Here is a 57,671-nt window from a genome sequence, read left to right on the forward strand (position 1 = left end):
GCCCGTCGTCGTGCGGTGCGCAAGGCGACTGCTCCGGCGGGTGCGCCGCAGGCCGCCGAGGTCGTGGAGGTTGTGGAGCCCGTCGCGAGTGCCGAGGCCGCCGAGCCCGAGGCCGAGGTCGTGGAGGCGCCGCCTGCGCGTGCCCGTCGTCGTGCGGTGCGCAAGGCGACTGCTCCGGCGGGTGCGCCGCAGACCGCAGAGGTCGCCGAGGCCACCGAGACCGCTGCAGAGCCCGAGGCCGAGGTCGTGGAGGCGCCGCCTGCGCGTACGCGTCGTCGTGCGGTGCGCAAGGCGACTGCCCCGGCGGGTGCGCCGCAGGCAGCCGAGGCCGTCGAGATCGTCGAGGAAGCCACGCACGTGGCGAGTGCCGAGGCCGCCGCAGCCGCCGAGCCCGAGGCCGCCGCGCCGCGTGGCCGCACCCGGCGCAGGGCATCGGCTCCGGCCGGTGCGCCGCAGCCCACCGAGGCCCCGGCCGAGGCTGCCGCACCGGCAGAAGCAGTAGCGGAAGAAGCCGTCACCGAGGCCGTCGAGGCCCCGCGCGGACGTCGTCGTGTCGTGCGCAAGGCGACCGCTCCGGCGGGTGCGCCGCAGGCCGCCGAGGCCACCGCCGAAACCGGCGAGGGCCTGCCCGAGGCCGCTGCCGAGGAGCCGGCCGCCGAGCCCGCCGAGGTCGAGGACGCCGCACCACGCGGCCGTCAGCGCCGCCGGGCCACCGCCGCCGCGGGCCGGCCCGAGTTCACCGGCAAGGTCGAGGAGCCCGTACGCAAGAGCCGTCGCGCGACGCGCCCCGCCGTGGCCGTGTTCCAGGCGCCGGTCTTCGCCGAGCCGATGTTCCAGACCCCGGAGACCGCGGCCGCCGCCGCTGCCGCTTCGCGCCACGAAGAGGTCGAGGAAGAGACCGAGACGGTCGAGGAGCCGACCGCCACCACCGAGGCCCCGGCCGCCGAGGCCGCGCCGCAGGCCGGTTCGCGCCGCCGTCGCCGCCGTCGCGGTGAGGCCGCCGAGCCCGAGCCGGCCGCCGCTGTCGAGGTGGAGGAGCACGCCGAGGAGGAGCCCGAGCCGGAAGGCGAGGCCGAGGCCGAGCGCGAGGGCGAGGAGACGGACGAGTACGGGGACCGGCCTTCGCGCCGTCGCCGTCGCGGAGGGCGTCGCCGCCGTCGTGGCGAGACCACCGAAGGTGACGAGGCCGCGGAGCAGTTCGGCGAAGAGGCCGCCGCCGAGCACGCCGAGGAGGACCAGGAGCACGCTCAGGAGGCTGAGGAGGACGAGGACCACGAGGCGTCCTTGGCCGGATCCAGCAGCAGCCGTCGCCGCCGTCGCCGTCGCCGTCGCAGCGGTGATGTCCCGTCCGACGCCGACAGCGGTACGGACGACCCGGAGCGTACGGTCGTCAAGGTCCGCGAGCCCCGCAAGAAGGAAGAGCGGGAGCCCGGCACCGGCTTCGACGAGGTCCAGTCCATCAAGGGCTCGACCCGTATGGAGGCGAAGAAGCAGCGCCGCCGCGAGGGCCGTGAGCAGGGCCGCCGTCGCGTCCCGATCATCACCGAGGCCGAGTTCCTGGCGCGCCGCGAGGCCGTCGAGCGCGTGATGGTTGTCCGCCAGAACGGCGAGCGCACCCAGATCGGTGTCCTCGAGGACAACGTGCTCGTCGAGCACTACGTCAACAAGGAGCAGGCCACCAGCTACGTCGGCAACGTCTACCTGGGCAAGGTGCAGAACGTACTGCCGTCCATGGAGGCCGCCTTCGTCGACATCGGCAAGGGCCGCAACGCCGTCCTGTATGCCGGTGAGGTGAACTTCGAGGCGCTCGGCATGGCCCACGGGCCGCGCCGTATCGAGACCGCGCTCAAGTCCGGTCAGTCCGTCCTCGTCCAGGTGACCAAGGACCCGATCGGCCACAAGGGTGCCCGCCTGACCAGCCAGGTCTCGCTGCCCGGCCGCTACCTGGTCTATGTGCCCGAGGGCTCGATGACCGGCATCAGCCGCAAGCTGCCCGACACCGAGCGGGCCCGGCTGAAGACCATCCTCAAGAAGATCGTTCCCGAGGACGCGGGCGTCATCGTCCGTACCGCGGCGGAGGGCGCGAGCGAGGACGAGCTGCGCCGCGATGTCGAGCGGCTGCAGCAGCAGTGGGAGGACATCCAGAAGAAGTCGAAGAGCAGCGGCAGCTCCAACGCGCCGACCCTGCTCTACGGCGAGCCGGACATGACTGTCCGGGTCGTCCGCGACATCTTCAACGAGGATTTCTCCAAGGTCATCGTCAGCGGCGACGACGCGTGGGAGACCATCCACGGTTACGTCTCGCAGGTGGCGCCGGACCTGACGGACCGCCTGTCGCGGTGGACCTCCGAGGTCGACATCTTCGCGACGTACCGGATCGACGAGCAGCTCATGAAGGCGCTGGACCGGAAGGTCTATCTGCCGAGCGGCGGCTCGCTGGTGATCGACAAGACCGAGGCGATGGTTGTCGTCGACGTCAACACCGGCAAGTTCACCGGTCAGGGCGGCAACCTCGAGGAGACCGTCACCAAGAACAACCTGGAGGCGGCCGAGGAGATCGTGCGCCAGCTGCGGCTGCGCGACCTCGGTGGCATCGTCGTCGTCGACTTCATCGACATGGTGCTGGAGTCCAACCGGGATCTGGTGCTGCGGCGCCTGCTGGAGTGCCTGGGACGCGACCGTACGAAGCACCAGGTCGCCGAGGTCACCTCGCTGGGCCTGGTCCAGATGACCCGTAAGCGGGTGGGCCAGGGACTGCTGGAGTCCTTCTCCGAGACCTGTGTCCACTGCAACGGGCGCGGTGTGATCGTGCACATGGAACAGCCGACCTCGGTCGGTGGCGGCGGCAACGGCAAGCGTTCCAAGAAGCGCGGCCGGGGCGTCGTGGACCACGAGCACGTGGCGGAGATCGAGGCCGAGATCGAGGCCGAGATCGAGACCGAGGCCGAGGTGGCTGCCGAGGTGGCCGCCCCGGTGGCGCTGCCCGAGCCGGAGTTCGTCCCGGACGAGGAGCTGTACAGCAGCCCCGCCGAGGCCGAGGCAGCCGCCTCGCGAGGCCGCGGCCGGCGCCGCGCGACGCGTAAGGCAACGGCCCCGGCCGGCGCCCCGAAGGCCGCGGCAGCACCCGCTCCGGTGGTCGAGCCGGAGCCGGTCGTGGTCGTGGAGCCCGAGCCGGTCGCCGAGACCCCGGTGGCCGCCGAGGCCCCTCAGGGCCGTACGCGCCGTCGGGCGACCCGGAAGGCGACCGCCCCGGCGGGCTCGCCGGCCCCGGCCGAGCAGGTCGAGGAACTGGTATCGGTGGCGGCCCCGGTCGCCGAGGCCCCGCAGCCCGAGGCCGCACCCGAAGAGGTGGCCCCCGAGGCCGCCCCGCCGCGTGCCCGTCGCCGGGTGACCCGCAAGGTCACCGCCCCCGCGGGCTCGCCCGCAGGAGCGGACGCCGCAGAGGTCGTCGTGGTGACCGGTTTTGTCGAGCCGAAGCCCGACGCCGAAGCCGCGGAAGCGGAGGCCCCGGCAAAGAAGGCGGTGCGCAAGACCGCGAAGAAGGCCACCGCCAAGAAGGCAGCCACCAAGAAGGCGGCTGCCAAGACGACCGCTGCCAAGAAGACCGCTGCGAAGAAGACGACGGCCAAGAAGGCAGCGGCGAAGAAGACGGTTGCCGCGGAGCAGTCGCCGCAGCCTTCCGTCTCGGCCGACACCGAGAGCTGACCAGCCGGTCGCAGGAGCAATGAAGGAGGTGCGGGCCCCTCGGGGGCCCGCACCTCCTTCATTGCATTGCGCTGATTGACAAGCGGTGCTTTTCTCCAGATCTCATTGCAGGCGTCCGCTTGATCAGTTCGGCGGTCGCGCCTGGCGTGATTTCGGTGTCCCCCGACAGGCTGACCGCCCAGTCCACCGATTCCCGACTGGTGAGCTCGGCCCGCGGCGGCGCGAAACCGTGCTCCTCGGTCCAGGTCCCTCGACGACACGGGTTCGGGGCGGCGCCAGATCCGCTTGCGCCACCACACCCGCACCGGTGTGCCGAAGGACGGGGCGTCGTGCAGGGCCTGGACGTGCCGGCCGTGGCCGACCGCGACCACCCCGCAGTCCGGACAGCCGGTCAGATCGGTGTCGGACCCGACGTCCAGTACTCGGCTCACCCAGGCTGGTCTGCGAGAGCCGAAAAGATTCGTACGGCGATGTCGAGAACCCGTGACCGGCTCCGTCCCCGCAATGAACGCGACCAGAATGGGTCGCACCAGTACCGAGGAGAAACACGATGGCCAAGTACTTGCTGCTCAAGCACTACCGCGGGGCCCCGGCTTCGGTCAACGACGTGCCCATGGACCAGTGGACACCGGAGGAGATCTCGGCGCACATGCAGTACATGAACGACTTCGCGGCCCGGCTCGAGAAGACCGGCGAGTTCGTCGACGGTCAGGCGCTCGCCCCCGAGGGGACGTTCGTCCGGTACGACGGCGAGGGGCGCCCGCCGGTCACCGACGGCCCGTTCGCCGAGACCAAGGACCTCATCGCCGGCTGGATGGTCATCGACGTCGACAGCTACGAGCGCGCCATCGAGCTGGCCGGGGACCTGTCGGCCGCCCCCGGTGCGGGCGGCAAGCCGATCCACGAGTGGCTCGAAGTGCGCCCGTTCCTGGCCTGCCCGCCCACCATCACGGAGTGACCTCCCAGATGAACGAGGTCCTGCTCCGGAGCCTCACGCCGAGCGTGCTCGGGATCCTCGTCCGCCGCGGAGCCGACTTCGCGGCGGCCGAGGACGCCGTGCAGGACGCGCTGGTCGAGGCGGTCCGCGTCTGGCCGGCCGACCCCCCGCGGGACCCGAAGGGCTGGCTGGTCACCGTGGCCTGGCGCCGGTTCCTCGACGCGACCCGGGCGGACGCCGCCCGCCGTCGGCGTGAGGACCTCGTCGACGAGGAGCCGGCGCCCGGGCCCGCCGCCGCGGTGGACGACACGCTCCAGCTCTACTTCCTGTGCGCCCACCCGTCGCTGACGCCGTCGTCCGCGGTCGCGCTCACGCTGCGCGCCGTCGGCGGGCTGACCACCCGCCAGATCGCCCAGGCCTACCTGGTGCCCGAGGCGACCATGGCGCAGCGCATCAGCCGGGCCAAGCGCACCGTCTCCGGCAATGGGGTATCCCCTGCTCGAGCGAAGCCGAGAGCTCGGGGAAGGTTCGACCAGCCCGGCAACGTCGCCACCGTGCTGCGCGTCCTCTACCTGGTTTTCAACGAGGGCTACTCCGGCGATGTCGACCTCGCCGCCGAGGCCATCCGGCTCACCCGGCAGCTCGCGGCCGCGATCGACCACCCCGAGGTGGCGGGGCTGCTCGCCCTCATGCTGCTCCACCACGCCCGGCGTGCCGCCCGGACCGCGCCCGACGGCAGCCTGGTGCCGCTCGCCGAGCAGGACCGCGGCCGGTGGGACACCGAGTCGATCGCCGAGGGCGTCGGGATCCTGCAGGCGGCCCTCGCCCGCGACCGGCTGGGCGAGTTCCAGGCCCAGGCCGCCATCGCGGCACTCCACGCCGACGCGCCCACCGCCGAGGAGACGGACTGGGTGCAGATCGTCGAGTGGTACGACGAGCTGGCGCGCCTGACCGACAGCCCGGTCGTCCGGCTCAACCGGGCGGTGGCCGTCGGCGAGGCCGACGGGCCGCGCGCCGGCCTGGCGGAGCTCGCGGCGCTGGACGACTCACTGCCCCGCCACGCCGCGGTGGCGGCGTACCTCCACGAGCGCGACGGCGACCTGGCGACGGCGGCACGCCTGTACGCCGAGGCGGCCCACAAGGCACCCGACCTCGCCGAGCGCGACCACCTGACGCGCCAGGCCGCCCGGCTCAACGCCCGCCGGTGTCGCTGACGAGTCGCGCTCGTCTTTTCCCGCGGCACCGACGCGGCCCGTGGCCAGAGCGGTCGCCTCAAATCGAGTAGGCGGGTCGAGACCAGCCGCACGACGCGTTGCCGGCGGGGAAGCTCAGCGGCGACGACATGGGCGCTGGAGGCGTGGTGTCTCAATAGACCCGCCCGCTGAAGCTGACCCATCTGCGACGGTTCGGCTGCCTGAAAAGCGGCTCACCCGGGCTCATCTCGAAGAGTCAGATTATTGATGTATGACCGGATTCAGTCAAAGGATCGAACTTCCCCGTCCGGAAGCACGAATTGGTGCTTGCGCTTGCAATATTTCAAGACATTCCGGGGGTCGCCGGCCGATTTCTTGGATTGTATTTTCTCGGTCGTCGCGACCAAATCCTTGGCGCGGATCCGGAGCGTCATCTCCGAGCTGTGGGGCGAAGGGTCTGCCCGTTGGGAATGAGTGGCGCCCAGTGGTGGAGGCGCCGGCCCCCGCGGCCGGCCCGCCATCGCCGCAGCCCGCGCCGGGGCGGGCCTGGTTTGACCCCCTGAGGGTGGCCCCGTAACCTTGACCCTCGGCGTGTTTCCCATGCGCGCCCACCCCTGAGCACATTCCTCCTGGTGGCTCGTCCGTCAGGAGAGGCCGCTCATCCTTCCGGATCGTCGCGGGCTTCGGCCTGTGCGGGCGGCTGGCATCAGGGGATCCGTTCCGAGCGAGAGAGAGATCCGCGTGTACGCCATCGTGCGCAGCGGTGGCCGCCAGCACAAGGTTGCTGTCGGTGACATCGTTGAGGTTGACAAGATTTCCACTGCCCAGGTTGGCGACACGGTCGAGCTCTCGACCCTGCTCGTGGTCGACGGCGACGCCGTGACCAGCGACCCGTGGGTGCTGGCCGGGATCAAGGTCCAGGCCGAGGTCGTGGACCACCACAAGGGCGCGAAGATCGACATCCTTCGCTACAAGAACAAGACCGGCTACCGCCGTCGCCAGGGTCACCGTCAGCAGTACACGGCGATCAAGGTCACCGGTATCCCCGCGGCTGCGAAGTAAGGGACTGAGGAGACATGGCACACAAGAAGGGCGCATCGTCCACCCGGAACGGGCGCGATTCCAATGCTCAGCGGCTCGGCGTGAAGCGCTTCGGCGGTCAGGCCGTCAACGCCGGTGAGATCCTGGTCCGCCAGCGTGGCACCCACTTCCACCCGGGCACGGGCGTCGGCCGTGGTGGCGACGACACGCTGTTCGCACTCGCCGCCGGTGCGGTCGAGTTCGGCACGCACCGTGGCCGCAAGGTCGTGAACATCGTTCCGATCGCCGGCTGATTTTCGGCGCTCGTCGAGCGGTTTCTGCGGAGGCGGACCTCACTTCCCGTACGGGAAGCGGGTCCGCCTTTCGCGTGTTTCTCCCATGAGAGACGGCTTTCTCCCATGCGGGGACAGCGCGAGTGAGACATTTCTGCATGTACGTAACTGGAGGTTCCAACCATGACCACCTTCGTGGACCGCGTCGAGCTGCATGTCGCCGCGGGTAACGGAGGCCACGGCTGTGCCTCCGTTCACCGTGAGAAGTTCAAGCCGCTCGGCGGCCCGGACGGCGGCAACGGCGGCCGTGGCGGTGATGTGACCCTGGTCGTCGACCAGGACATCACCACGCTCCTCGACTACCACCACAGTCCCCACCGCAAGGCCACCAACGGCCAGCCCGGTGCCGGCGACCACCGCTCCGGCAAGGACGGCCAGGACCTCGTCCTGCCGGTTCCCGACGGCACGGTCGTGCTCGACAGGAACGGCAACGTACTGGCCGACCTGGTCGGTCAGGGCACCACGTTCGTCGCCGGACAGGGTGGCCGCGGCGGCCTCGGCAACGCCGCGCTGGCCTCCGCCCGGCGCAAGGCCCCCGGCTTCGCGCTGCTCGGCGAGCCCGGTGAGGCCCGGGACATCGTCCTGGAGCTCAAGACCGTCGCCGATGTCGCGCTGGTGGGCTACCCGAGCGCCGGCAAGTCCTCGCTGATCTCCGTCCTGTCGGCGGCCAAGCCGAAGATCGCCGACTACCCCTTCACGACCCTCGTCCCCAACCTCGGCGTGGTCACCGCGGGCAGCACCGTCTACACCATCGCCGACGTCCCGGGCCTGATCCCGGGCGCCAGCCAGGGCCGGGGACTCGGCCTGGAGTTCCTGCGGCACGTGGAGCGCTGCTCGGTGCTCGTGCACGTCCTGGACACCGCGACCCTGGAGTCGGACCGCGACCCGGTCTCCGACCTCGACATGATCGAGGAGGAGCTGAAGCAGTACGGAGGCCTGGAGGACCGGCCCCGCATCGTCGTCCTCAACAAGATCGACATCCCGGACGGCCAGGACCTCGCCGACATGATCCGCCCGGACCTGGAGGCGCGCGGCTACCGTGTCTTCGAGGTGTCCGCCGTCGCCCGTACCGGCCTGAAGGAGCTCTCCTTCGCGCTCGCGGGCGTCATCGCCGAGGCGCGTGCGGCCAAGCCCGTGGAGGTGGCGACCCGTATCGTCATCCGCCCGAAGGCCGTCGACGACGCGGGCTTCACCGTCATGCTGGAGGAGGACGGCATCTACCGGGTGCGCGGCGAGAAGCCGGAGCGCTGGGTCCGGCAGACCGACTTCAACAACGACGAGGCCGTCGGCTACCTGGCGGACCGCCTCAACCGTCTCGGTGTCGAGGACGAGCTGATGAAGGCCGGCGCCCGGGCGGGCGACGGCGTGGCCATCGGCGCCGAGGACAACGCGGTCGTCTTCGACTGGGAGCCGACCGTGGCCGCGGGTGCGGAGATGCTCGGCCGTCGTGGCGAGGACCACCGTCTCGAAGCGCCGCGCCCGGCAGCACAGCGCCGTCGTGACCGTGAGGCGGAACGCGACGAGGTGCAGCGCGAGTTCGACGACTTCAACCCGTTCTAGACCGTGCACCGGCCGCCGGACGGGCTTGTTCCGCAAGCCGGTCCGGCGGCCTGGCCCTGCTCTCCCCGCCGCACACCCGGCGGAGCCGAATCCCGCTCAAGGGTGATTGATGCCGCTCAGCCGTGTGGCGTCGGTCACCTGGTCGGGAAGCGCCAATTCCGGTATATGCCCTGATCGCAAGGCGACGGAAGGTTTCGATACGGCGTGCAGTGGCTGACGTCCGCCTTGCGAGACGGTAACGGAGAGTGCAACCATCGCTGTATCTCCCAGCCCTCAAGGTAGGTCGTCTGTGTCTGCTCAGCACATAGCCAAAGCCCGAACCACAGCAGTCGTGCTCGCCGGCGGTACCGGCCAGCGCGTGGGTCTGTCCATTCCCAAGCAGCTGCTGAAGATCGCAGGCAAGGCCGTCATCGAGCACACGCTGTCGATCTTCCAGCAGGCCGACTCCATCGACGACGTCATCGTGCTGATGGCTCCGGGCTATGTGCCCGACGTGGAGAAGATCGTCGCCAAGGCCGGACTCACCAAGGTCACCAGGGTGATCGAGGGCGGCTCCACCCGCAACGAGACCACCGAGCGCGCCATCGCGGCCCTCGGTGAGGGCCTGGCCGAGGGAGAGGACCGCAACGTCCTCTTCCACGATGCCGTGCGCCCCCTGCTCTCGCAGCGCGTCATCAAGGACTGCGTCGACGCCCTGGACCGCTACCAGGCGGTCGATGTCGCCATCCCGTCCGCGGACACGATCATCGTGACCCGCACCCACGGCGGCGACGGAGAGTTCATCACCGACGTGCCCGACCGCTCCCGGCTGCGCCGCGGCCAGACGCCGCAGGCCTTCAAGCTCTCCACGATCCGCCGGGCGTACGAGGTCGCCGCGAGCGACCCGAACTTCCAGGCCACCGATGACTGCTCGGTCGTCCTGAAGTACCTCCCCGACGTGCCGATCTACGTGGTCGCGGGCGACGAGTACAACATGAAGGTCACCCAGCCGGTCGACGTCTTCATCGCGGACAAGCTCTTCCAGCTGGCCTCCACGGCCGTCCCGCAGCCGACCGACGACGCCGCCTACCGTGAGCTGCTCACCGGCAAGACCCTCGTCGTCTTCGGCGGCTCGTACGGCATCGGCGCGGACATCGCGGCGCTCGCCGAGTCCTACGGCGCCTCCGTCTACGCCCTGGGCCGCTCCACCACCGGTACGCACGTGGAGAACCCGGAGCACGTCGACGACGCGCTCTCCAAGGCGTACGCGGACACCGGTCGCGTGGACTACGTGATCAACACCGCGGGCGTACTCCGCATCGGCAAGCTGGCCGAGACGGACAGCACGACCATCCAGGAAGCGCTGAACGTCAACTACCTGGCGCCCGTGCAGATCGCCCGTGCCTCGTACAAGTACCTCGCCGAGACCAAGGGTCAGCTGCTGCTCTACACCTCCAGCAGCTACACCCGGGGCCGCGCCGAGTACAGCCTCTACTCGTCGACCAAGGCCGCCATGGTGAACCTCACCCAGGCGCTCTCGGACGAGTGGGCGGGCGACGGAGTGCGGGTGAACTGCGTGAACCCCGAGCGCACCGCCACCCCGATGCGCACCAAGGCGTTCGGCGACGAGCCCGCGGGCACGCTGCTCTCCTCCGAGGCGGTCGCCAGGACCTCCCTCGACGTCCTGCTCTCCGAGATGACCGGCCATGTCATCGATGTACGGCAGCAGGACCCGACCCGTGGCGCCTCCGAGGCATCGGGCTTCGAACAGGCGCTGGCCGCTGTCCTGGACCGACAGGCCGATGTGTAATACTGCGTGACAATCGACTAATCGGACCCCTGTAGGCGCCCAGCGCGGACTGCAGGGGTCCGAATTCGTGAAGCTCAGCCTTCACACTTCCCTCGTAAGGTAAACAGTCGGCACCATCGGGAGCGGTACTTCGTGATTTCGAAAGCCATTCGCTTGGCTCGGGTGGGCAGCGGTTCGGAGCTGGCCGCGGCGCTCCTGGTGGCTGTGGGGTTCCCGTGCATCATGCTCGCGGCGATAATCCCCAATCTCTGGTTCTTCGCCGCGGCGACCGCGACCACTTATCTCGCGGACCGGTATCTGCACCACTGCGGCAGCTATCTGATCAACCGGCTCGCCGCTGTCCGGGCGGGGCTGTCGATCCGATTCCTGGTCCGCCAGCTGCTGCTCATCCTGCTGCTCTCCCGTATGGGATACGGCGAGCAGACACTCTTCTACGTGACGGTCGCCTGCCTGCTGGCCTTCTACGGACTCCAGGCGCCGCAGAGCGCGATGGTCACCCTCATCCGACTGCGACGCAAGCTTCCGGTGGTCACCCGCAACATCGACCTCGGGTCGGTGCGGATAGGGGACGCCCCGCCGCAGGGCCTGATGAACCGGCCCGCGGAGAAGATGCTGCACCTGGACGTCTTCTCGATGGTGGGTGTGCTGGTCGCGGTCGAGACCGGTGAGAGCGCCATCGCCTATGCCGGCCTCGGCCTCACGCTCGTCCTCGCGGTCGGCTACCTGGCAGCGCTTCTGCCGTACGTCCGGCCGAGCCGGCTCGTACCGCCGGAGACCAAGGTCCTCAAGGCGGTGGGCGACTGGCTCGCCGAGTACCGGCCGACCGTGATGCTGTACTTCTCCGGCTCCAAGGACTCGGCCTACCAGGTCAACATGTGGCTGGAGACGATGGCCCAGCTCGGCGGGCGGCCGCTGATCTTCCTGCGTGAGCGCAACATCGTCCCGCAGCTGGCCACGACGTCGGTGCCCGTGCTCTGTGTGCCCGGTGGCGTGCACCTGATGAATCTGGACCTCTCGTCGGTACGGGTCGCGTTCTACGCAGCCAACGTCGGCAAGAACATCCACCTGCTCCGGGTGCCGACGATGAAGCATGTCTTCATCGGCCACGGCGACAGTGACAAGCTGGCCAGCGTCAACCCGTACAGCAAGGTCTACGACGAGGTGTGGACCGCGGGCCGGGCCGGCCGCGACCGTTACGCGCTGGCCGATGTCGGTGTGCGCGACGAGGACATCGTCGAGGTGGGCCGCCCGCAGCTGGCCACCATCCAGCCGTGGTCCGGGGCGCCGAAGAACCCGATCCCGACCGTGCTGTACGCCCCCACCTGGGAGGGCTGGGACGACAACCCGGGCAATACGTCGCTGCTGCTGGCCGGCGAGAACATCGTCAAGCGACTGCTGGACTCGGAGAAGCCGATCCGGCTGCTCTACAAGCCGCACCCCTTCACCGGCACTCGCAGCGCCAAGGCCAAGGCTGTGCACCTGCGCATCACCGCGATGATCGAGCAGGCCGCCGCCCAGCGCGCCACCGACCCCCGCTGGGCGAAGGAATCGGCCGCTCTGCAGGGCGAGCAGGCCGAGGCCCGGGCCGAGCTGGCCCGTATCGAGGCACGCCTCGCCGAACTCTCCAGCGGTGGCCGCACCGCCCGGGACGAGGCGGAACTGTCCCGGGACTCGCTGGCCGACCCGGCGCGTGAGGCCGAGACCGCGAGGCTCAAGGACGAGTGGAACGCTGCCTCCTGGCGCGCACAGGGGTGGTGGGAGCACAGGGTCATCACCGGATCCGAGATGCGGCTGTACGACTGCTTCAACGAGTCGGACGCCATGGTCTCGGATATCTCCAGTGTGGTGTCCGACTTCATCGCGAGCGGCAAGCCGTACGCGGTCACCGACTCCGCCGCGCTGGGCGAGGAGGAGTTCTGCCGGCAGAACACCGCGGTACGCGCCGCAGTGATCCTCTCCAATTCGGCGACCGAGCTGGACGCCCTGCTCGACGCGGTGACGGACCCCGCTGCGGACACGTTGGCGCAGGCCCGGCGAGAGCTGAAGCAGTACCTCCTCGGCCCGGACGAGCCCACGTCCCTCATGCAGTTCGACGCGGCTGTGAAGGCGCTCGCGGCCAAGTCCGAGGCGCGGAACGTCGGGGTGGCGAAGAGCCTGGGTGAGCCGGTGGGCGGCTGAGAGTCCGCCACCCGCCGTACACGATCGAGCAGGGCCCGGCACACTCCCGGAGGGTGTGCCGGGCCCTTGTGATGAGTATCACCACGCCGACGTGCGGCCCGGGACAACCAACGGAGCGGTCCGACTGTCTTGTGCCTGTGTGAACGAGACGCAAATTCCTGACGTAACTGTGGTTGTCGGCGCGTATGAGGCGATGCCCTATCTCGTCCGCTGTCTCGAATCGGTGGAGGCGCAGACCCTCGGCGCGAACCGGATCGAAATTGTTGCGGTCGACGACGGATCGACCGACGGCACAGGCGAGTACCTGGAGCAATTCGCAGCCCGGTCCCAGGTCCCGACCCGAGTTATCAGACAGAAGAACTCCGGCGGTCCCAGTGGCCCGCGCAACGTGGGTCTCGGTATGGCGCGCGGCCGCTATGTGTTCTTCCTGGACGCCGACGACTACTTCGGGGACGAGGCTCTGGAGCGCATGGTGGCCATGGGCGACCGGGCCGGCACCGATGTGGTCCTCGGCAAGGTGGTCGGCGTGAACCGGGGTGCGCCGAAGTCGATGTGGAGAGCGACCAAGGAGCGAGTCGACGTCTACAACTCCAAGGTCATTTACACGCTGAGCGCACAGAAGCTCTTCCGGCGTGAATTGCTGGAGCGGCTCTCCCTGAGATTCGATGAGAACCTCAAGACCGGTGAGGACGCTCTCTTCACCATGGAGGCATATCTGCGTGGTGCCGGGATTTCCGTGATATCCGATTACGTCTGCTATTACCTGGTGGGTCGTGACGACGGGAAGCATGTCACGAAGAGCGGCACCTATGAATGGCGCTTCGATTCGATGCGCGCCATGATGGCGCTCATCCACCGGATCGAGCCCGCAGGGCCGAAGCGGGACTTCCTGATGATCCGTCCTTTCACTGTCGGGATGCTGCAGCAGTTCGGCCCCGTCGTGCTGAAGGATTCGGAGGATGTCCGGCGGCACAAGATGGAACTCGCGGCGCCGCTGATGGAGGAGTACTGGAACGACGGAGTGGCCCGGCTGATCAAGGTGGGCGAGCGGCTGCGGCTCGCCTGCGTGGCACAGGGCCGTATGGACCTGCTGATCGACGTGCTGCGCTACCTCCGGGCGAAGACGGTCCCGGATGTGGTCAGCTCACGCAAGGGTGACAAGCTGTACCTCGCCTACCCGCACTTCCGCGACAGGTCGGCCGGTCTGGCCGACTCCGATTACGAAGTCACCGTGCCCGACTGGCGCGACGGCAAGCGCATCGAGCAGCCGGAGGCCGCCGCCCGCCGAGCCTCGCTGTCCAGGCGTGTGGCGCGCAGGATGCGCCGTGACGTACGTCGCTGGAAGTCCCGGCTGAACGCGGGTTAGCAGCCGCCTCTCCACCGTCCGAGCCGCACACCCGGCCCGTGCGGTCGGTACACCGAAATGCTCAGTAAAATTCGCTCGGACGTCGCGCTCCCGCGACGGGACCGACATCTCACCCTGGGGACTGGTCACGTGAAGGCTCTCGTACTATCCGGAGGGGCTGGCACCCGCCTGCGTCCCATCACACACACCTCGGCCAAGCAACTGGTGCCCGTGGCGAACAAGCCCGTGCTGTTCTACGGCCTGGAAGCCATCGCGGAAGCGGGTATCACCGAGGTCGGCATCATCGTGGGCGACACCGCCCCCGAGATCCGCGAGGCGGTCGGTGACGGTTCCGCGCTCGGTATCGAGGTCACCTACATCCCGCAGGACGAGCCGCTCGGCCTCGCCCACGCGGTGCTGATCGCCCGCGACTTCCTGGGCGACGACGACTTCGTCATGTACCTCGGCGACAACTTCATCGTCGGCGGGATCACCGGTCTGGTGGACGAGTTCCGCGCGGACAAGCCCGACGCGCAGATCCTGCTGACGCAGGTGCCCAACCCGACCTCCTTCGGTGTCGCGGAGCTCGACGCCGACGGCCGGGTGGCGTCCCTGGAGGAGAAGCCGAAGGAGCCCAAGAGCGATCTGGCGCTCGTCGGCGTCTACCTCTTCACCCCCGCCATCCACGAGGCGGTCCGCTCGATCGAGCCGTCCTGGCGCGGCGAGCTGGAGATCACGCACGCCATCCAGTGGCTGATCGACCAGAAGCGCGACGTGCGCTCCACCACGATCCGTGGCTACTGGAAGGACACCGGCAACGTCACCGACATGCTGGAGGTCAACCGGACCGTCCTGGAGGCCGTCGAGCCGTTCCAGGAGGGTGCCGACGTCGACGCGGACAGCGAGATCATCGGCCGGGTCCGGATCGAGCCGGGCGCCAAGGTCAGCGGCAGCCGCATCGTCGGGCCCGTGATCATCGGCGCCCGGTCGGTGATCAGCGGGGCGTACGTGGGCCCGTTCACCTCGGTCTCGGAGGACTGCCGGATCGAAGACAGCGAGATCGAGTACTCCATCGTCCTGCGGGGCGCCTCCATCGCCGGTGTCCGCCGAGTGGAGGCGTCACTCATCGGCCGTGACGTCGAGGTGACCCCCGCGCCCCGTTCCCCGTCCGCCCACCGACTCGTACTCGGCGACCACAGCAAGGTGCAGATCTCTTCATGACCACCAACATCCTGGTGACCGGCGGTGCCGGCTTCATCGGCTCGCACTATGTCCGTACGGTGCTCGGCCCCGAGGGCCCCGGCGACATCGCCGTCACCGTGCTCGACAAGCTCACCTACGCGGGCAACCCGGCCAACCTCGACGAGGTGCGCGACCACCCCGGTTTCAGGTTCGTGCAGGGCGACATCTGTGATCCCGAGCTGGTCTCCAAGCTGATGGCCGAGCACGACCAGGTGGTGCACTTCGCCGCCGAATCGCATGTGGACCGCTCCATCGACGGCGGCGCCGAGTTCGTCCGTACGAACGTCGTGGGCACCCACACCCTGATCCACGCCGCGCACCTGGCCGGTATCAAGACCTTCGTGCACATCTCCACCGACGAGGTCTACGGCTCGATCGACGAGGGCTCCTGGCCCGAGACCGATCCGCTCGCGCCCAACTCGCCCTACTCCGCGGCCAAGGCGTCCAGCGACCTGATCGCGCTTTCGTACCACCGCACCCACGGCCTCGACGTGCGGGTGACCCGCTGCTCCAACAACTACGGGCACCACCACTTCCCCGAGAAGGTCATTCCGCTGTTCGTCACCAACCTGCTGGACGGCAAGACGGTCCCGCTGTACGGCGACGGCGCCAACGTCCGCGACTGGCTGCACATCGACGACCACGTCCAGGGCATCGAACTGGTCCGTACGAAGGGCCGACCCGGTGAGGTCTACAACATCGGCGGCGGCACCGAGCTCTCCAACAAGGAGCTGACCGGTCTGCTGCTGGACGCCTGCGGTGCCGACTGGGACACCAGCGTCACCTACGTCGAGGACCGCAAGGGCCACGACCGCCGCTACTCGGTCGACTGCACCAAGATCCGCGAGGAGCTCGGTTACGAGCCCAGCAAGGACTTCCGCACCGGCCTCGCCGAGACTGTGCAGTGGTACCGCGACAACCGTGCCTGGTGGGAGCCGCTCAAGGACCGGGCCGCGCTGTGAGCGCCGTCTGGCTGGTCACCGGAGCCGCCGGGATGCTGGGCCAGGACGTCCTGGCCCGGCTCGCCCGTGAGGGCATCACCGCGGTCGCCGCGGACCGTGCGGCCATGGACATCGCGGACCCCGGATCGGTGCGCGCCGGCTTCGACGAGCACCGCCCCGCCGTCGTGGTGAACTGCGCCGCCTGGACCGCTGTCGACGACGCCGAGTCCCAGGAGGACGCCGCGCTGCGGGTCAACGGCACGGGCCCCGAGGTCCTTGCCGCGGCCTGCCGTGAACACGGGGCCGTCCTCCTCCAGGTCTCGACCGACTACGTATTCGCCGGCGACGGCGAGAAGCCGTACGCCGAGAACGGCCCCACCGGACCGCGCAGCGCCTACGGCCGCACCAAACTGGCCGGCGAGCAGGCCGTGCTCGACACCCTGCCGGACACCGGTTACGTGGTCCGTACCGCCTGGCTGTACGGCGCGGGCGGCGGCAATTTCGTCCGTACGATGATCAAACTGGAGGGCATCAAGGAGACCCTCGACGTGGTGGACGATCAGCGCGGACAGCCCACCTGGACCGTCGATCTGGCCGACCGGCTGGTCAGGCTCGGGCAGGCCGCCCTCGCGGGCACCGCCCCCGCGGGTGTCTACCACGGCACCAGCGGCGGCGAGACGACCTGGTTCGGCTTCACCCGGGAGATCTTCCGGCTGCTCGGCACCGACCCTGCGCGCGTCCGCCCCACCACCAGCGAGGCGTTCGTACGGCCGGCCCCCCGTCCCGCTTTCAGTGTGCTGGGACACGACCGCTGGGCAGAGGCCGGGATCGACCCGATCCGGGACTGGCGGGCGGCACTGGAAGAGGCATTCCCGGCACTCGTCGCGGCAGAGCGGTCGTGATCGTCAAATAATCGTATCGACGGTCAAATCCCATCGAATTCCAAAGATGTGAACAACGAAGGTTTACATAGGGGAGAACGCTTACATCACAGTGCGGTCATGGGGTAACTTCGCCGGGGACCAGACCAGTTGGTTTCCTCCGAAGGGCTGCTCCACGTGAACCGCCATGACTTTCTGCGTCAATTGCACCGCGTCTACCGGCCTCGGAACTATTTGGAGATCGGGGTCAACGACGGCAGGAGCCTGGCCCTCTCGCGAGTGCCCTCCGTCGCCGTCGACCCCGCCTTCCGCGTGGTGACGGACATCAGCTGCGACGTCCACCTGGTCAAGGCGACGAGCGACGACTTCTTCGCCCGCAAGGACCCGCTGCTGCACCTGCGCAACGGCCGCAACCCGTTCCGCGCCCTCGCCCGCCGCGATCCCCTCAATGTGCTCGGCGGGGATCCGAAGCTGGAGCTCGCCTTCATCGACGGCATGCACCTCTTCGAGTACGCCCTGCGCGACTTCATGAACGTCGAGAAGCACGCCCGCTGGTCGAGCGTGATCGTGCTGGACGACATGCTGCCGCGTAATGTCGACGAGGCGGCCCGCGACCGGCACACCGACGCCTGGACGGGAGACGTCTACAAGGTGGCTACCGTGCTGCGGCGCTTTCGCCCCGACCTGACGGTGATCGAGGTCGACACCCAGCCCACCGGTATCGTGCTGGTCTTCGGCGCCGACCCGGACAGCACGGTGCTGAAGAACGCGTACGACAGGATCATCGAGGAATACGTCGTACCCGACCCGCAGGACGTCCCCGACGAGCTGCTGGTGCGCAAGAACGCCGTACAGGCCGAGGCGCTGCTCGAAGCCGACTTCTGGCCCTCGCTGGTCCGCGCCCGCAACCTGCGCCGCCCGCGCTCGGCCTACGCGCCTCTGCGCCGCCGGATCAAGGCGTTGACCGGCTGAGCCGAGGGCGCCGGACGAGGAAGGAGAGGCCCGACATCGCGTCGGGCCGTTCCCGCGGGCTCGCGATAATCTGATGCGTACATTTCCCAGGGCGATGAGACGCCGGGGCCTTCCTCTCTTATTGGGGTTAACTGCATGTCCGTCAAGGTCAGCGTCGTCATCCCGGTGTACAACCCGGGTGAGTACATCGAGGACTGCATCGCCTCACTGCTTCGGCAGAGCCTCCCGGACGACGAGTACGAGGCCATCTTCGTCGACGACGGCTCCACCGACGCCACCCCGGCGCGGTTGGACGAGATCGCCGCCACGTACCCGCACATGCACGTCATCCACCAGGAGTCCTCGGGCTGGTCGGGCAAGCCCCGCAATGTCGGCACCGCCGCGGCCAAGGGCGAGTTCGTCATGTACGTCGACAACGACGACTGGCTGGGTGACGAAGCCCTGGAGCGCATGTACAACTACGGCGTCGAGAACGAGGCCGACGTCGTCATCGGCAAGATGGCCGGCAAGGGCCGTCCGGTGCCGGTGGAGCTCTTCCGCGTGAACCGTCCGCGCGCCGACGTCTCCAGCGCCCCGCTCATGGACAGCCTCACTCCGCACAAGATGTTCCGCAAGGAATTCCTGGAGAGCAAGGGCATCAGCTTCCGGGAGGGCCGTCGGCGTCTGGAGGACCACGTCTTCGTGGTCGAGACGTACCTTCGGGCCTCCAACATCGCGGTTCTCAGCGACTACCTGTGCTACTACCACATCAAGCGTGAGGACGCCTCGAACGCCGGTTTCCAGCGCTTCGACCCGGTCGGCTACTACAACAACCTCCGGGAAGCCCTCGACATCGTCGAGAAGTACACGGAGCCTGGCACGCTCCGCGACAGCATGTTCCGCCGCTGGCTGCGCAATGAGATGGTCGAGCGCCTTCGCGGCAAGCGTCTGCTGACGTTGCCGGAGGACTACCGCCAGGAGCTGTACACCGAGATCCGGGGCGTCGTCACCGAACGGTTCGGACCCGGTGTCGCGCGGGGGATGCAGCCCACCCAGCAGATCGTCGCCGCGCTCGTCGTGGCCGACCGCCTCGCCGACATCGAGGAACTGGCCCGCTGGGAGGCCGGGATCAAGCCCACCGGCTTCCTGGAGTCCCTGAAGTGGGACGCCGGGCGGCTCGGGGCAGGCTTCACCGCCGAGTACCAGACCGACGGCGAACCGATGACCTTCCGGACCGAGGGCGAGGAGGACCTGCTGAACCTGCCGCTGGCGCAGGACACCCTGGACGCCGTCGTGGGTCTCGGCGCCAGTCCTCTCGCGACCGTCGACAAGGCCAAGGTCGATCTGGTCGTACGGGAACGGACCACCGCCGCGGAGTTCTTCCAGCCGGTCGAGTTCACCCGTGAGCGCATCCCCTCCGACGACGGGGCCACATTCCGGCTGGTGCTTCGGGCCGAGGCGACGATCGACCCGGAGTCCGCGGCCAACGGCGCACCGCTGGGCGACGGCATCTGGGACGTCCTGATCCGGATCAGCTCGTGCGGCTGGACCAAGGAGACTCGCCTCGGATCGGCCCGTGCCGAGAACATGGAGACCGGCCGACGCGGTGCCTTGAGCGGTGAGCCGGTACGGCTGGTCCTGCCGTACTGGACCGAGCCGCACGGCAACCTCTCCCTCGACGTGGACCTTGCCACCAGTCGGTTCGACCGGGACCTCAAGAGCCTCACCCCGAAGGACACTGTCCTGGCGGACGGCCGGATCGAACTGCCCGTCCCCCTCGCGATGAACGGCACCGTCGGTACCGAGAGCGCCAGGCTGCGTTTCAAGCCCCTGTCCGGCGGGAGCACGGCCGAGACCGTCGCGACTCTCACGGCCGGCCCCACCGCGGCGGTCCTCTCCGCACACCTCCCGGACGGGCTGGGCGCCGGACGTTTCTGGGGCATCGAGATCGGCCTGCCATCCGCCCGACGCGGCAAGCCGCGCTGGGCCAAGCTTCCGGTCGTCATCGCCGTCGCCGCCGACGCAACGATGTCCACGACCACGGTGGCCGCGGCGGCCGCGGCGGCCAAGAAGCCCACCGCTCCCGCACCGAAGAGATCCCTGGTGCGGCGCGTGACCGGACGTATCAAGCGGACCCTGTTCAAGTAGCACCTCCGCTCCGCAGCCGACCACAACAACCGGCATCACCTTGCAGTGAGAAAGCAGAACAGCATGCGACCTCTGTCCATCGAAGGCGCCTGGGTCCACGAGCCGAAGGTGTTCCCCGACGACCGCGGCAGCTTCCACGAGTGGTTCCGCGGCGCGGATTTCCGTGCGGCCACGGGCCAGGACCTCAGCCTGGTCCAGGCGAACTGCTCCGTGTCCCGCCGAGGGACCCTGCGCGGTCTCCACTTCGCCGATGTGCCACCCAGCCAGGCCAAGTACGTCAAGTGCGTACGCGGCGCCGTCCTGGACGTCATCGTCGACATCAGGGTCGGTTCCCCGACCTACAAGCAGTGGGAGATCGTCCGCCTCGACGACCGGAACCACCACGCGGTCTATCTCTCGGAGGGTCTCGGCCACGGTTTCTTCGCACTGAGCGACGACGCGACCGTGGTCTACCTCTGCTCAGAGGGGTACGCGCCCGAGCGGGAGCACGGCATCAACCCGCTCGATCCCGAACTGGCCATCGCCTGGCCCGAGGACATCGAGCCGTTGCTCTCCCCCAAGGACGAGCAGGCGCCGACGCTCGCCGAGGCCGAGCGGCAGGGGCTGCTGCCCCGCTACGAAGACTGCGTCTCCTTCCGGGAGCAACTGCGCGCACGCTGAGCCGTGTACGGGATGCGCGGCGGCGCGGGCCGCGCATCCCACGCTGCGGAACGGGCGGACGTGCCGCCCGGCCGCTCGCGTAGATTGCCAGGGCCGGGCGGAGCCGAATCATTGGGGATGTACGTGTCAAGGGCAAGGCAGGGCGTCGCAGAGGCCCGCAGGATCGTGGTCAAGGTCGGTTCCTCATCCCTCACCACCGCGGCGGGCGGCCTCGACGCGGACCGTGTCGACGCGCTCGTCGACGTACTCGCCAAGGTGAGGAGCGGCGGGGAGCGCGAGATCGTGCTCGTCTCCAGCGGCGCCATCGCGGCCGGGCTCGCCCCGCTCGGGCTGCACCGCCGGCCCAAGGACCTGGCCAGACAGCAGGCCGCGGCCAGCGTCGGACAAGGACTGCTCGTCGCCCGCTACACCGCCTCCTTCGCGCGTTACGGCGTACGCGTCGGCCAGGTGCTGCTCACCAGCAACGACACCAGCCGCCGTGCCCACTACCGCAACGCCTACCGCACCCTCGACCAGCTCCTGGACATGGGTGCGCTCCCGATCGTCAACGAGAACGACACCGTCGCCACCGACGAGATCCGGTTCGGCGACAACGACCGGCTCGCCGCGCTCGTCGCCCATCTCGTCCGCGCGGATCTGCTGGTCCTCCTCTCGGACGTGGACGGCCTCTACGACGGCGACCCCAGCACCCCGGGCACCTCGCGGGTCGCCGAAGTGGCCGGCCCCGAGGATCTCGCGGGTGTCACCATCGGCAGTGCGGGGAAGGCAGGCGTCGGCACCGGCGGCATGGTCACCAAGGTCGAGGCCGCCCGGATCGCCACGGCCGCCGGAGTCCCGGTCGTCCTCACCTCCGCGAGCCGGGCCGCCGACGCACTGGCCGGACGCGACACCGGTACGTACTTCCACCGCACCGGACGCCGCTCGGCGGACCGGCTCCTCTGGCTCGCCCACGCCTCCACCCCGCAGGGCTCGCTGACCCTCGACGACGGGGCCGTACAGGCGGTCGTCGAGCGGCACAGTTCGCTGCTGCCCGCAGGAATCGCCGCGATCGAGGGCGAGTTCACCGCGGGCGACCCGGTGGAACTGCGCGACCTCGAAGGCCGTCCCGTGGCCCGCGGGCTCGTCAACTTCGACGCCAAGGAGATTCCGCAGCTGCTCGGCCGATCCACCCGCGATCTGGCACGTGAGCTCGGTCCAGCATATGAACGCGAGGTCGTACACAGGGACGATCTCGTCGTCCTGCACCCCTGACAGATCCCCTGAAACGGCTGAAAGTCCAGCCTCGGGGCAGGGACCTTCACGAAAAGCGCCCCATCGTCGGCCGCGGACTGGTCAACTTTGTAGCGGGGGCACAGCGGGGTACAGCACAGCAAACGCATTCACAGGAGGCCGCCGGTGAGACGAGCGCGCCCGGGGGCGCCGCCCCGAGGAACGGGTGGCCGGGCCCTGACCAGTGTCGGAGCAGGTGCCGGCTTCGACGAGAGCCGGTCCATGGACCGCAGGGACGACCGGACCACCGGGCCCGAGCCGACGGTGGCGAAGGAGGAGCGCGCCCCGTCGAGACTCTGGCACATCACGCTCAGTGTCTCGGGCGCCGCGATTCCGCTGAAGGAGGTCAGACGCGGTCTCGAACAGCTCGCGCACGACCATCCCTTCCTGCTGACCAGCCGGTACGCCGACGACCACGCAGAGATCCGCTACTGGGAAGAGGCCCGCGATCTGCACGATGCGGCGGCCGTCGCGCTGCGGCTGTGGGGGGAACACCGCTCCACCGCCGGGCTGCCGCCCTGGGAGATCGTCGGCCTGGAAGTCATCGACCGGGAGACGTACCACCAGCGCGTCGCCGAGGGATACGGGCCGCCCCCGGCCGCTCCGGTCGGCGTGCACCCGTACTGAGCGCGGCGGCGGCCTCCGCGGCAGTTGTCTCGCATCACGGGATACGTGACGGATGCCCGCAGTGTGCGCACTACTCTGCGGGCATGACCACGCTCTCGCCGTACGACAACATGTCCCCGGTCGCCCAGGCCGCCTACCGGGCACGCTCCGCCGCCGCCGACATCGCGCCACTGCCGCGCGCGGCGAAGGACGGCGCGCTGCTGGCGATCGCGGACGCGCTGGAAGTGCGGACGGGCGAGATCGTCGCGGCCAATGCCGAGGACGTCGCCCGCGCCCGTGAGGCCGGGACCAGCGAGTCGATCGTCGACCGGCTCACCCTCACCCCGGAACGGATCCGTGCCATCGCCGCCGATGTGCGGGACGTCGCGGCGCTGCCCGACCCGGTCGGCGAAGTCGTCCGCGGCTCGACCCTGCCCAACGGCATCGACCTGCGACAGGTCCGGGTGCCGCTCGGCGTGGTCGGGATCATCTACGAGGCCCGGCCCAATGTGACGGTGGACGCCGCTGCCCTCTGCCTGAAATCGGGTAACGCCGTCCTGCTGCGCGGCTCGTCCTCCGCGTACGCCTCCAATGTCGCGCTCGTACGGGTGCTGCGCGATGCGGTCGGCGGCTCCGGCCTCCCGGCCGACGCCGTGCAGCTGGTGCCGGGCGAGAATCGTGACTCGGTACGGGAACTCATGCGGGCGCGCGGCCTCGTCGACGTCCTCATCCCGCGCGGCGGCGCCTCGCTGATCCGCACAGTGGTCGAGGAATCCACCGTTCCGGTCATCGAGACAGGCACCGGCAACTGCCATGTGTATGTGGACGCGCAGACCGACCTCGACATGGCCGTCGACATCCTGATCAACTCCAAGGCGCAGCGCCCGAGCGTCTGCAACGCCGCCGAGACGCTCCTGGTCCACAAGGACATCGCCGCGGACTTCCTGCCCCGGGCACTGGACGCGCTGGCCGGCGCCGGGGTGACCGTGCACGGCGACGAGCGGGTCCTCGAATACGCCGAGGGGTCCAAGGCCACGGTGGTGGCGGCGACGCCGGAGGACTGGGAGACCGAGTACCTCTCGTACGACATCGCCGCGGCCGTCGTGGAGTCGCTGGACGCGGCCGTCGCGCACATCCGGCTCTGGTCCTCCGGCCACACCGAGGCGATCGTGACCACCTCCCAGGCCGCGGCCCGCCGCTTCACCCAGTTGGTGGACTCCACGACGGTGGCCGTGAACGCGTCGACGCGCTTCACCGACGGCGGTCAGTTCGGCTTCGGCGCCGAGATCGGCATCTCCACACAGAAGCTGCATGCCAGGGGCCCGATGGGCCTGCCTGAGCTGACCTCGACGAAGTACATCGTCACGGGCGACGGCCACGTGCGGTGACCGTTTGGGTCCGGTGAATGTTGCGGGCTCCCTGCCCAGAACGACCCGGCGGGGCTAGTCTGGAGCGGTGCCGGACGACGTGGGGGGCAGGCCGTTCCCGGACGGCTGGGAGCCCGACGACGACCGCGGGGGCGCGGACGAGGACTTCGCCTCCGTGGTATTCGACGAGGACTTCGTACGGGCCGCCGAGATCCATGAACCCACCGCCGTGGAGCGACTGCTTGCGGCTGCGCAGGCCCGCGCCGAGGCCGAGGCGTCCCGGGCGCGGGCGGGCGGCGGTCCGCCGGACGACGAACTCTATGACGAGGGATACGGGCCGGGCGGCGCATACGGCCGCGGGAGCGCCTACGGCGACCCGCTGGACCCCGATGACGACGATGTGTACGGCAGCGGACCCTACGGGCGCCACGGCGGCGCCCTGCGCCCCTACCGGGGTGCGGCGCGCTGGCACCGGCCGGTGGCCTGGCTGCTTGCTGTCCTGATGGGCATCGGAATGGTCGCGCTTGCCTTCAGCGCCGTCTACCGCAACACCTCGGGCAACCGCCAGGACCCCGCCCCGCCGCCCGCCACCACCGGCGTGGACAGTGCACCGGGCCCCCTCCCCAGCGCCGTCCCGCCGGCCTCGGCCGGCTACCCCCGTTCCACGGTCCCAGCAGTCCCGCGCCCGTCCTGAGGGCGGTCGGCCGGGGTCCCCGGGCAACTCTCGGGCGGTTCTCTCGCGGCTGGGCGTTTACCCCGGTCGTAATCGACCTACCCTGAAGGTATGACCCCCCTCTCCGAGGGGGCTTCTCACCCGTCCGTACATGCGTAGTCATGCGACGTCATGCGAACTCATCACGGGCAGGCCCTGTCCGAAGCCATCCGGCCGAAGCAGAGCGAAGCGTTTCGGCCCCGGTCGGTGACGTGGAGTCGGGAGAAGTCATGGCAGACCGCGGAGAACCACCAGAAGGTCCGCCCGAGAGCACGCCGGGCGGCGGTGAGGACGAGTACCGGTCACTCGTCTTCGACGAGTCGTTCGTGCGTGCTGCCCGGCTGAAGGAGTTCTCCGCCCAAGAACGCATGGGGGACCACGCCCGTGCCGTACGCAGCCTCCCGGCCCGGGGCTTCCGCGCCGGCTCCAAGGCAGCCATCGCCCTGGTCCTCCTGATCGCCCTGGCCTTCGGAACGGCCGTGTACATGGGCTTCCGCCACCCCTACCAGGCGCCCGTCGGCAGAAGGGCCGAACCTCTGCGGTCGACCGTCGTCCCCCTGGCTCCCCAGGGTGCCGTACCCGGCGGAACCGCCGCCGGCCTCCTCGCCAAGAGCCCAGCCGCACAGTTCGAAACAGGTGCCGCAGGCATCAATCTGCCGGCGATCCGAGGGACGGACAACTTCTCGGGCAGCCAGGTCGCGACGGCCCTGACGACGGTCAAGGACTACCTGGTGGCGTCCTCGCTGGACCCCGACGTCCTCACCGGAAACGCGGTGCGGCCGGTGAAACTGCTGCTCGACCCGGACCAGATGGCCCAGTTCGACCGCAGCATGAGCCGACCGGACGACGACGGACAGCATGCCGCCACCGGCTGGCTGGTGCGCTTCGACCCGGCGAAGGTGGCACTGGCCGCTCCGGACATACGGGTCCGGGGCACCCTGAGCTACACGGAGGCGGGGTCCGACACCCTGGAGGTGGTGTCGGACCACACCTTCACATACACGCTCCGCCCGGCGGTCTCAGGGCCTCAACGGGCAGGCGGTGCCTCGCTCTTCACCGTACGGCGCGAGCTCCACTTCCGCTTCGACCGGGAAGACCTGCGGCTGCACCGGCTGGAACTGCGCACCAGCTACGCACAGGCCGGACCGCAGGCGTGCCCGGCGGACACCACCGGTGCGCTGCGGCCGCTGCTCGCCGGGCAGCGCGCCGTCTCCCGCGGCCCCGCGGGCACCGACCCGTACGCGACGGACCGGCCCAACCCGGCGCTCTGCGGGACGCTGACGGTCAGCTCCCAGCAGTCCCGGGCTCATCAGGGTTCCGAGGCTCCTGGGGCTCCGCAGAGCCCGCGGAGCCGTTCGTAGCACCGCCCTTGGCGGCTGCGCCCCCGCCCCCTTGACCGGTGAACTTGTCGCGGAGCTTGCCGCCCAGGTCTCCGGCGCCCCCCGCTATGTCGCCGACCAGCTTCATCAGCGGATCCTTGCTGGTGCGCACCGTGTCCGCGTAGTGCGCCGCGGACTCCCGGAAGGAGTCCGTCACCGAGGTGTCCTTGTCCTCGTCGCGCCGCGGATAGTGGCCGTCCATGATCCGCTGGTAGTCGCGCGTCTCGGACCACTTCTTCAGCTCGGCCGCGCGCACCGTGGTGAAGGGGTGCGAGCGGGGCAGCAGATTGAGGATCTTGAGCACTGAGTCGCGCAGATCGCCGCCCTTCTCGTACTCGTCGGCCTGGGCGAGGAAGGCGTCCACATTCATCTCGTGCAGATGATTGCCGCCCGCGATCTTCATCAGGCCGCGCATCGATGCCTGCAGATCCTGTCCGACCAGCAGCCCCGCCCGGTCTGCCGACAGCTCCGACTTGCGGAACCACTCGCGCAGTGCTGTCACGATCGCCATGATCGCGACATTGCCGAGCGGGATCCAGGCGACCTTCAACGCGATATTGGTGAGGAACAGCAGAATCGTGCGGTACACGGCGTGGCCGGAGAGGGCGTGTCCCACCTCGTGGCCGATGACGGCCCGCATCTCCTCCTCGTCGAGCAGCTCCACCAGCCCCGTCGTCACCACGATGATCGGCTCGTCGAGACCGATACACATGGCATTGGGCTGCGGGTCCTGGTTGACGTACATCGGCGGGACCTTTTCCAGGTCCAGGATGTAACAGGCGTCCCGCAGCATGTCGTTGAGGTGGACGAACTGCGCGTCGCTCACCCGGACGGAGTCGGAGAGGAAGAGCAGCCGCAGGCTGCGCTCGGGCAGCAGACCGCTCAGGGTCTTGAACACGGTGTCGAAACCGCTCAGCTTGCGCAGGGCCACCAGGGCCGAGCGGTCCGCCGGGTGTTCGTAGGCCCGGGACGAGATCCCTGCGAAACGCCTGCGTTGCCTGCTCGGCACGTTCTCGTGGCTCTCGTGGCTGCGTTCGGTCATGAATGGGCCCCCTGTTCGTACGAGACGTCGCTCGCCCCCTGACAAATCCCAGCGTAGGTGCTGGGTCTACGGTGTGCGGGGGGCTGTGGATAACTGAGGAGACGCCCGACATGCCGCATACCGTTGCTCTGCTTGCCGCCGCATCCGAGGATCAGGGGCCCGGCAACACACTCCGCATCGTGCTGCTCGCCTCGCTCGTCGGAGCTGTCCTGCTCGGCTGGTTCCTGCTCCGCGGATACCGCAACGACGACAACAACGACTGAGTCGGCGTGAGCGTGCCCGGGGCGCCCGCATACGATGTGCGCGACGTCTTCCTTCCGACTCCCGATCGATAGGTCCTGCCGAAGATGAGCCTCACGAGCACCGCGCACCAGCTGGTCACTCTCGCCGCCGAGGGCGGCGAGCACGGTGGCAACCACGAAAGCCTCAGCCCGTATCTCACCGGGGGCGGTGCGTTCGTCGTGCTGCTGCTCCTGCTGTGGATCACCACTCGCTTCAACCGCGACCGCTGAGGCGAAGGCGTACAGCTGTGCCAGTAGGCTCTGCACGCATGGGAGAGCAGGAAGTGCCTACCGGCCGCGGAAAGCGCCGAATCGGCGTGATGGGCGGGACGTTTGACCCGATTCATCATGGACACCTGGTGGCGGCCAGTGAAGTGGCCGCCCAGTTCCACCTCGACGAGGTGATCTTCGTGCCGACCGGGCAGCCATGGCAGAAGAGCCACAAGCATGTCTCCCCGGCCGAGGACCGCTATCTGATGACGGTCATCGCGACGGCGTCCAACCCGCAGTTCTCGGTCAGCCGGAGCGACATCGACCGCAGCGGGCCGACGTACACCATCGATACGCTGCGGGACTTGCGCGCGATCCATGGCGACGCGGACCTCTTCTTCATCACGGGCGCCGACGCGCTCTCCCAGATCCTCACCTGGCGGGACGCCGACGAACTGTTCTCCCTCTCCCACTTCATCGGTGTGACGCGGCCGGGGCATGTGCTCGCGGACCCCGGGCTGCCGGAGGGCGGGGTCTCCCTCGTGGAGGTGCCCGCGCTCGCGATCTCGTCCACGGACTGCCGTGAGAGGGTCGCGCAGGGGGAGCCGGTCTGGTACTTGGTGCCGGACGGCGTGGTCCGCTACATCGACAAGCGCCAGCTGTACCGCGGCGAATAAGCCACGTAGAGGGGCACCGGTGAACGACCGACAGAACCCGTACGACCCGTACTACCAGCAGCCGCAGATCATCGGCTACGACGAGTACGGGCAGCCGGTGTATCAGCAGCCCGGACAGCAGTCGTACGACCCGTATGCGCCTCAGCAGTCCCAGCAAGAGCCGCATCAGGCCGACCAGGGGTACGGATACGACCTGTACGCCCAGCCTCAGCAGCCGCAGCCCGTGCAGCCGCAGCCGTACGACCCGTATGCCGCCCCCCAGCAGCCGCAACAGCCCCAACAGCAGGCATACGGCGGCTACGACGGCTATGGCTACGACACCGGCCCGCAGCCCGCCGCGGTCGACACCACCCAGCAGTGGAACATCCCGCAGCAGGCCGCCGCACAGCCGTCCCCGCCCCCACCCGCGCCGGCCCGGCAGGAGCCCGAGCCCGACTTCGAGGCCGACCCGGAACCGGCCGTCCCCGGGCAGCGCCGAGCCGACCGCGACTACCGCACAGAGCAGTTCTCCTTCATCGAGGAGCCCGACGAGGACTCCGAAGACGTCATTGACTGGCTGAAGTTCACCGAGAGCCGCAGCGAGCGGCGCGAAGAGGCACGGCGTCGCGGCCGCAACCGCATGGTCGCGCTGATAGTCGTGGTGGTCCTGGTGGTGGTCGGCGGTGTCGGCTACCTCTGGTCCGCCGACAAGATCCCCGGCCTCTCCGGTTCGGAGAAGGGCAACACCGCATCGACGGGCCCGCAGCAGCGGGACGTCATCGTGGTCCATCTGCGCAACACCAAGAAGGGCGGCACCTCCACGGCGCTGCTCGTCGACAATGTGACGACCAAACAGGGGACCACGGTCCTGCTCCCCAACTCTCTCGCGGTCGCCAGCGACGAGGGCGTCACGAGCACCCTCGGCAAGTCCGTCGAGGACGACGGCACCACGGGCACCCGCGATTCCATCGACACACTGCTCGGCACCAAGATCAGCGGAACGTGGCGGCTCGACACCCCCTATCTGGAGACTCTCGTCGATCTGGTCGGCAGCATCGAGGTCGACACCGACACCGAAGTGCCCGACACGAAGAAGGGCGCTTCCCCCCTGGTGAAAAAGGGGGAGGCACAGACCCTGAGCGGCCAGATGGCTGTTGCATACGCCACCTACCGGGCACCCGGTGAGGCCGAGGCGAAGCAGCTCATGCGGTTCGGGGAGGTCATGCGAGGCGTTCTGCGGAAGATCTCGGACGACCCGAAGACCGCCACGGTCACCGTGCAGACGCTGGCGCAGATCCTCGACCCGTCGCTCCCCGAGAAGGATCTCGGTGCCTCGCTGGCGAAGCTCGCCCAGCACGCCAAGGGCGGCGACTACAAGACGGCACTGCTGCCGGTGCAGGCCGACGGCACCCTCACCGACGCGGCCACCGAGAGCATTGTCGAGGACATCCTGGGCGGCACGGTGAAGGCTCCGGACGCCGGTGCGGCGGTGCGGGTCGGGATCAAGAACGCCACCGGTGACAAGGACGCCACGCAGTCCGCCCAGATCAAGCTGGTCAACGGCGGATATGCCTTCGTCGGCGGCGGAACGGCCGAGACCGCGGCGCTGTCCGAGGTCGTCTACAAGACCGCGGCGGACAAGGACAAGGCGACGCAGGTCGCCAAGACCCTGGGGCTGCCGACGAGCGCGCTGAAGCAGGGCAAGCCCGCAGCGAACGCGGATGTGTCCGTCGTGCTCGGCCAGAACTACGAGATCAAATGACCGGGACCGCACCGCCCGGATGATGGCGATTCGATCTTCGAACGATCGCTGCGTGGGCTGTCGGCGGTCCGTGAGACCCTAGAGGTTGATCTGACCGCCGACGAAAGCCTGCTTGTGACCGCCACGGACCGCTCCATCGAGCTCATCAACGCCGCCGCTCAGGCGGCCGCCGACCGGCTCGCGCACGACATCATCGCGTACGACGTCAGCGACGTGCTGTCGATCACAGACGCCTTCCTGCTGGCTTCGGCCCCCAACGACCGCCAGGTCAAGTCGATCGTCGACGAGATCGAGGAGCGGCTCCAGAAGGAACTCGGCGCCAAGCCGGTACGCCGTGAGGGCGACCGCGACGCGCGCTGGATCCTCCTCGACTACGTCGACATCGTCATCCATGTCCAGCACAGCGAGGAGCGGGTCTTCTACGCGCTGGAGCGCCTCTGGAAGGACTGCCCCGAGATCGCGCTCCCCGAGGACGCCGTCAAGACCCGAGGCAAGGCCGCGGAGCACGCCCAGCTCGCCGGCAGCACGGAAGGTGAGCAGAGCTGAACGGCAGCGGAAGCGGCAGGGGCCGCAGGATTGTCCTCTGGCGACACGGCCAGACGGCATGGAATCTGGAGCGCCGGTTCCAGGGCTCCACGGACATCGCACTCACCGAGGCCGGCGTCGGGCAGGCCCAGCGGGCCGCCCGGCTGCTCGCCTCGCTGAAGCCGGCTGCGATCGTCGCCTCCGATCTGCAGCGGGCGGCGGCCACAGCCGCCGAGCTCGCCGCGATCACCGGCCTCGAGGTAGCGCACGAGGCGGGGCTGCGTGAGACCTACGCGGGTGCCTGGCAGGGCCTCACCCACAAGGAGATCGTCGAGCTGTACGGCGAGCAGTACGCCGCATGGAAGCGCGGCGAGCCCGTGCGTCGCGGCGGCGGTGAGCTGGAGACCGAGGTCGCCGACCGGGCCGCCCCGGTCGTACTCGGACACGCCGAGAAGCTGCCCGACAGCGGCACGCTCGTCGTAGTCAGCCACGGCGGCACCATCCGCACCACCATCGGTCGGCTGCTGGGTCTGGAGGCGCACCACTGGGAAGGGCTCGGCGGGCTCTCCAACTGCTGCTGGTCGGTGCTGGGCGAGGGCGCGCGGGGCTGGCGCCTGCTGGAGCACAATGCCGGCACGCTGCCGGAGCCGGTGCTCGGCGACGACACCTAGGAGCGCCGGGGCCTGGGAGTGCCATGGGCCTGCCTGCGGGGCGGGCCCGGACGGCGCTGAGGCCACCCCCGGGCGGCGTCGGCCGGATTTCACTTTCTGGCTGGTCACAGGCTAAAGTTCTTCTTGTTCGCAGCGCGGAAACGCAGGGAAATACGGCGAACAGCGGGGCTATAGCTCAGTTGGTAGAGCACCTGCATGGCATGCAGGGGGTCAGGAGTTCAAATCTCCTTAGCTCCACAATCAAGATCCCGTCCCCACCAGGGGGCGGGATCCTTGCGTTTCCCCTGACTGCCCGGCCTGGGGCTTCTTCTGGCCGTCCGACGCCCTGACCGTGCGTCCGGTCACGCCTCCCGGCGCCGCAGCAGCGCCGCCACCTGCTCGCTGCTCTTCTCGTCGGCCGGGGTGCAGGCCACGATCCGGCACTCCGGCAGCCCGTTGACGGAAAGCGACACCGAGGTCATCCGTATCTCGTCGGTCGCCGCCCAGTGCCGGAAGGTCTTCACCCGCGGTCCCGGCGGCGCTACATTCTCGCCGCGCCACAGTTCGGCGAAGTACGGGCCGGCGGCCGAGAGCCGTTCGGCGAACGATTCCCGGGCGGGCTCGCCCGTATGCCGTCCGTGGGCTCCCCGCAGCGTCGCCACCATGATCGGCAGTTCCTGGGTCCGGTGGACGATGGGACAGGCCTCCTCGGCCACCGTGAACAGCGTCCACAGCACATTGCGTATGCCGGTTCTCGCCATTTCGGGGACGCCGAACAGGTTGCGGTAGGCGGGATCGGTGGCCAGGACGTCGTACCGAGTGTTGTAGATCGCTGCGGGGTGTCGATCAAGTGCGTCGATGATGCCCTGGATCTCGGGCCCAACCTCTATCGTGTCGGTCTGTCTGCCCGGGGTGTAGGCCACCTCTGCCAGGTGGTAGAGGTGTTCGCGCTCCGGCGCGTCCAGTCGCAGGGTGTGCGCCACGGCGTCCAGGACCTGGCGAGGCGTTGATCGGACGGCCTTGTTCCAACCAGGTGCACCAGGTGACACCGACGCCGGAGAGCTGTGCGACCTCCTCGCGGCGCAGGCCCGGGGTGCGGCGGCGCAGCCCGGGCGCCATGCCCGCATCGGCGGGTGCCACCCGCGCCCGGCGGTTGTGCAGAAAGGCCGCGAGCTCCGGACGCCGCCGGTATTGCCTCTGTTGATGTGCCGTCACCATTGCCACACCCTCATCGTCATTGCCTCGCACGGGAGTTGCCAGGTGCTGTCAGGACCGGCATCAGCGGGCTCTCGTTACCCGTATTCGACCGGGGTGAGGCTCGATGCGATGACGGCGGCCTCTGAGGCAACTCCACGTTCCGTAACCAGTAAAGACGCCACCGCTGACAAACGGCCCGGCAGAGTGCTCGCCCTGGTCCTCGCGGCTCAGTTCATGGCGCTGCTCGACATCTTCATCGTCAACGTCACCGCCCCGACGATCCGGAGTGAACCCGGCGCCTCCGGAGCCGGGTTGCAGCTCATCGTGGCGGGATACACCATCACGTACGCCGTGCTGCTCATCACCGGCGCCAGGCTCGGCGGTCTGCTCGGACACGGCAGGGCTCATCTGGCCGGATTCGCCGTCTTCACGGCCGCCTCGTCGGCCTGCGGACTTGCCGCCGGAACAGGGCAGTTGATCGCCTTCCGGCTGATCCAGGGAGCGGGTGCGGCGGCGGTGATTCCGCAGGTGCTCAGCCTCATTCAGCGCCACTTCGCCGGCGAGGCACGGATCCGGGCGCTCGGTGCCTACAGCGCGGTGCTCGCCACCGGGGCGGCCGCCGGGCAGGTGGTCGGCGGGGTGCTGGTCGGCGCCGATCTGTTCGGCGCGGGCCGGCGGCCGGTCTTCCTGGCGAATGTGCCGATCGGTCCGGTTCTGCTGGTGCCCGGCATTCGTGCGCTGCCCGGAGAACCGCGTACGGGGGAATCCAGGGCCCAGGCGTGCGCCCGCGGACTCGATCTGCCGGGGCCGACGCTGCTCGCCGCAACCGTCACGCTGCTCACCGTCCCCCCGGTGCTCGGGCAGGAGTTGGACCGGCCGGTCTGGGCCTGGGTCTGCCTGATCGCCTCCGCGGGCTTCTTCACCGGGTTCGTCGGTCATGAGTCACGGCTGGCCGCGCGCGGTGGTGCGCCCCTGATCGGACACAAGGTGCTGCGCATCCCCGGCATGGCGCGGGCGGTGCTGCGCATCCCCGGCATGGCGAGGGCGGTGCTGCGCATCCCCGGCATGGCGAGGGCGGTGCTGCGCATTCTTGTGGTGATGGCGATCAACGCGGGCTTCCTCTTTGCGACGACGCTGCACGTCCACGGCGGTCTTGGCTACTCGGCGCTGCGCACGGGGTTGATGTCCGCACCGACCGCGCTGGTATTCGGTGCGATCGGGCTGACCTGGCGCAGGTGGCCCACGAGGCTCCAAGGGACCCTGGTTCCGGGCGGGTTCGCCCTGATGGCCGTCGCCTCCGTGGCCGTCGGGCTGCTGATGCGGGACGGCGGCGACGGCGGGCCCCGGCTGTACGCGGCCTTCGCGATCACGGGCAGCGGTATGGCGCTGGGCTTCAGCCCACCCTTACGGGGGCGTTGGCGAACGTGCGTCCGGAGAATGCGGCTGATGCAGGCGGTGTACTGGTGACCGTCACGCAGCTCGGCCAGCTGATCGGAGTCGCGACATTCGGCACGCTCTGTCTCAACCGCCTTGATACGCCAGGGGTGCAGGGGTTGGAGCAGGCCCTGTGGGAATGCGTTCTCGCACTGTCGGCGGCCGCGGTCGCGGGCGTGTCGGTGGGTCTCGCACGGCGTCGGTGAACGGCGGGATGTCCGGCGGGCTGCCCCCCTTGCGGCGTCATGGCAGAATCGGATCGCCGGAGGGGGCGACGGACCGAACGGGAGGGAGCGCGATGCCTGCGAGCCGCGACGAGGTCCCGGACCTGCTCCTTGTCTCCGAATGCCGCGTCCGCGCCGGCCGTCCTGCTGGTGATCCCTCCCATGCGGTCCACGTGCTCGGCGGGAACGGCGGAGTCTCCTGCGTGTGTACCGCCCGCGGCCAAAGCCGGAGCTGACCCATGGGTGCACACAGGCGGAAGTGCGACTGGTGCGGCAGTGGTACGCCCATCGTCAGGGACATGGATCCGATCAATCCGGAGTTCCAGTACTGGTGCGAGGAGTGTGCGCGGGCGCTGATCATAAAGGGCGACCCGATCGAGACCTACCGGGAGCTGGAGGGGGAGCCGATCTACGGGCGGCTGCTGGAGGAGCACTGCACGCTCAAGCGCTTCTACTCCTTCGCCACCGCGTGAACCCTCTCGACATCACTTGACAAAGATGCCGCAGATTCGGTCAAAGCCGTGCAGGCGGGAAACGATTTGGTGGAGTGGTGGGGTTACCGGTAATGTTCTCGATGTCGCCACGGGGAACCGGGCGGCACGCGGCACGGGGCTATAGCTCAGTTGGTAGAGCACCTGCATGGCATGCAGGGGGTCAGGAGTTCAAATCTCCTTAGCTCCACAGTGAAGAAATGAGAAGCGGGTCATCCTCAGAGGGTGACCCGCTTTTCGTATGTGTGCGTCAGTAGCGCCCGCTGTCAAGGGCCTTCCGGCCGATGACCGGCGGCAGCGCGGGGTGTTCCGCTGCCGCCTGCTCGATGCGGAGCGCCGGCGCGGGACACCGGCGCACTGCGCGCTGTGCGCGCCCTCTCAGATGCATCGGATCCGCTGCGTCCGCGAGCGCCGGGTAACCGTCGGGGCCCAGCCCGATCAGCTCGGGGACGATGTTCGCGCAGAGCCCGTGGCCCTGGCGGAGCGTCCAGTCCACCGCCAGCCGCCCGCCACTCGCAATGGACTCCTCCAGGCCCTGTCGGCCGGGCGCGGGAAGGGGCAGAACCCCGAGCGTCTCGCGGCCGGTCACCGCCAAGGACATGCGCCGCCAGGTCGTCCGTGAAGGCGGACAGCGGCGAGGTCAGAAAGCGCGCCGAGCCGTCCGGATGCTTGCACGCGCCCCAGCCCTTCGCTGCCCGGGTCGCTTCGCACAGCGCCTCCAGGGCCGCGGGCCCGCCGCTGTTCAGCACGTCGGACAGCCCGCCCGCCGCGGCCGGCAGCCCCTGCTTGCAGGGACCGCACCGGCCCGCGGTTTCGGCGGCGAGTCAGTTCGCCACCCGCAGGGACTCGCCGAGCGGGCAGCTCTCGGGCCCGATCGGCAGGATCGCTCTCCCGTCCCGTCCACGGACCGGCCGGGCCCGGACCGGTTCCGGGCCCGTGCGGTACCCTGACGCCATGCGTGCCGTACGCCTTCTGCTTAGCGAGCCGCGCTGATCAGTCCCGACCGGTGAGAATGCCTGGTCGGAATCGGCGCGGCGTCCCCTCCTGTGCGAGGGGATTTTTCGTTTCCGTAGACGCGTGTCCGTAGACATGGGCGCCGGCAGATGACGATCGATGGAGCTTTGAGGATCATGAGCGAGACGACTTCCGCAGCCGAGACGGCTGCGCCGCACCGCTACACGGCGGCGATGGCCGCCGACATCGAGGCACGCTGGCAGGACTTCTGGGACGCCGAGGGCACGTACGAGGCACCGAACCCGACCGGTGACCTGGCGGGCGATCCGGAGCTGGCCGCCAGGCCGAAGAAGTTCATCATGGACATGTTCCCGTACCCCTCGGGTGCGGGCCTGCACGTCGGTCACCCGCTGGGCTACATCGCCACCGATGTCTTCGCCCGCCACCAGCGGATGACCGGGCACAACGTGCTGCACACCCTGGGCTTCGACGCCTTCGGCCTGCCCGCGGAGCAGTACGCGGTGCAGACCGGCACGCACCCGCGGGTCTCCACCGAGGCCAACATCGAGAACATGACCGCCCAGCTGCGCCGGCTGGGCCTGGGCCACGACAAGCGCCGCTCGTTCGCCACGATCGAGTCGGAGTACTACAAGTGGACCCAGTGGATCTTCCTGCAGATCTTCAACTCCTGGTACGACACCGAGGCCGACCGCGCCCGCCCGATCGACGAGCTGGTCGCACAGTTCGAGAGCGGCGCACGCCCCACCCCGGACGGCCGTGACTGGAGCGCGCTGAGCGCCACCGAGCGCGCGGACATCCTGGGCGAGTACCGCCTGGCGTACGCCTCCGACGCGCCCGTCAACTGGTCGCCCGGCCTGGGCACCGTCCTGGCCAACGAAGAGGTGACGGCCGACGGCCGCTCCGAGCGCGGCAACTTCCCCGTCTTCAAGGCCAAGCTGCGCCAGTGGAACATGCGCATCACCGCCTACGCCGACCGGCTGCTGAACGACCTGGACGGGCTGGACTGGCCCGAGGCGATCAAGCTGCAGCAGCGCAACTGGATCGGGCGCTCCGAAGGCGCACGCGTCGACTTCCCGGTCGACGGTGCGGGCGACATCACCGTCTTCACCACCCGCCAGGACACCCTGTTCGGTGCCACCTACATGGTGCTGGCGCCCGAGCACGAGCTGGTCGAGCGGATCATTCCGGCCGCCTGGCCCGAGGGCACCCACCCGGTGTGGACCGGCGGGCACGCGTCCCCGGCCGAGGCCGTCACCGCGTACCGCAAGCTGGCCGCCGCCAAGTCCGACGTGGAGCGGCAGGCCGAGGCCAAGGACAAGACCGGTGTCTTCACCGGCGCGTACGCCACCAACCCGGTCAGCGGCGAGAAGGTCCCCGTCTTCATCGCCGACTACGTCCTGATGGGCTACGGCACCGGCGCGATCATGGCCGTACCGGCGCACGACGCGCGCGACTTCGCCTTCGCGCGCGCCTTCGAGCTGCCGATGCGCTGTGTCGTCGAGCCGTCGGACGACCGCAGCACGGACCCCTCGACGTGGGAGGACGCCTTCGGCTCGTACGACGCGAAGCTGGTCAACTCCGCCAACGACGAGATCTCGCTGGACGGCCTGGGTGTCGTCGACGCCAAGGCGAAGATCACCGAGTGGCTGAAGGCGCACGGCGTCGGTGAGGGCACCGTCAACTTCCGGCTGCGCGACTGGCTGTTCAGCCGCCAGCGCTACTGGGGCGAGCCCTTCCCGATCGTCTACGACGAGGACGGCATCGCCCACCCGCTGCCCGAGTCGATGCTGCCCCTGGAGCTGCCGGAGGTCGACGACTACTCGCCGCGCACCTTCGACCCCGACGACGCCGACACCCAGCCCGAGACCCCGCTGTCCCGGAACGCCGACTGGGTCAACGTCACCCTGGACCTGGGCGACGGCAACGGTCCGAAGAAGTACCGCCGCGAGACCAACACCATGCCCAACTGGGCGGGCTCCTGCTGGTACGAGCTGCGCTATCTGGACCCGAACAACGACTCCAAGCTGGTCGACCCGGCGATCGAGCAGTACTGGATGGGGCCGCGCGAGGGGCAGCCGACCGGCGGTGTCGACCTGTACGTCGGCGGCGCCGAGCACGCCGTCCTGCACCTGCTGTACGCCCGCTTCTGGTCCAAGGTGCTGCACGACCTGGGGCACATCTCGTCCGTCGAGCCGTTCCACAAGCTGTACAACCAGGGCATGATCCAGGCGTTCGTCTACCGGGACAGCCGCGGCATCGCGGTCCCGGCGGCCGAGGTCGAGGAGCGCGACGGACAGTTCTACTACCAGGGCGAGAAGGTCAGCCGCGTCCTGGGCAAGATGGGCAAGTCCCTGAAGAACGCCGTCACGCCGGACGAGATCTGCACCGAGTACGGTGCCGACACGCTGCGCCTGTACGAGATGGCGATGGGCCCCCTGGACGTGTCGCGGCCGTGGGACACGCGTGCCGTCGTCGGTCAGTACCGGCTGCTGCAGCGGCTGTGGCGCAACGTCGTGGACGAGGAGACCGGTGAGGTCACCGTCGTGGACACGGAGCCGGGCGAGGAGACGCTGCGAGCGCTGCACAAGGCGATCGACGGGGTCGGCCAGGACATGGCCGGGATGCGCTTCAACACGGCCATCGCCAAGGTCACCGAGCTGAACAACCACCTGACCAAGGCGGGAGGCCCGCTGTCCCGGAATGTCGCCGAGTCGCTGGTGCTGCTGGTGGCGCCGCTGGCGCCGCACATCGCGGAGGAGCTGTGGCGCCGGCTGGGCCACACCGAGTCGGTCGTGCACCAGGACTTCCCGGTCGCCGACCCTGCGTACGTCGTGGACGAGACCGTGACCTGCGTCGTGCAGGTCAAGGGCAAGGTCAAGGCACGCCTGGAGATCTCCCCGTCGATCGCGGACGAGGAGCTGGAAGCACTGGCCCTGGCCGACCCGGCCGTGGTCGCGGCGCTGGATGGCGCGGGGATCCGCAAGGTGATCGTGCGCGCGCCGAAGCTGGTCAATATCGTCCCGGCGTGACGCCGCTGATCGTCCCGCGCGAGGGCGCTCATCGTCCCCGCGTGACGGTCGTCGCGTAGCCGCCGATTGCTGTACGGCGGTGTGGGGGCGTTCCCCTACGGGCAGGTTGGGGGTTCCGAAGGAACCCTCGGCCTGCCCTTTCCGTTTACGGTGGAGGGGCCGGCACCCGGCAGCCGAGACGACATCCGAGGGGCGCTCATGGAAGCCGTGATCCTGATTCTGGGGTTGCTCTTTTTCGCCTTCGTGGCCCTGGGCGTGTACGTGGGCGTCAAGGCCATCGGCGCGGCGAAGCGGGGTGTCGACCGTACGATCACCCAGGCGCGCCGCACCGTCGAGGACAGCACGCTGCGGGCGAAGAGCTATGGCCAGGCGGGTATGGGCGGAGAGCTGGCACAGCTGCGGCTCGCGTTGCGCACATCCATGCGGGCCACGCAGGAGGCGTTGCAGTCGGGAGTCGCCGAGGACGCCTCGCTCTCGGAGTCACTGGGCCTCTTCCAGCGGCTGAGTGTGCACGGGCGCGCGCTGGACGACGAGCTGAAGAAACTGGAGCGCGAGCCCGACCGGGCGACGGTCGCCTCGCTGCTGCCGGGACTGAAGCAGCGTACGGAGCGGATCACGCACTCTGCGGATTCGCTGCGGTGGGCCGCGCGGGACCGTGCGCGGCGGTTCACCGACGACGATCTGGACGCGCTGAATGCGCAGATCGATGTGGAGGCCGGGGCGCTGCGGCACTGGACGGTGGAGCCGGACGAGCCGGTCCGCAGGCAGGGGGAACCGCAGGGCGACGGGCGCGACCAGGGGCAGCGGCAAGGTCAGGGGCGTGGGCCGGCCGATGATGTGGCACAGGCGATCACGGCTCCGGACCCGCAACGCCAGACCGAATACCCGTGGCAGAAGGCGGCTCGGCCCGAAACGACGAACTGAGGCGTTCGATGACCGGCGGTGAGGCGTCCGACGACCTGCGGTGACAGGAAGCGGTCCGAAGCGATCGGGAGCGATCATTCGGTCGGGGTCGGACTGCCGAGCCGCAGACTCGCCAGGTAACCTCCCGCTCATGTCCCGCCATGTCGCGATCGTCACCGATTCCACGGCCTACCTGCCGCCCGAGGCGATGGAGCGGCACGGCATCACCGCAGTGCCGCTGACCGTCGTCCTCGGTGATCAGGCTCTGGAGGACGGCACCGAGATCTCGGCCCGTTCCCTCGCGGTGGCGCTCCAGAAGCGTCGCCCCGTGACGACTTCCCGACCCAGCCCGGAGGTCTTCGCCGCCGCGTACAGGGCGGTGGCCGGGGCCGGAGCCACCGGCATCGTCTCGCTGCACCTCTCGGCCGAGATCTCGGGTACGTACGACGCGGCTCTGCTCGCGGCCAAGGACGCACCGGTTCCGGTACGGGTGGTGGACACCGGGATGGTCGCCATGGCCCTCGGATTCTGCGCCCTGGCGGCGGCGGAGACGGCAGAGGCGGGCGGAAGCCTGGACGAGGCCGTCGCAGCCGCGGAGAAGCGGGCAGCGGGCACCTCCGCGTACTTCTACGTCGACACGCTGGACTATCTGCGCCGCGGCGGTCGTATCGGTACCGCGCAGGCTCTGCTGGGATCGGCGCTCGCCGTGAAGCCGCTGCTCCAGCTGGACGGCGGCCGTATCGAACTGCTGGAGAAGGTACGGACGGCCTCGAAGGCGATCGCGCGTCTGGAGGAGATTGTCGCGGAACGGGCGGGCAGCAGCCGGGTGGACGTCGCCGTGCATCACCTGGCGGCACCCGAGCGGGCCGAGCGGCTCGCCGAGCGGCTGCGTGAGCGGGTGCCGGGTCTGGTCGATCTGCATGTCAGCGAGGTGGGCGCGGTGATCGGTGCGCACACCGGGCCCGGCCTGCTCGGGGCAGTGGTTTCGCCGCGCTGAAGCCGATTCGCCCACGTCACCCCTCGGGGCGGTCGAGTTATCCACAACTGGTTGTTTGTCCACCGAGATTGGGCCTGCTCAGCGGGTTCGGACGGATGTGCCTACCGTCGTGAGGCATGGCTCCCCGATCACATCGTGCAACCAGCGGAAGCGGAAGCGGCCCCGGCCGCACCCCGGCCTCGGACGGGCGCGCCCGTGGCGGTCCCGGCCTCGGACCCGGACGGCGACGGTCGTCGCGCGGGCGTGCCGACGTCGTAGCGGCGGCTTCGCGCCGTCGGGCGGACGCCCTCATGGGAGGTGCGTACGGCGGACGGGTCGCGCGGCCTGTGCTGGGGGTGGCTTCGGCTCCCGCTCCGGTCTCGGCCCCGAGCCCGCCCTCGATGCCAAGTCCCGCTCCGGATACGGCTCCTGCGCCGGCTTCGACCCCGACCTCGACCCCGACCTCGCCTTCGGCCCCGGCGCAGGTCGCCAGGGTGCCGGGGTGGCGGGAGAGGCTGGTTCCGGCACTGCGGGAGCGGATTCCGGTGTGGCTGCAGCTCAGATGTGGTTTGGAGCCAAGGACCCTTGCCGCACTGGCCGTTGTCCTGATCGCGGCCGCGGTCTTTGCCGCGGTGCATTTCCGGTCCGCGCGCCCCCACTCCGTACGCGCTCCCGATCCGGTCAACGAGGCTGCGCACGCCAGGACTTCGGGCCCGGTGACGGATGGCGCCGGAGCGCCCGAGCCGTCACCGGGGCCGCCACCGGCGACGGGGCCGGGCGGGCACATCGTGGTCGATGTGAGCGGGAAGGTGCGAAGTCCGGGGATCCATCAACTGCCGTCCGGTGCAAGGGTCGCTGATGCGCTGCGTGCGGCGGGCGGAGCCCGGCCGGGTGTCGACCTCACCGGGATCAACCGGGCGCGGGTGCTCATGGACGGGGAGCAGATCGTGGTGGGCGCCCCGCCAGGCCCTCCTGCCGCCGGCAGCACAGGAGGAGCCGCTGCGGGCGGCGGCGGCAGCCCCACGAGCGGACCGGTCAGCCTCAACCGCGCGACCCTGGAACAACTCGACACCCTGCCCGGCGTCGGCCCGGTTCTCGCGCAGCACATCGTCGATTACCGCACACAGCACGGCGGTTTCCGTTCCGTCGATGAGCTCCGCGAGGTCAACGGGATCGGTGACCGCCGGTTCGCCGACCTCCAGCCGCTGGTGGGGCCATGAATCCCCCGGACGTCCATGCGGCGTCGGGCCGGAGGCTGGGTGCCGCCGACCCGCGGCAGGAGGGCCCGGTCGACCTCCGGCTGGTCCCGCCGGCCATGGCGGCCTGGGCCGGGGCAGCGCTCGCGCTGAGCGCGCCGGGGCGGTGGACGACGGCGGGCGTGATGCTCTGCATCGGCGCAGCCATGGTGCTCCTGGCAATGTCGGGAGCATCGGCGACGCGTGCGATGCGCAGACTGTCGGCCGATGCCGGGGGAGGGGCGACGGACGACGAGAACACGATGCGCAACCGGCGGCGGCCGCACACCACCGCTACCGCCACTGCTGCGGCGCTGCTCTGTGCGGCGGCCGGGGCTGCGGCGGCCGGGTTGCACGGCGCGGACGTACGGCAGGGGCCGATCCATGGGCTGGGCCAGAGGTTCGCGAGGGTCGAGGCGGAGGTGACGGTGACGTCCGACGCCCGGCAGGCCCAGCCCCGGGTGAGAGGCGACCGGAGCATGCCTGCCTCGCTCCTCATGGACGCCGAGATCACGCGGCTGACCGGACCCGACGGCGCGGTCACCAGGCTGCGTACGCCGGTGCTGCTGATCGTCTCGCCCGGCGGGTCGATGGCCCGGTGGCAGCAGTTGCTCCCTTCCACGCAACTGCACATCGGCGGCCGACTGGCGCCACCGATGCACGAAGGGGGGCGCAACGCCGCCGTACTGCGGCCCGAGGGAAAAGGCCCGCCCCGCATCACCGGTCCACCTTCCTTTCTCCAGCGCACGGCGGGTGCTCTGCGCGGTGGTCTGCGGCAGGCGACCGAGCGGCTGGATTCCGATGCGCGGGCGCTTCTGCCGGGCCTCGTGGTCGGCGACACCTCGCGGGTCACCCCCGAACTGCACGATGCCTTCCAGGCGGCCGATCTCACCCACCTGATGGCGGTCTCCGGTGCCAACCTGGCGATCCTGCTCGTCATCCTGATCGGACCGTCGGCCACAGCGTCGCGCGTCGAACGGCGCGGCCTGGCACCCCGGTTGGGGATCTCGCTGCGAATGACGGCGTTGCTCGGCGGCGGGCTCACACTCGCCTTCGTCATCGTCTGCCGACCCGAGCCGAGCGTGCTGCGGGCCGCGGCCTGCGGACTGATCACCCTGCTCGCCATCGGCACGGGGCGCCGCAGATCACTGATCCCCGCGCTGGCCGCCGCAGTTCTGCTGCTGGTGCTGTACGACCCGTGGATGGCGCGCAGTTACGGCTTCGTCCTCTCCGTCCTGGCCACCGGTGCCCTGCTCACCATCGCCCCGAAGTGGAGCGACGCGCTGCAACGGCGCCGGGTTCCGCCCAGGCTCGCCGAGGCACTGGCCGCGGCCGCCGCGGCGCAGGCGGTGTGCGCACCGGTCGTCGTGCTGCTCGCTTCCCGGGTCAGCCTGGTGGCGATCCCGTGCAATCTGCTGGCCGAGTTCGCGGTGGCGCCGGCCACGGTCCTCGGGTTCGCGGCGCTCGTCCTGGCGCCGGTGGCCATGCCGGTGGCAGAGCTGCTCGCCCGGATCGCGGGATGGCCGACCGGGTGGATCGCCTCGGTGGCCCGCACCGGGGCGGCCCTGCCCGGGGCGGAGATCGACTGGCCCGACGGCGGGAAGGGAGCGCTGCTGCTCACCGCGCTGACAGCTCTGGTGGTGCTGTTCGCCCGTCGTGTCGTGCGCCACCCCTGGGTCTGTTCGGCCGCCGCGCTGCTGCTGATCCTTGCGGTGCTGCGCCCGGTGCCGCTCACCCGCGTACTGACCGGATGGCCGCCGCCGGACTGGGCGTTCGCGATGTGCGACGTGGGGCAGGGCGACGCCTTGGTGCTGGCCGCGGGGGACGGTGCGGGTGTGGTCGTCGACACCGGTCCCGATCCCCGGCTCGCCGACCGGTGCCTGCGCGACCTGGGCATCACCGAGGTACCGCTCCTGGTCCTCACGCACTTCCACGCGGACCATGTACGGGGGTTGCCCGGTGTACTGCGGGGCAGAGCGGTGGGGGCGATCCAGACGACGAGCCTGGACGAACCGTCGGACCAGGTTGCGTTCGTACGGAGAACGGCTGCCGCGTCGGGCGTCCCCCTCGTGCGGGCCGCCCCCGGTGAACGCCGCCGGATCGGGCCGCTCGACTGGCGGGTCCTCTGGCCGGCGGGCGGCATGGGGGCGGGCGGTGCATCTATGGACCCAGGGGCCGGGCCCGTACCGCAGGAGCCGAATGACGCCAGTGTCACCCTGTATGTCCGGACCGGCGAGCTGACCCTTTTGCTCCTGGGCGACCTCGAACCTCCGGCCCAGCAGGGGCTGTTGCGCAGGTATCCCACGTTGCCGCGGGTGGACGTTCTCAAGGTCGCCCATCATGGCTCCGCCCACCAGGACCCCGCTCTGCTGCGCAGCGCACACCCGAGACTTGCCCTGGTGAGCGTGGGCAGGGACAACCCGTACGGTCACCCGGCCGCGCGCACCGTCGATGCGCTCAGAGCCGGCGGCGCGGTGGTGCTGCGTACGGACACCGACGGCGCGATCGCCGTGACGGGTGCAGGGCGGGGGCTGCGGGCGGTGGGTCAGTCATAAGCACTGTCCGCATGAGTGAGGGGCACAGAATGCGACTGAGCGATGGGCGCAGAATCAGTGACGCACACAAGTGCGTACGACCAATTCGGACCTTCGGTAACACCTCTACCCAAGCCCTTGCTAGCTGCTCTGTTTGCCTCGAACGCCACAATAGTGATCGAATGAATGCTCGTCGGTGGGCCGCTGCTCCGACGAGGACGTCCAGCCGTCAGGCCCCAAGGTGAATCGCCCCCGGGGGTAGGTAGAAGATGTTCGGCCGTTGGCTGGGAAGCAGGGGAGCGGCGGGTGCCGCGCGTGGCAACGCCCTCACGGGACTTGAGGTGCCGCGCACTGCGGGAGTGCTCAGCTGCCGAGTACTCGACCCCGTCAACGAGGTCGTGCAGCAAGCCGAGTTCGTGGTCACGGACAGCGTGGGCCGCAAGGTCTTCGGCGGTGAGACGGACCCGTACGGCAATGTCCTTGCCACCGTCCCGGCCGGCGAGTACCGGCTGGCCGTCACGGCTGAGGGCTTCACCCCGTTCCACGGCGCGGCCACGGTCGTCGAGGGAGGCCATGCGAGCCTCGGCGATGTGACCCTGCAACTGTCCGTGCCCCCGCAGCTGCCCGACCCCGGCGAGTGGGAGGTCGAACCGATGCACTCGCAGATCGGCTTCACGGCCCGGCACATCGGCATGGCACGCATCCACGGCCGGTTCAACACCTTCGCCGGTGCTGTCCGTATCGCCGACCGCATGGAGAGCTCGGCCATGCACGTGATCATCGATGCCGCGTCGATCGACACGAATGTCCAGATGCGCGACGACCATCTGCGCTCCAGCGACTTCCTCGACGTCGGGCGCTATCCGACGCTGGAGTTCTACAGCGACCGTTTCGTCCACCGCGGCGGCAGCCGCTGGGGTGTGACCGGCGCGCTCACACTGCACGGCGTCAGCCGTACGGTCACGCTGGACACCCAGTACCTCGGCGTGGGCAACGGCTTGGAGGGCGAGACCCGCGCCGCCTGCCGGGCCACCACGGAGCTGCACCGCGAGGACTTCACCCTCACCTGGCAGACCATGCTGGCCCGCGGCATCGCGGCCGTCGGTTCCAGCATCTCCATCGACATGGACATCCAGATCGTCCCCAAGGGTTGAACCCCTGGGGTGCCCCGGCGCCCCTCTAGGGCGCTTCGAGCCACCCCTCGTACTCCGCGGCGAACGCATCGAGCGCCAAGGAGTCCAGCAGCCCCGACGGGTCCTCCACGACGACCAGCCACTGGGCGTCCTCGGCGTCGTCCTCGCCGGCCAGTGCATCGCGTACGAGCTGGGGTTCCTCGACGACCCCGAAGCGGTCGCCGAGTTCTGCGGCCACTTCCTCCGCGGCATCGCGGTCGGGCAGCACCAGCACATGTCTTACATCGCTCACCTGCCCATTCTCCCGTACCGGGTGAGAGGTGCGGTCCGGCCGGCGCCGTCCCGCCGAGCGAGTGGCGCCGGGCGCCCAACGGCCGTTCATGTGCATGAAGCTCTCGGGGCAACGGCTACCGGCGACCACCGACGACGGCAGCGCCGCGTCGAGGCGTCGCAGGTCGTCCGAACCGAGCACGAGCTGCGTCGCGGCGAGATTTTCTTCCAGCGGCGGCCTCGGTGATCGGACGCCCGGCGCCATCGCGCCAGGTGCCCGAGCCCCCAGGTGTCCGAGCCCCCAGGTGTCCGTACGAGGTGGCTCCCGCACGAGGCGGGCAGGGAGCCCGGCAGGATGTCGGTGGCGCGTGGGATGCTGGACGGCGATGGCCACCAGAAGGAATTCCACCGACGATCCGCTTGCCCCCCTCACGCTCGCCGTGGGCCAGGAGGACCTGCTCCTCGACCGCGCCGTGCAACAGGTGGTGGCGGCGGCCCGTGTCTCCGACCCCGACACGGATGTCCGCGATCTCACCTCCGACCAGCTCCAGCCCGGCACCCTTGCCGAGCTGACGAGCCCGTCGCTCTTCGCCGAGCGCAAGGTGGTGATCGTGCGCAATGCACAGGATCTCTCCGCCGACACGATCAAGGACGTCAAGGCGTACCTCGGCGATCCGGTCGAGGAGATCACCCTCGTTCTGCTGCATGCGGGCGGGGCGAAGGGCAAGGGCCTGCTGGACGCGGCGCGCAAGGCCGGGGCACGGGAGGTCGCGTGTCCGAAGACGACCAAGCCGGCCGAGCGGCTCTCGTTCGTGCGGTCGGAGTTCCGGGCGCTGGGGCGCTCGGCGACCCCCGAGGCGTGCCAGGCGCTGGTCGACTCCATCGGCAGCGATCTGCGGGAGCTGGCGAGTGCGGTTTCGCAGCTCGTCGCGGATGTCGAGGGCACGATCGACGAGGCGGTCGTCGCCCGCTACTACACGGGCCGTGCGGAGGCATCGAGTTTCACCGTCGCCGACCGCGCAGTGGAGGGGCGGGCTGCGGAGGCGCTCGAGGCGTTGCGCTGGTCGCTGTCCACCGGGGTGGCGCCCGTGCTGATCACCAGCGCGCTGGCACAGGGCGTACGGGCGATCGGAAAGCTGTCCTCGGCGCGCGGAGGGCGGCCCGCGGACCTCGCTCGTGAGCTGGGCATGCCGCCGTGGAAGATCGACCGGGTGCGCCAGCAGATGCGTGGGTGGACGCCGGACGGCGTGGCGGTGGCGCTGCGGGCGGTCGCGGAGGCCGACGCGGGCGTCAAGGGGGGCGGCGACGATCCGGAGTACGCGCTGGAGAAGGCCGTGGTCGCGGTGGCGCGGGCGGCGCGGTCGGGGCGGTAACCGGGCGGGGCGAGGGCGCCGGGTTCGTCCGGCGGCTGCTCTGCCCTCAAGCGCCGCACGAGCCCAAACCGGACGAGCCCAAAACCGGACGGGCTCGAAGCGGGTACACCGAAGGCCCCGGGTCTCGCTCTGGGGAGAGCGAGGCCCGGGGCCTTCGGTTCACGCTTGGTGCGCCGCACCCGCGTGGCGAACGCAGGTTCGGTGTGCGGCGCGGGGGCCGGGCAGGGGCGGGAGAGAGGGCCCGCTGGTCCGTTCCGGCGGTTACATCAGAAAGCTCAGCCCTGGAGGGAGGCAACCTTGGAGGCCAGCGCCGACTTCTTGTTGGCGGCGGCGTTCTTGTGGATGACACCCTTCGAGACGGCCTTGTCGAGCGCGCGGGAGGCGTCGCGAGCGGCCGTGGTGGCCTTCTCGACGTCACCGGCGACGGCAGCCTCACGGGCCTTGCGGATAGCGGTCTTGAGCGAGGACTTGACGGCCTTGTTGCGCAGGCGCGCCTTCTCGTTCGTCTTGTTCCGCTTGATCTGGGACTTGATGTTCGCCACGAAAGAGCCTTTTCAGGTTCGTTGGATCTTCGATGTGCGCCCCACGGCCTGAGAGAGTCGCGAGGCACAGCTGTCAACGGTACCAGCCCTGCTCCGACCGGCCCAAACCGGTCTCCGCCCCGCAACCATGGGACGATGGAGGCTACGTATCGATCCGACCGAACCGACATCGACCCGAGACACGGCGTTCGGCGTCTCAAGAATCAGGACCCTGCGTGCCCGCGACTCCTACCAACGTGCCCGAGCCGAGCCGTACCGACCCGGCGTTGATCCGCAACTTCTGCATCATCGCGCACATCGACCACGGCAAGTCGACCCTTGCCGACCGGATGCTTCAGCTGACGGGCGTGGTCGACCAGCGGCAGATGCGCGCTCAGTACCTCGACCGGATGGACATCGAGCGCGAGCGCGGCATCACCATCAAGTCCCAGGCGGTACGTCTGCCCTGGGCGCCCAACACGGGCGAGGACCAGGGTCGCACCCACGTCCTCAACATGATCGACACCCCGGGCCACGTGGACTTCACCTACGAGGTCTCCCGCTCGCTCGCCGCCTGCGAGGGCACGGTTCTGCTGGTCGACGCCGCGCAGGGCATCGAGGCCCAGACACTGGCCAACCTCTACCTGGCGATGGAGAACGACCTCACCATCGTGCCGGTGCTCAACAAGATCGACCTGCCGGCCGCGCAGCCCGAGAAGTTCTCCGAGGAGCTGGCCAATCTCATCGGCTGCCAGCCGGAGGACGTGCTCAGGGTCTCCGCGAAGACCGGTGTCGGCGTGGACGCGCTGCTCGACCGGGTGGTCAAGGACGTCCCGGCCCCGATCGGCAGGGCCGACGCCCCCGCCCGCGCGATGATCTTCGACTCGGTCTACGACTCGTACCGGGGCGTCGTCACGTACGTCCGTGTCGTCGACGGTCAGCTCAACAAGCGTGAGCGCATCAGGATGATGTCCACCGGCGCCACCCACGAGCTGCTGGAGATCGGGGTCTCCTCCCCGGAGATGACCCCGGCCGACGGCCTCGGTGTGGGCGAAGTGGGCTACATCATCACCGGTGTGAAGGACGTCCGGCAGTCCAAGGTCGGTGACACGATCACCTCCCTGAACAAGGGCGCGACCGAGGCGCTGGGCGGCTACAAGGACCCCAAGCCGATGGTGTTCTCGGGCCTGTACCCGCTGGACGGCTCGGACTACCCGGACCTGCGCGAGGCGCTCGACAAGCTCCAGCTCAACGACGCCGCCCTGGTGTACGAGCCGGAGACCTCCGCCGCGCTCGGCTTCGGCTTCCGCGTCGGCTTCCTCGGTCTGCTCCACCTCGATGTGATCCGCGAGCGGCTGGAGCGCGAGTTCGGTCTCGAACTCATCGCCACCGCGCCCAACGTGGTCTACCGCGTCGAGATGGAGGACGGCACCGAGCACACCGTCACCAACCCGAGCGAATTCCCCGAGGGCAAGATCGACAAGGTGCACGAGCCCGTCGTGCGCGCCACGGTCCTGGCCCCCAGTGAGTTCATCGGCGCGATCATGGAGCTCTGCCAGAACCGGCGCGGCACCCTGCTCGGCATGGACTACCTCTCCGAGGACCGGGTCGAGATCCGCTACACCCTGCCGCTCGCCGAGATCGTCTTCGACTTCTTCGACCAGCTGAAGTCCAAGACGCGGGGTTACGCCTCCCTCGACTACGAGCCCACCGGCGAGCAGTCCGCCCAGCTCGTCAAGGTCGACATCCTGTTGCACGGCGACAAGGTCGACGCGTTCTCCGCGGTCACGCACAAGGACAAGGCGTACGCCTACGGCGTGCGGCTCGTCGCCAAGCTGCGCGAGCTCATCCCGCGGCAGAACTTCGAGGTGCCGATCCAGGCCGCCATCGGCTCCCGGGTCATCGCCCGTGAGACCGTCCGCGCCATCCGCAAGGACGTTCTCGCCAAGTGCTACGGCGGTGACATCTCCCGTAAGCGGAAGCTGCTGGAGAAGCAGAAGGAAGGCAAGAAGCGGATGAAGATGGTCGGCAATGTGGAGGTGCCGCAGGAGGCCTTCATCGCCGTGCTGTCGACGGACGAGTCGGGCGGGGACGGCAAGGCCAAGAAGTAGCTTCCGCCGCAAGGCCGAGAAGCAACTCCCGCCCCGGTTCCGTCCGCACCTACCCGGTGGTAGCCCAACGGGCCCCTGCGTCGCAGCGCGCTGCGACGCAGGGGCCCGTTTGTTATGAAGCGGCGGCCCATAGCCCCTTACGCGGCGGACGCGGGCGCTCTACCCTGATCACGGCCTCGTAGTTACTCGCCAGTTAAACAAGTGGGGCCGGGCGCCGCAGGACAAGCAACAGGACAAGCACCGCAGGACCAGGTAACGCAGGACCGAGCGCACGGGGTGCGCGGGAAAACACGTAGGAACAAGCAGCAGTCAGCAGCAATCAGCAGCCGGTCGTGAAGCACTGCCGCAGGCCCGGAGGATGTCGTGAGCGACACACAGACCTTGATCGAGAACCGACCGCCCTCCGTGGCGAACCTCTTCATCGACCGCGTGGCGGCCACCCCGGACGGGGAGGCCTACCGCTACCCCGTCCCTGCGGCCACCGGCGAGGGACCCGATGAGTGGAAGTCGCTGAGCTGGGCACAGGCCGCCGAGCGGGTGTACTCCATCGCGGCAGGGCTGATCGGTCTGGGCGTGCAGCCGGAGGAGCGGATCGCGCTCGCCGCCGGCACGCGAGTGGAATGGATCCTCGTCGACCTCGGTGTGATGTGCGCGGGCGCCGCCACCACGACGATCTATCCGTCGACCAACGCCGCGGAATCGGCATTCATCCTCTCGGACTCCGAGAGCCGGGTCCTGATCGCCGAGGACGCCGGCCAGCTGGCCAAGGCCCGCGAGCGCCGCGCCGAGCTGCCGAACCTCGCCCATGTCGTCGTCATCGACCCCGAGGGCGCCGGACCCGTCGAGGGCGACCCCGAGGGCTGGGTGCTCACCCTTGCCGATCTGGAGGCCCGGGGCGCCGAGCGCCTGGCGAAGAACCCCGACGTGGTCAAGGAGCGGGTCGCCGCCATCACGCCCGACCAGCTGGCCACCCTGATCTACACCTCGGGCACCACCGGCCGCCCCAAGGGCGTACGCCTGCCGCACGACAACTGGTCGTACATGGCCAAGGCCACCGTGGCGACCGGCCTGATCACCAAGGACGACGTCCAGTACCTCTGGCTGCCGCTCGCGCACGTCTTCGGCAAGGTCCTCACCTCCGGTCAGATCGAGGTCGGCCACGTCACCGCCGTCGACGGCCGGGTCGACAAGATCATCGAGAATCTGCCGGTGGTCCAGCCGACGTACATGGCCGCCGTCCCCCGTATCTTCGAAAAGGTCTACAACGGTGTCGCCGCCAAGGCGCGGGCCGGCGGCGGGGCCAAGTACAAGATCTTCCAGTGGGCGGCCGGGGTCGCCCGCGAATACGCGACGGTCTCGCAGGACAACTTCCGGCGCACCGGCACGGCCTCCGTCCCGTTCGCGCTCGGTGCCAAGCACAAGGTCGCCGACGCCCTCGTCTTCGCCAAGATCCGCGAGGCCTTCGGCGGCCGGCTGCGCGCCTGTGTCTCCGGCTCCGCGGCGCTCGCCCCCGACATCGGCTACTTCTTCGCGGGCGCCGGCATCCACATCCTGGAGGGCTACGGCCTCACCGAGACCAGCGCCGCCTCCTTCGTCAACCCGGGCGAGGCCTACCGCACCGGCACCGTGGGCAAGCCGCTCCCCGGCACCGAGGTGCGGATCGCCGACGACGGCGAGATCCTGCTGCGCGGCCCCGGCCTGATGCAGGGCTACCAGGGACTCCCGGAGAAGACCGCCGAGGTGCTGGAGACAGACGGCTGGTTCCACACCGGCGACATCGGCGAGCTGTCCGTGGACGGCTATCTCCGGATCACCGACCGCAAGAAGGACCTGATCAAGACGTCCGGCGGCAAGTACATCGCCCCGGCGGAGGTCGAGGGACAGTTCAAGGCGGTCTGCCCGTTCGTCTCCAACATCCTGGTGCACGGCGCGGACCGTAACTTCTGCACCGCCCTGATCGCACTCGACGAGCCGACCATCCTCGGCTGGGCCGCCGAGAACGGCCTGGGCGGGAAGCCGTACGCCGAGGTGGTGGCGTCCCCGCAGGCCGTCGCACTCATCGAGGGCTATGTGAAGCGGCTCAACGAGGGGTTGCAGCGCTGGCAGACCATCAAGAAGTTCCGGCTGCTGCCCCGCGATCTCGACATCGAGCACGGCGAACTGACGCCCAGTCTCAAGCTGAAGCGGCCGGTCGTCGAGCGTGAGTACAAGGGCCTCATCGACGACATGTACGCGGGAGCCCGCGAGGCGTAATACGGGTCCTCACCGACCGGCCGCACGGTGCGGCTGCTTCCGTTTTTCTCTGCTCACTTTCTCTGCTCACTTCGGCAACTCGTTGCTTATGAGCATGGTCCATCTGTCACTCTGTCGGTGTCGTCAGCGGCGCCCAGCGAGAACAGAACGAGAACAGACAGACAGAGCGAGAACAGGTCAGGAGCTGCACCGTGGGGCCCATTCCCTTGCAGCGGGACATCGTCCAGCGTCCCGGTATCACCGTCGGTCATGCGGATGCGCGGCCGGTCGCCCGTACGTCCTTGCCCGGAAACCTCCTCGCGCCCTCCGCCGCCCGCCGGTTCGTCCAGGCAGCACTGACCGAGTGGACCGGGCTGGGACTGCCGGCGGCCGTGGGCTTCAGCGAACGTCTGGCCGATGATGCGGCGGTCGTCGTCAGCGAGCTGGTCACCAACGCGGTCGTGCACGCCGGGACCAATGTCGAGCTGCTCTGCCGGCTCGAGGAGGCCGCCGAGGACGAGGCCGCGGCCCTGGTGCTGGAGGTCTCCGACCACCACCCGGCCCGTGCCGTACGCAGCGATCGCCCGGAGGCCGGCAGCGCGACGGACGCGGCGGACACGGCGGAGGGCGATGCCCCCACCGGCCCCGAGGAGCCCGCCGAGTACGGTCGCGGGCTCCAGCTCGTCGGCACCCTCGCCGAGCGCTGGGGCATCACCTACCGCACCGGCCTCAAGACCGTCTGGGCCCGGCTTCCCGTCGACGACTGGAACCCGTTCCCCGATCCGTCGGCCGAGTCCGGATTCCAGCAGGGGCTGCGCGCAGCCGAGCTGCTCGCCCCCACCGCCCGGCGGGCCCTGCGCGACGGCGCGGACTGGGCCGGCCGCGGCGCGCTCTCGTTCCTCGCCGAGGCCTCGGACCTGCTCGCAGGCCAGCTCGACGAGGACATAGTCGCGGCGCTCGCGGGACAGTTACTGGTGCCCAGACTCGCCGACTGGTGCGCGATCTGGCTGGAGCCCGAGAACGGCGGCCCCGCGGCCGTCCCCCGGCTCGCCAGCGCCTGGCACCGGGACGAGGCCGAGACCGGGCAGCTGCGTACGGTGCTGGAGCAGGACCCGATCCGGCTGCCCGAGCGGGTGGGCACCGGGCCCGTCTCCATGCCCTGGCCCGGCGGCGAGGAGGACGGCGGGGAATCCGACGGGAGTGCCGGATCCGCTCTCGCCTACCGGATCACATCGGGCGGCCGGACACTCGGCGCCGTACTGCTCGGCCGGGAGGGCACGGCACGCGTCCCCGACGAAGTGACCGCCCTGATCGAGGACTTCGTACGCCGTGTCGGCCTCGCCGTCGGAGCCGCTCGCGCCTACACCCGGCAGGCCACCATCAGCCGCATCCTGCAGCGCGCACTGCTGCCCAGCAAGGTCGCCGACATACCCGGCGTCACCAGCTCACTGGTGTACGAGCCCAGCGACGACGGGGTCGTCGGCGGCGACTTCTACGACATCTTCCCGTGTCCCGGCGACCGCTGGTGCTTCGTCCTCGGTGATGTACAGGGCAGCGGCCCCGAAGCCGCCGTCGTCACCGGCCTCGCCAGGCCCTGGCTGCGGCTGCTGGCCCGTGAGGGGTTCGGCGTCGGCGAAGTGCTGGACCGGCTCAACCGGCTGCTCCTCGACGATGCGATGGAGGCCGCCGAGGCGGCCGCGCTCATGGTGGCCGCGGCGGGCGGCCAGCAGACGGCGGACACCGGGCAGTCCCGCTTTCTCTCCCTGCTGTACGGGGAACTCGTGCCGCTGCCCGGCGGCGGAGTGCGCTGCACCCTCGCCAGCGCCGGCCACCCGCTGCCGCTGCTGCTGCGCCCCGACGGCGAGGTGCGCCCGGCCGCCGAGCCGCAGATGCTGCTCGGAATCTTCGACGACGTCGCGTACGAGAGCCAGAGCTTCGAGCTGGCGCCCGGCGACAGCCTGCTGTGCGTCACGGACGGCGTGACGGAGCGGCGCTCCGGGGCGCTGATGTTCGATGACGGGGACGGTCTGGCCCGGGCGCTGGCCGACTGTGCCGGGCTGTCGGCGGACGGGATCGCGGGCCGGATCAATCGGGCCGTGCACGAATTCGCCGAGCGGCCGCCCGATGACGATCTGGCGCTGCTGGTGCTGCAGGCGGGGTGAGGGCGCGGCGGGGCGCCCGGGGGCGCTTGCCGCGGTCCGGGTGCGGCGGCGCGGTCCGCGGGCGCGTGACCTTCGTGATCATGGACGTGGCTCGGAGGTCCCCGGCGGCGAGTGACAATGGGCGGTATGCCTTCCGTACTGCCCGATGGTGAACCCGTACCCGACGACGGGGCGCTGCCCCGCCACGCCCTGGAAGGCGCCGCCGGCCGGCCGCTCGGTTTCTACCTGCATGTGCCCTACTGTGCGACCCGCTGCGGCTACTGCGACTTCAACACCTACACGGCCACCGAGCTGCGCGGCTCCGGCGGTGCGCTGGCCTCCCGGGACAACTACGCAGCCCATCTGATCGGCGAGGTCCGCCAGGCCCGCAAGGTCCTCGGTGACGATCCGCGTCAGGTCCGTACGGTCTTCGTCGGCGGCGGCACACCCACCCTGCTGGCCGCCGCAGACCTGGTACGGATGCTGGGGGCGATCCGCGAGGAGTTCGGGCTCGCGGACGATGCCGAGATCACCACCGAGGCCAACCCGGAATCCGTCGATCCGGCGTATCTGGCCGAGCTGCGGGAGGGCGGCTTCAACCGGATCTCGTTCGGGATGCAGAGCGCGCGGCAGCATGTGCTGAAGATCCTGGACCGTACACATACGCCGGGGCGGCCCGAGGCGTGTGTCGCCGAGGCGCGGGAGGCGGGCTTCGAGCACGTCAACCTCGATCTGATCTACGGCACGCCCGGGGAGTCCGACGACGACTGGCGGGCCTCGCTGGACGCGGCGATCGGTGCGGGGCCGGACCATGTGTCCGCGTACGCGCTGATCGTCGAGGAGGGGACGCAGCTGGCCCGGCGGATCCGGCGCGGCGAGATCCCGATGACCGATGACGACGCCCATGCGGACCGGTATCTGATCGCGGACGAGGCGATGGCCGCGGCGGGCTTCTCCTGGTACGAGGTATCGAACTGGGCCCGCACGCCCGAGGGCCGGTGCCTGCACAACGAGCTGTACTGGCGCGGCGCCGACTGGTGGGGCGCCGGTCCCGGGGCGCACAGCCATGTCGGCGGGGTGCGCTGGTGGAACGTGAAGCATCCTGGGGCGTATGCGCAGGCTCTGGCCGAGGGACGGTCGCCGGGGGCCGGGCGCGAGATCCTCTCCGCCGAGGACCGGCGGGTCGAGCGGATCCTGCTGGAGCTGCGGCTCGTGGACGGGTGTCCGTTGTCGCTGCTGGCACCGGCGGGGCTGGCCGCGGCGGGACGGGCGGTGGAGGACGGGCTGCTGGAGCGGGCGCCGTATGGAGAGGGACGGGCGGTGCTCACGTTGCGGGGGCGGTTGCTGGCGGATGCGGTGGTGCGGGATCTGGTGGACTGAGAGGGCAGGCGCGGCGCCGGGCGGGGTGCGGGTGCGCCTGCGGCGGGCCTGTTCCCCCGCCCGCTCCTTCCCGTAACCGGGGGCTCCGCCCGCGGACCCTCCGCTCCTCGAACGCCGGAGGGGCTGGGAGGTCCGGCGGAGGGGCTACTGAGGCGGCGCCGTCACGAAGTCGATCAGGTGCTCCACGGAGCCGAGCAGTGCCGGTTCCAGATCCCGGTACGAGCGCACCGTGGACAGGATTCGCTGCCAGGCCGTACCCGTGTTCTCCGGCCAGCCCAGCGCGCGGCACACGCCCGTCTTCCAGTCCTGGCCGCGCGGGACCACCGGCCAGGCGGCGATGCCCACGGACGACGGCTTCACCGCCTCCCACACGTCGATGTAGGGGTGGCCGACCACCAGCACGTTCGCGTCCGAGACCTGGGAGGCGATCCGGGACTCCTTGGAGCCCGGGACCAGGTGGTCGACCAGGACACCCAGCCTGGCGTCCGGGCCGGGGGAGAACTCGCGCACGATGGCCGGGAGGTCGTCGATGCCCTCGAGGTATTCGACGACCACGCCCTCGATCCGCAGGTCGTCGCCCCAGACCCGCTCGACCAGCTCCGCGTCGTGGCGGCCCTCCACATAGATCCGGCCCGCCCGCGCGACCCGGGCGCGCGCCCCGGGGACTGCGACCGAACCCGATGCCGTACGCGTGGGGCGTACGGGACCGGCCGCCGACGGGCGCACGAGCGTGACCACCCGGCCCTCCAGCAGGAAGCCGCGCGGCTCCATCGGGAACACCCGGTGCTTGCCGAAGCGGTCCTCCAGGGTCACCGTCGGACCCTGGGCCGTCTTCTCGCAGCGGATCACCGCACCGCAGAATCCCGTGGAGACCTCCTCCACGACCAGATCGGGATCGGCGGGGACCTCGGGAACGGGGGCGGACTTCTTCCACGGCGGGGTCAGGTCCGGCTGATAGCTGCGCATCGGATGACGATAAGACGACAACACGTCACGACACGCCGAAGAGGACGGCCAGTTGGTCACGCTGGTCCCTGACGAACGCCGCGTCCACCACCGCTCCGTGCCCCGGAACGTACACCGCGTCCTCGCCGCCCAGCGCCAGCAGCCGGTCCAGCGCGGCCGGCCAGCGGGACGGGACGGCGTCCCGTCCGGCCTGCGGTTCGCCGGACTCCTCGACCAGGTCGCCGCAGAGCACCACCGCGGGGGAGCCGGGGACGAGCACCGCCAGATCGTGACCGCTGTGGGCGGGCCCCGCGTTCGCCAGCAGCACCTGACGGCCGCCGCCCAGATCGAGCGTCCACTCGCCGCGCACTTCATGGTGCGGCGCCACCAGCGCATCGATGGCCTCGGCCGCATCGCTTTCGGACACTCCGTGGCGCACCGCCGAGGCGTGCAGATCGTCCGCCCCGAGCTTCATCAGCCCGGCCATGCCGACTGCTCCGTACACCTGGGTGCCGGGGAACGCGGCGGTGCCCAGCACATGGTCGAAATGGGGGTGGCTGAGTGCGATATGCGTCACCCTCCGGCCGAGCAGGGCCTGTGCCTGGGCCCGTATTTCCTCACCTTCGCGGAGTGTTGATCCGGTGTCGCAGAGCAGCACTCCATCCGCTCCGACCACCAGCGCGACTGTCGCATCCCACCCGGGGAGGCGCCGTCGGCCCACTCCGTGACCGAGTCGCTCCCAGCCGAACTCTTCCCAAGAGGCGTCCATACCGCGACGCTATCGGCAACGACCTGCGCAGTCTCGCGGTAGCGTGACCGGTCGCCCTTGCTAGGCCCCCACTCGGCCGCCGTACACTGGCCGGGGGATTGCTGGCACTCGTGAGGACAGAGTGCCAGGGGGATTCCTGGGAATGAAGCAGGAACGGCCCGAGAACCACCGAGGAAACACAGCTGGAGGTGTGCGCGATGCTCAGCGAACGCAGACTCGAAGTGCTGCGCGCCATCGTCCAGGACTATGTCGGCACCGAGGAGCCCGTGGGCTCCAAGGCGCTCACGGAGCGGCACAAGCTGGGGGTCTCCCCGGCCACCGTCCGCAACGACATGGCGGTGCTGGAGGACGAGGGCTTCATCGCCCAGCCCCACACCAGTGCGGGCCGCATCCCGACGGACAAGGGCTACCGGCTCTTCGTCGACAAGCTTGCGGG

At 69.8% G+C, this 57,671-nt stretch carries 44 protein-coding genes, 2 tRNA genes and 3 pseudogenes (1 of these 49 running past the window's edge); 42 read left to right on the forward strand and 7 right to left on the reverse strand.

Annotated features, from left to right (window positions below; all coding sequences use genetic code 11):
• From IEZ15_RS04675 to IEZ15_RS04770, 20 genes are all read left to right on the forward strand, one after another.
• Positions 1-3,705, forward strand: a 3,705-nt coding sequence (locus IEZ15_RS04675; protein WP_229845739.1) for an Rne/Rng family ribonuclease, incomplete at its 5' end; no start/stop codon positions are given.
• A gap of 550 nt (positions 3,706-4,255) precedes the next feature.
• On the forward strand, positions 4,256-4,663 hold the full coding sequence (locus tag IEZ15_RS04680; protein ID WP_114244472.1) for a YciI family protein: 408 nt from the start codon (positions 4,256-4,258) through the stop codon (positions 4,661-4,663).
• A gap of 8 nt (positions 4,664-4,671) precedes the next feature.
• Complete coding sequence (locus IEZ15_RS04685) at positions 4,672-5,856, forward strand: RNA polymerase sigma factor (RefSeq protein WP_189274704.1); 1,185 nt, start codon at positions 4,672-4,674, stop codon at positions 5,854-5,856.
• A gap of 720 nt (positions 5,857-6,576) precedes the next feature.
• A complete protein-coding gene (gene rplU, locus IEZ15_RS04690; RefSeq protein ID WP_030921216.1) occupies positions 6,577-6,897 on the forward strand; it encodes a 50S ribosomal protein L21 in 321 nt (106 codons plus the stop codon).
• Between the two features lie 14 nt (positions 6,898-6,911).
• Entirely contained in the window at positions 6,912-7,169 is a 258-nt protein-coding gene (rpmA, locus tag IEZ15_RS04695; protein ID WP_018103204.1) for a 50S ribosomal protein L27, read from the forward strand.
• Positions 7,170-7,331: 162 nt separating this feature from the next.
• The gene (obgE, locus tag IEZ15_RS04700; RefSeq protein WP_189274446.1) at positions 7,332-8,768 is read left to right on the forward strand and encodes a GTPase ObgE; all 1,437 of its coding nucleotides are present in this window, start codon (positions 7,332-7,334) and stop codon (positions 8,766-8,768) included.
• 289 nt (positions 8,769-9,057) lie between these two features.
• Positions 9,058-10,557 carry a bifunctional cytidylyltransferase/SDR family oxidoreductase gene (locus tag IEZ15_RS04705; protein WP_189274448.1) on the forward strand — a complete coding sequence of 500 codons (1,500 nt, stop codon included), beginning with the start codon at positions 9,058-9,060 and terminating at the stop codon, positions 10,555-10,557.
• A 132-nt stretch (positions 10,558-10,689) separates the two neighbouring features.
• Positions 10,690-12,735, forward strand: coding sequence for a hypothetical protein (locus IEZ15_RS04710; protein ID WP_189274450.1), 2,046 nt, complete (start codon positions 10,690-10,692; stop codon positions 12,733-12,735).
• A 139-nt stretch (positions 12,736-12,874) separates the two neighbouring features.
• Complete coding sequence (locus IEZ15_RS04715) at positions 12,875-14,101, forward strand: glycosyltransferase family 2 protein (protein WP_189274452.1); 1,227 nt, start codon at positions 12,875-12,877, stop codon at positions 14,099-14,101.
• Between the two features lie 129 nt (positions 14,102-14,230).
• Entirely contained in the window at positions 14,231-15,301 is a 1,071-nt protein-coding gene (locus IEZ15_RS04720; protein ID WP_114244466.1) for a glucose-1-phosphate thymidylyltransferase, read from the forward strand.
• A complete protein-coding gene (gene rfbB, locus IEZ15_RS04725; RefSeq protein ID WP_189274455.1) occupies positions 15,298-16,284 on the forward strand; it encodes a dTDP-glucose 4,6-dehydratase in 987 nt (328 codons plus the stop codon). The genes IEZ15_RS04720 and rfbB overlap by 4 nt, the downstream gene beginning before the upstream one ends.
• Complete coding sequence (gene rfbD / locus IEZ15_RS04730; RefSeq protein ID WP_114244464.1) at positions 16,281-17,165, forward strand: dTDP-4-dehydrorhamnose reductase; 885 nt, start codon at positions 16,281-16,283, stop codon at positions 17,163-17,165. The genes rfbB and rfbD overlap by 4 nt, the downstream gene beginning before the upstream one ends.
• A 156-nt stretch (positions 17,166-17,321) precedes the next feature.
• Positions 17,322-18,116 carry an O-methyltransferase gene (locus IEZ15_RS04735; protein WP_189274458.1) on the forward strand — a complete coding sequence of 265 codons (795 nt, stop codon included), beginning with the start codon at positions 17,322-17,324 and terminating at the stop codon, positions 18,114-18,116.
• A 135-nt stretch (positions 18,117-18,251) separates the two neighbouring features.
• Complete coding sequence (locus tag IEZ15_RS04740; protein ID WP_189274460.1) at positions 18,252-20,243, forward strand: glycosyltransferase family 2 protein; 1,992 nt, start codon at positions 18,252-18,254, stop codon at positions 20,241-20,243.
• Positions 20,244-20,306: 63 nt separating this feature from the next.
• Complete coding sequence (rfbC, locus tag IEZ15_RS04745) at positions 20,307-20,903, forward strand: dTDP-4-dehydrorhamnose 3,5-epimerase (protein ID WP_114244462.1); 597 nt, start codon at positions 20,307-20,309, stop codon at positions 20,901-20,903.
• A gap of 165 nt (positions 20,904-21,068) precedes the next feature.
• Complete coding sequence (gene proB / locus IEZ15_RS04750) at positions 21,069-22,154, forward strand: glutamate 5-kinase (RefSeq protein WP_229845750.1); 1,086 nt, start codon at positions 21,069-21,071, stop codon at positions 22,152-22,154.
• A gap of 144 nt (positions 22,155-22,298) precedes the next feature.
• Positions 22,299-22,799, forward strand: a complete 501-nt coding sequence (locus IEZ15_RS04755; protein ID WP_189274464.1) for a DUF8830 family protein — start codon at positions 22,299-22,301, stop codon at positions 22,797-22,799.
• Between the two features lie 83 nt (positions 22,800-22,882).
• The gene (locus tag IEZ15_RS04760; RefSeq protein ID WP_114244459.1) at positions 22,883-24,166 is read left to right on the forward strand and encodes a glutamate-5-semialdehyde dehydrogenase; all 1,284 of its coding nucleotides are present in this window, start codon (positions 22,883-22,885) and stop codon (positions 24,164-24,166) included.
• A gap of 67 nt (positions 24,167-24,233) precedes the next feature.
• Positions 24,234-24,839 (forward strand): SCO2584 family spore wall biosynthesis protein, encoded by a 606-nt coding sequence (locus tag IEZ15_RS04765; RefSeq protein ID WP_189274467.1) that lies wholly within the window; start codon positions 24,234-24,236, stop codon positions 24,837-24,839.
• Between the two features lie 248 nt (positions 24,840-25,087).
• Positions 25,088-26,218 carry an SCO2583 family membrane protein gene (locus IEZ15_RS04770; RefSeq protein WP_189274469.1) on the forward strand — a complete coding sequence of 377 codons (1,131 nt, stop codon included), beginning with the start codon at positions 25,088-25,090 and terminating at the stop codon, positions 26,216-26,218.
• On the opposite strand, the gene IEZ15_RS04775 is transcribed toward IEZ15_RS04770, so the two are convergent.
• Positions 26,142-27,278: a M48 family metallopeptidase gene (locus tag IEZ15_RS04775; protein WP_189274471.1), complete on the reverse strand. Its 1,137-nt coding sequence runs from the start codon at positions 27,276-27,278 to the stop codon at positions 26,142-26,144. The genes IEZ15_RS04770 and IEZ15_RS04775 overlap by 77 nt on opposite strands.
• 110 nt (positions 27,279-27,388) lie before the next feature.
• Between IEZ15_RS04775 and IEZ15_RS04780 the strand changes: the two genes are divergently transcribed.
• The 7 genes from IEZ15_RS04780 (at position 27,389) to IEZ15_RS04810 (ending at position 31,620) form a co-directional block, all read left to right on the forward strand.
• The gene (locus IEZ15_RS04780; RefSeq protein ID WP_176740246.1) at positions 27,389-27,541 is read left to right on the forward strand and encodes a hypothetical protein; all 153 of its coding nucleotides are present in this window, start codon (positions 27,389-27,391) and stop codon (positions 27,539-27,541) included.
• An 84-nt stretch (positions 27,542-27,625) separates the two neighbouring features.
• Positions 27,626-27,790: a hypothetical protein gene (locus tag IEZ15_RS04785; RefSeq protein WP_093897070.1), complete on the forward strand. Its 165-nt coding sequence runs from the start codon at positions 27,626-27,628 to the stop codon at positions 27,788-27,790.
• A gap of 38 nt (positions 27,791-27,828) precedes the next feature.
• Positions 27,829-28,446 (forward strand): nicotinate-nucleotide adenylyltransferase, encoded by a 618-nt coding sequence (gene nadD / locus IEZ15_RS04790; RefSeq protein ID WP_093897071.1) that lies wholly within the window; start codon positions 27,829-27,831, stop codon positions 28,444-28,446.
• Positions 28,447-28,465: 19 nt separating this feature from the next.
• Positions 28,466-30,187 (forward strand): LytR C-terminal domain-containing protein, encoded by a 1,722-nt coding sequence (locus IEZ15_RS04795; RefSeq protein ID WP_189274473.1) that lies wholly within the window; start codon positions 28,466-28,468, stop codon positions 30,185-30,187.
• A 114-nt stretch (positions 30,188-30,301) separates the two neighbouring features.
• Positions 30,302-30,733, forward strand: coding sequence for a ribosome silencing factor (gene rsfS, locus IEZ15_RS04800; protein WP_114244454.1), 432 nt, complete (start codon positions 30,302-30,304; stop codon positions 30,731-30,733).
• Positions 30,730-31,383 carry a histidine phosphatase family protein gene (locus IEZ15_RS04805; RefSeq protein ID WP_114244453.1) on the forward strand — a complete coding sequence of 218 codons (654 nt, stop codon included), beginning with the start codon at positions 30,730-30,732 and terminating at the stop codon, positions 31,381-31,383. Before rsfS ends, IEZ15_RS04805 begins: the two co-directional genes overlap by 4 nt.
• 164 nt (positions 31,384-31,547) lie before the next feature.
• A tRNA-Ala gene (locus tag IEZ15_RS04810) sits at positions 31,548-31,620 on the forward strand.
• Positions 31,621-31,724: 104 nt separating this feature from the next.
• On the opposite strand, the pseudogene IEZ15_RS04815 reads toward IEZ15_RS04810, so the two are convergent.
• A pseudogene (locus IEZ15_RS04815) lies at positions 31,725-32,580 on the reverse strand (helix-turn-helix transcriptional regulator).
• 108 nt (positions 32,581-32,688) lie between these two features.
• Here IEZ15_RS04815 and IEZ15_RS04820 point away from each other — a divergent pair.
• The 3 genes and pseudogenes from IEZ15_RS04820 (at position 32,689) to IEZ15_RS04830 (ending at position 34,898) form a co-directional block, all read left to right on the forward strand.
• Positions 32,689-34,199 (forward strand): annotated as a pseudogene (locus tag IEZ15_RS04820) (MFS transporter).
• A 257-nt stretch (positions 34,200-34,456) separates the two neighbouring features.
• The gene (locus IEZ15_RS04825) at positions 34,457-34,690 is read left to right on the forward strand and encodes a hypothetical protein (protein WP_114244451.1); all 234 of its coding nucleotides are present in this window, start codon (positions 34,457-34,459) and stop codon (positions 34,688-34,690) included.
• A gap of 135 nt (positions 34,691-34,825) precedes the next feature.
• Positions 34,826-34,898 (forward strand) — tRNA-Ala (locus tag IEZ15_RS04830).
• Positions 34,899-34,958: 60 nt separating this feature from the next.
• Here the strand turns inward: IEZ15_RS04830 and IEZ15_RS04835 are convergent.
• Positions 34,959-35,595, reverse strand: a pseudogene (locus IEZ15_RS04835) (NADH-ubiquinone oxidoreductase-F iron-sulfur binding region domain-containing protein); the annotation flags it as partial.
• A 243-nt stretch (positions 35,596-35,838) separates the two neighbouring features.
• Between IEZ15_RS04835 and leuS the strand changes: the two are divergent.
• From leuS to IEZ15_RS04865, 6 genes are all read left to right on the forward strand, one after another.
• Positions 35,839-38,712: a leucine--tRNA ligase gene (gene leuS / locus IEZ15_RS04840; RefSeq protein ID WP_189274475.1), complete on the forward strand. Its 2,874-nt coding sequence runs from the start codon at positions 35,839-35,841 to the stop codon at positions 38,710-38,712.
• Positions 38,713-38,910: 198 nt separating this feature from the next.
• On the forward strand, positions 38,911-39,636 hold the full coding sequence (locus tag IEZ15_RS04845) for a hypothetical protein (protein WP_189274477.1): 726 nt from the start codon (positions 38,911-38,913) through the stop codon (positions 39,634-39,636).
• A 130-nt stretch (positions 39,637-39,766) separates the two neighbouring features.
• Positions 39,767-40,612 carry a DegV family protein gene (locus tag IEZ15_RS04850; protein WP_114244449.1) on the forward strand — a complete coding sequence of 282 codons (846 nt, stop codon included), beginning with the start codon at positions 39,767-39,769 and terminating at the stop codon, positions 40,610-40,612.
• A gap of 548 nt (positions 40,613-41,160) precedes the next feature.
• Positions 41,161-41,811 (forward strand): ComEA family DNA-binding protein, encoded by a 651-nt coding sequence (locus IEZ15_RS46685; protein ID WP_308427382.1) that lies wholly within the window; start codon positions 41,161-41,163, stop codon positions 41,809-41,811.
• Positions 41,808-44,381, forward strand: a complete 2,574-nt coding sequence (locus IEZ15_RS04860) for a ComEC/Rec2 family competence protein (RefSeq protein ID WP_189274481.1) — start codon at positions 41,808-41,810, stop codon at positions 44,379-44,381. The genes IEZ15_RS46685 and IEZ15_RS04860 overlap by 4 nt, the downstream gene beginning before the upstream one ends.
• Positions 44,382-44,629: 248 nt before the next feature.
• On the forward strand, positions 44,630-45,514 hold the full coding sequence (locus IEZ15_RS04865) for a YceI family protein (RefSeq protein ID WP_114244446.1): 885 nt from the start codon (positions 44,630-44,632) through the stop codon (positions 45,512-45,514).
• Between the two features lie 25 nt (positions 45,515-45,539).
• Here IEZ15_RS04865 and IEZ15_RS04870 read toward each other — a convergent pair whose 3' ends face one another.
• The gene (locus IEZ15_RS04870) at positions 45,540-45,785 is read right to left on the reverse strand and encodes a hypothetical protein (RefSeq protein ID WP_189274483.1); all 246 of its coding nucleotides are present in this window, start codon (positions 45,783-45,785) and stop codon (positions 45,540-45,542) included.
• A gap of 364 nt (positions 45,786-46,149) precedes the next feature.
• Between IEZ15_RS04870 and holA the strand changes: the two genes are divergently transcribed.
• The gene (gene holA, locus IEZ15_RS04875; protein ID WP_189274484.1) at positions 46,150-47,136 is read left to right on the forward strand and encodes a DNA polymerase III subunit delta; all 987 of its coding nucleotides are present in this window, start codon (positions 46,150-46,152) and stop codon (positions 47,134-47,136) included.
• A gap of 275 nt (positions 47,137-47,411) precedes the next feature.
• On the opposite strand, the gene rpsT is transcribed toward holA, so the two are convergent.
• Complete coding sequence (gene rpsT, locus IEZ15_RS04880; protein WP_093897085.1) at positions 47,412-47,678, reverse strand: 30S ribosomal protein S20; 267 nt, start codon at positions 47,676-47,678, stop codon at positions 47,412-47,414.
• 215 nt (positions 47,679-47,893) lie between these two features.
• Between rpsT and lepA the strand changes: the two genes are divergently transcribed.
• From lepA to hemW, 4 genes are all read left to right on the forward strand, one after another.
• A complete protein-coding gene (gene lepA / locus IEZ15_RS04885; RefSeq protein ID WP_189274486.1) occupies positions 47,894-49,768 on the forward strand; it encodes a translation elongation factor 4 in 1,875 nt (624 codons plus the stop codon).
• 363 nt (positions 49,769-50,131) lie between these two features.
• Positions 50,132-52,021 (forward strand): AMP-dependent synthetase/ligase, encoded by a 1,890-nt coding sequence (locus IEZ15_RS04890; protein WP_189274488.1) that lies wholly within the window; start codon positions 50,132-50,134, stop codon positions 52,019-52,021.
• Positions 52,022-52,227: 206 nt separating this feature from the next.
• The gene (locus IEZ15_RS04895) at positions 52,228-54,162 is read left to right on the forward strand and encodes an ATP-binding SpoIIE family protein phosphatase (RefSeq protein ID WP_189274706.1); all 1,935 of its coding nucleotides are present in this window, start codon (positions 52,228-52,230) and stop codon (positions 54,160-54,162) included.
• A 126-nt stretch (positions 54,163-54,288) separates the two neighbouring features.
• Positions 54,289-55,521: a radical SAM family heme chaperone HemW gene (gene hemW, locus IEZ15_RS04900; protein WP_189274490.1), complete on the forward strand. Its 1,233-nt coding sequence runs from the start codon at positions 54,289-54,291 to the stop codon at positions 55,519-55,521.
• 144 nt (positions 55,522-55,665) lie between these two features.
• On the opposite strand, the gene IEZ15_RS04905 is transcribed toward hemW, so the two are convergent.
• Both IEZ15_RS04905 and IEZ15_RS04910 read right to left on the reverse strand, forming a co-directional pair.
• Positions 55,666-56,487 (reverse strand): DUF3097 domain-containing protein, encoded by an 822-nt coding sequence (locus IEZ15_RS04905; protein WP_189274492.1) that lies wholly within the window; start codon positions 56,485-56,487, stop codon positions 55,666-55,668.
• Positions 56,488-56,512: 25 nt separating this feature from the next.
• Complete coding sequence (locus IEZ15_RS04910) at positions 56,513-57,235, reverse strand: MBL fold metallo-hydrolase (RefSeq protein WP_189274494.1); 723 nt, start codon at positions 57,233-57,235, stop codon at positions 56,513-56,515.
• A gap of 197 nt (positions 57,236-57,432) precedes the next feature.
• Between IEZ15_RS04910 and hrcA the strand changes: the two genes are divergently transcribed.
• Positions 57,433-57,671, forward strand: partial view of a heat-inducible transcriptional repressor HrcA gene (gene hrcA / locus IEZ15_RS04915; RefSeq protein WP_114244436.1) — the start only. Its footprint extends 778 nt past the window's final position; only the first 239 of its 1,017 coding nucleotides appear in the window; it begins with the start codon at positions 57,433-57,435; its stop codon lies beyond the right edge, outside the window.

It is taken from the genome of Streptomyces atratus (assembly GCF_014648655.1).
GTDB lineage: Bacteria > Actinomycetota > Actinomycetes > Streptomycetales > Streptomycetaceae > Streptomyces > Streptomyces atratus.

Bases quoted from the DNA above. Each gene is read 5' to 3' on its own strand.
- IEZ15_RS04680 (WP_114244472.1), top strand. From the start codon at position 4,256: ATGGCCAAGTACTTGCTGCTCAAGCACTACCGCGGGGCCCCGGCTTCG.
- IEZ15_RS04685 (WP_189274704.1), top strand. From the start codon at position 4,672: ATGAACGAGGTCCTGCTCCGGAGCCTCACGCCGAGCGTGCTCGGGATC.
- rpmA (WP_018103204.1), top strand. From the start codon at position 6,912: ATGGCACACAAGAAGGGCGCATCGTCCACCCGGAACGGGCGCGATTCC.
- obgE (WP_189274446.1), top strand. From the start codon at position 7,332: ATGACCACCTTCGTGGACCGCGTCGAGCTGCATGTCGCCGCGGGTAAC.
- rfbB (WP_189274455.1), top strand. From the start codon at position 15,298: ATGACCACCAACATCCTGGTGACCGGCGGTGCCGGCTTCATCGGCTCG.
- IEZ15_RS04740 (WP_189274460.1), top strand. From the start codon at position 18,252: ATGTCCGTCAAGGTCAGCGTCGTCATCCCGGTGTACAACCCGGGTGAG.
- rfbC (WP_114244462.1), top strand. From the start codon at position 20,307: ATGCGACCTCTGTCCATCGAAGGCGCCTGGGTCCACGAGCCGAAGGTG.
- IEZ15_RS04760 (WP_114244459.1), top strand. From the start codon at position 22,883: ATGACCACGCTCTCGCCGTACGACAACATGTCCCCGGTCGCCCAGGCC.
- IEZ15_RS04770 (WP_189274469.1), top strand. From the start codon at position 25,088: ATGGCAGACCGCGGAGAACCACCAGAAGGTCCGCCCGAGAGCACGCCG.
- IEZ15_RS04775 (WP_189274471.1), bottom strand. From the start codon at position 27,278: ATGACCGAACGCAGCCACGAGAGCCACGAGAACGTGCCGAGCAGGCAA.
- IEZ15_RS04780 (WP_176740246.1), top strand. From the start codon at position 27,389: ATGCCGCATACCGTTGCTCTGCTTGCCGCCGCATCCGAGGATCAGGGG.
- IEZ15_RS04785 (WP_093897070.1), top strand. From the start codon at position 27,626: ATGAGCCTCACGAGCACCGCGCACCAGCTGGTCACTCTCGCCGCCGAG.
- nadD (WP_093897071.1), top strand. From the start codon at position 27,829: ATGGGAGAGCAGGAAGTGCCTACCGGCCGCGGAAAGCGCCGAATCGGC.
- IEZ15_RS04825 (WP_114244451.1), top strand. From the start codon at position 34,457: ATGGGTGCACACAGGCGGAAGTGCGACTGGTGCGGCAGTGGTACGCCC.
- leuS (WP_189274475.1), top strand. From the start codon at position 35,839: ATGAGCGAGACGACTTCCGCAGCCGAGACGGCTGCGCCGCACCGCTAC.
- IEZ15_RS04845 (WP_189274477.1), top strand. From the start codon at position 38,911: ATGGAAGCCGTGATCCTGATTCTGGGGTTGCTCTTTTTCGCCTTCGTG.
- IEZ15_RS04850 (WP_114244449.1), top strand. From the start codon at position 39,767: ATGTCCCGCCATGTCGCGATCGTCACCGATTCCACGGCCTACCTGCCG.
- IEZ15_RS04860 (WP_189274481.1), top strand. From the start codon at position 41,808: ATGAATCCCCCGGACGTCCATGCGGCGTCGGGCCGGAGGCTGGGTGCC.
- IEZ15_RS04865 (WP_114244446.1), top strand. From the start codon at position 44,630: ATGTTCGGCCGTTGGCTGGGAAGCAGGGGAGCGGCGGGTGCCGCGCGT.
- holA (WP_189274484.1), top strand. From the start codon at position 46,150: ATGGCCACCAGAAGGAATTCCACCGACGATCCGCTTGCCCCCCTCACG.
- hemW (WP_189274490.1), top strand. From the start codon at position 54,289: ATGCCTTCCGTACTGCCCGATGGTGAACCCGTACCCGACGACGGGGCG.
- IEZ15_RS04905 (WP_189274492.1), bottom strand. From the start codon at position 56,487: ATGCGCAGCTATCAGCCGGACCTGACCCCGCCGTGGAAGAAGTCCGCC.
- IEZ15_RS04910 (WP_189274494.1), bottom strand. From the start codon at position 57,235: ATGGACGCCTCTTGGGAAGAGTTCGGCTGGGAGCGACTCGGTCACGGA.